General features: G+C 62.0%; 53 protein-coding genes, 1 tRNA gene and 4 pseudogenes (2 of these 58 cut by a window edge). 16 read left to right on the forward strand and 42 right to left on the reverse strand.

The genetic code is table 11. The annotated features are described in order from the left end of the window. The 11 genes and pseudogenes from P3R82_RS16850 to P3R82_RS16900 form a co-directional block, all read right to left on the reverse strand. Positions 1 to 43 carry the 5' portion of a GlsB/YeaQ/YmgE family stress response membrane protein gene (locus P3R82_RS16850; RefSeq protein ID WP_283194659.1) on the reverse strand. The gene continues 212 nt to the left of window position 1, outside the view, so 43 of the gene's 255 nt are visible here — the first part of the coding sequence; it begins with the start codon at positions 41 to 43; its stop codon lies off the left edge, out of view. A 76-nt stretch (positions 44 to 119) separates the two neighbouring features. Next, positions 120 to 1565 carry a dihydrolipoyl dehydrogenase gene (lpdA, locus tag P3R82_RS16855; RefSeq protein WP_283194660.1) on the reverse strand — a complete coding sequence of 482 codons (1446 nt, stop codon included), beginning with the start codon at positions 1563 to 1565 and terminating at the stop codon, positions 120 to 122. 15 nt (positions 1566 to 1580) lie between these two features. After that, positions 1581 to 2162, reverse strand: coding sequence for a GNAT family N-acetyltransferase (locus P3R82_RS16860; protein WP_283194661.1), 582 nt, complete (start codon positions 2160 to 2162; stop codon positions 1581 to 1583). 2 nt (positions 2163 to 2164) lie between these two features. Continuing rightward, a complete protein-coding gene (locus tag P3R82_RS16865) occupies positions 2165 to 2806 on the reverse strand; it encodes an SGNH/GDSL hydrolase family protein (RefSeq protein ID WP_183900147.1) in 642 nt (213 codons plus the stop codon). A gap of 19 nt (positions 2807 to 2825) precedes the next feature. Next, a complete protein-coding gene (locus P3R82_RS16870) occupies positions 2826 to 4175 on the reverse strand; it encodes a pyruvate dehydrogenase complex dihydrolipoamide acetyltransferase (protein ID WP_283194662.1) in 1350 nt (449 codons plus the stop codon). Between the two features lie 18 nt (positions 4176 to 4193). After that, a pseudogene (locus tag P3R82_RS16875) lies at positions 4194 to 5575 on the reverse strand (pyruvate dehydrogenase complex E1 component subunit beta). Between the two features lie 17 nt (positions 5576 to 5592). Continuing rightward, on the reverse strand, positions 5593 to 6639 hold the full coding sequence (pdhA, locus tag P3R82_RS16880) for a pyruvate dehydrogenase (acetyl-transferring) E1 component subunit alpha (RefSeq protein WP_283194663.1): 1047 nt from the start codon (positions 6637 to 6639) through the stop codon (positions 5593 to 5595). Between the two features lie 146 nt (positions 6640 to 6785). Continuing rightward, complete coding sequence (locus tag P3R82_RS16885; RefSeq protein WP_283196365.1) at positions 6786 to 7106, reverse strand: septum formation initiator family protein; 321 nt, start codon at positions 7104 to 7106, stop codon at positions 6786 to 6788. Between the two features lie 186 nt (positions 7107 to 7292). Beyond that, a pseudogene (gene eno / locus P3R82_RS16890) lies at positions 7293 to 8568 on the reverse strand (phosphopyruvate hydratase). A gap of 153 nt (positions 8569 to 8721) precedes the next feature. Next, a complete protein-coding gene (gene kdsA, locus P3R82_RS16895; RefSeq protein ID WP_283194664.1) occupies positions 8722 to 9564 on the reverse strand; it encodes a 3-deoxy-8-phosphooctulonate synthase in 843 nt (280 codons plus the stop codon). Further along, the gene (locus tag P3R82_RS16900; RefSeq protein ID WP_283194665.1) at positions 9561 to 10445 is read right to left on the reverse strand and encodes a VOC family protein; all 885 of its coding nucleotides are present in this window, start codon (positions 10443 to 10445) and stop codon (positions 9561 to 9563) included. The genes kdsA and P3R82_RS16900 overlap by 4 nt, the downstream gene beginning before the upstream one ends. 199 nt (positions 10446 to 10644) lie before the next feature. On the opposite strand from P3R82_RS16900, the gene lexA reads away from it, so the two are divergent. Then, complete coding sequence (gene lexA / locus P3R82_RS16905; RefSeq protein ID WP_283194666.1) at positions 10645 to 11370, forward strand: transcriptional repressor LexA; 726 nt, start codon at positions 10645 to 10647, stop codon at positions 11368 to 11370. Here the strand turns inward: lexA and P3R82_RS16910 are convergent. Continuing rightward, positions 11351 to 13624 (reverse strand): ComEC/Rec2 family competence protein, encoded by a 2274-nt coding sequence (locus tag P3R82_RS16910; RefSeq protein ID WP_283194667.1) that lies wholly within the window; start codon positions 13622 to 13624, stop codon positions 11351 to 11353. The genes lexA and P3R82_RS16910 overlap by 20 nt on opposite strands. 465 nt (positions 13625 to 14089) lie before the next feature. On the opposite strand from P3R82_RS16910, the gene gltA reads away from it, so the two are divergent. After that, positions 14090 to 15379, forward strand: coding sequence for a citrate synthase (gltA, locus tag P3R82_RS16915; RefSeq protein ID WP_183900137.1), 1290 nt, complete (start codon positions 14090 to 14092; stop codon positions 15377 to 15379). A 33-nt stretch (positions 15380 to 15412) separates the two neighbouring features. Here gltA and lpxB read toward each other — a convergent pair whose 3' ends face one another. The 15 genes and pseudogenes from lpxB to P3R82_RS16990 form a co-directional block, all read right to left on the reverse strand. Further along, positions 15413 to 16594 (reverse strand): lipid-A-disaccharide synthase, encoded by a 1182-nt coding sequence (gene lpxB / locus P3R82_RS16920; RefSeq protein ID WP_283194668.1) that lies wholly within the window; start codon positions 16592 to 16594, stop codon positions 15413 to 15415. Continuing rightward, positions 16591 to 17472, reverse strand: a complete 882-nt coding sequence (locus tag P3R82_RS16925) for an LpxI family protein (RefSeq protein ID WP_283194669.1) — start codon at positions 17470 to 17472, stop codon at positions 16591 to 16593. The genes lpxB and P3R82_RS16925 overlap by 4 nt, the downstream gene beginning before the upstream one ends. Before the next feature lie 3 nt (positions 17473 to 17475). Then, positions 17476 to 18294 (reverse strand): acyl-ACP--UDP-N-acetylglucosamine O-acyltransferase, encoded by an 819-nt coding sequence (lpxA, locus tag P3R82_RS16930; RefSeq protein ID WP_283194670.1) that lies wholly within the window; start codon positions 18292 to 18294, stop codon positions 17476 to 17478. Then, entirely contained in the window at positions 18291 to 18758 is a 468-nt protein-coding gene (gene fabZ, locus P3R82_RS16935) for a 3-hydroxyacyl-ACP dehydratase FabZ (protein WP_183899871.1), read from the reverse strand. The genes lpxA and fabZ overlap by 4 nt, the downstream gene beginning before the upstream one ends. Continuing rightward, entirely contained in the window at positions 18751 to 19812 is a 1062-nt protein-coding gene (gene lpxD / locus P3R82_RS16940; RefSeq protein WP_183899870.1) for a UDP-3-O-(3-hydroxymyristoyl)glucosamine N-acyltransferase, read from the reverse strand. Before lpxD ends, fabZ begins: the two co-directional genes overlap by 8 nt. Before the next feature lie 50 nt (positions 19813 to 19862). Further along, positions 19863 to 22202 carry an outer membrane protein assembly factor BamA gene (gene bamA, locus P3R82_RS16945; RefSeq protein WP_283196366.1) on the reverse strand — a complete coding sequence of 780 codons (2340 nt, stop codon included), beginning with the start codon at positions 22200 to 22202 and terminating at the stop codon, positions 19863 to 19865. Between the two features lie 195 nt (positions 22203 to 22397). Then, positions 22398 to 23531, reverse strand: a complete 1134-nt coding sequence (gene rseP, locus P3R82_RS16950; RefSeq protein WP_283194671.1) for an RIP metalloprotease RseP — start codon at positions 23529 to 23531, stop codon at positions 22398 to 22400. 28 nt (positions 23532 to 23559) lie between these two features. Further along, on the reverse strand, positions 23560 to 24393 hold the full coding sequence (locus P3R82_RS16955) for a phosphatidate cytidylyltransferase (RefSeq protein WP_183899868.1): 834 nt from the start codon (positions 24391 to 24393) through the stop codon (positions 23560 to 23562). Beyond that, positions 24393 to 25139, reverse strand: a complete 747-nt coding sequence (locus P3R82_RS16960) for an isoprenyl transferase (RefSeq protein WP_283194672.1) — start codon at positions 25137 to 25139, stop codon at positions 24393 to 24395. Before P3R82_RS16960 ends, P3R82_RS16955 begins: the two co-directional genes overlap by 1 nt. 44 nt (positions 25140 to 25183) lie before the next feature. After that, positions 25184 to 25744: a ribosome recycling factor gene (gene frr, locus P3R82_RS16965; protein WP_283194673.1), complete on the reverse strand. Its 561-nt coding sequence runs from the start codon at positions 25742 to 25744 to the stop codon at positions 25184 to 25186. 55 nt (positions 25745 to 25799) lie between these two features. After that, positions 25800 to 26523: pseudogene (gene pyrH, locus P3R82_RS16970) on the reverse strand (UMP kinase). A 93-nt stretch (positions 26524 to 26616) separates the two neighbouring features. Continuing rightward, entirely contained in the window at positions 26617 to 27543 is a 927-nt protein-coding gene (tsf, locus tag P3R82_RS16975; protein WP_283194674.1) for a translation elongation factor Ts, read from the reverse strand. A 244-nt stretch (positions 27544 to 27787) separates the two neighbouring features. Further along, positions 27788 to 28555 carry a 30S ribosomal protein S2 gene (gene rpsB, locus P3R82_RS16980; protein WP_112433827.1) on the reverse strand — a complete coding sequence of 256 codons (768 nt, stop codon included), beginning with the start codon at positions 28553 to 28555 and terminating at the stop codon, positions 27788 to 27790. A gap of 227 nt (positions 28556 to 28782) precedes the next feature. Continuing rightward, positions 28783 to 29436 (reverse strand): pentapeptide repeat-containing protein, encoded by a 654-nt coding sequence (locus P3R82_RS16985; protein WP_246400151.1) that lies wholly within the window; start codon positions 29434 to 29436, stop codon positions 28783 to 28785. Positions 29437 to 29589: 153 nt separating this feature from the next. Then, a complete protein-coding gene (locus P3R82_RS16990) occupies positions 29590 to 30438 on the reverse strand; it encodes a cell envelope integrity EipB family protein (RefSeq protein ID WP_283194675.1) in 849 nt (282 codons plus the stop codon). A gap of 136 nt (positions 30439 to 30574) precedes the next feature. On the opposite strand from P3R82_RS16990, the gene P3R82_RS16995 reads away from it, so the two are divergent. From P3R82_RS16995 to P3R82_RS17010, 4 genes are all read left to right on the forward strand, one after another. Beyond that, entirely contained in the window at positions 30575 to 31042 is a 468-nt protein-coding gene (locus P3R82_RS16995; protein ID WP_183899863.1) for a RidA family protein, read from the forward strand. After that, entirely contained in the window at positions 31042 to 31761 is a 720-nt protein-coding gene (locus P3R82_RS17000) for a glycerophosphodiester phosphodiesterase (RefSeq protein WP_283194676.1), read from the forward strand. The genes P3R82_RS16995 and P3R82_RS17000 overlap by 1 nt, the downstream gene beginning before the upstream one ends. Before the next feature lie 75 nt (positions 31762 to 31836). Next, positions 31837 to 33027 (forward strand): GNAT family N-acetyltransferase, encoded by a 1191-nt coding sequence (locus tag P3R82_RS17005; RefSeq protein WP_283194677.1) that lies wholly within the window; start codon positions 31837 to 31839, stop codon positions 33025 to 33027. A gap of 52 nt (positions 33028 to 33079) precedes the next feature. Next, positions 33080 to 33505 carry an HIT family protein gene (locus P3R82_RS17010; RefSeq protein ID WP_283194678.1) on the forward strand — a complete coding sequence of 142 codons (426 nt, stop codon included), beginning with the start codon at positions 33080 to 33082 and terminating at the stop codon, positions 33503 to 33505. On the opposite strand, the gene P3R82_RS17015 is transcribed toward P3R82_RS17010, so the two are convergent. The 8 genes and pseudogenes from P3R82_RS17015 to P3R82_RS17050 all read right to left on the reverse strand — a co-directional run bounded on the left by P3R82_RS17015 (position 33489) and on the right by P3R82_RS17050 (position 41036). Then, entirely contained in the window at positions 33489 to 34433 is a 945-nt protein-coding gene (locus tag P3R82_RS17015) for a phosphatase PAP2 family protein (RefSeq protein ID WP_283194679.1), read from the reverse strand. The two genes, P3R82_RS17010 and P3R82_RS17015, sit on opposite strands and share 17 nt — an antisense overlap. A 124-nt stretch (positions 34434 to 34557) precedes the next feature. Further along, on the reverse strand, positions 34558 to 37059 hold the full coding sequence (gene clpA / locus P3R82_RS17020; protein WP_283194680.1) for an ATP-dependent Clp protease ATP-binding subunit ClpA: 2502 nt from the start codon (positions 37057 to 37059) through the stop codon (positions 34558 to 34560). A 10-nt stretch (positions 37060 to 37069) separates the two neighbouring features. Beyond that, positions 37070 to 37423, reverse strand: coding sequence for an ATP-dependent Clp protease adapter ClpS (gene clpS / locus P3R82_RS17025; RefSeq protein ID WP_183899898.1), 354 nt, complete (start codon positions 37421 to 37423; stop codon positions 37070 to 37072). Between the two features lie 272 nt (positions 37424 to 37695). After that, positions 37696 to 38064 carry a phasin family protein gene (locus P3R82_RS17030; RefSeq protein ID WP_283194681.1) on the reverse strand — a complete coding sequence of 123 codons (369 nt, stop codon included), beginning with the start codon at positions 38062 to 38064 and terminating at the stop codon, positions 37696 to 37698. 250 nt (positions 38065 to 38314) lie between these two features. Further along, complete coding sequence (locus P3R82_RS17035) at positions 38315 to 38749, reverse strand: DUF3597 domain-containing protein (RefSeq protein ID WP_283194682.1); 435 nt, start codon at positions 38747 to 38749, stop codon at positions 38315 to 38317. A gap of 148 nt (positions 38750 to 38897) precedes the next feature. Then, a complete protein-coding gene (locus P3R82_RS17040) occupies positions 38898 to 39101 on the reverse strand; it encodes a DUF3126 family protein (RefSeq protein WP_283194683.1) in 204 nt (67 codons plus the stop codon). 139 nt (positions 39102 to 39240) lie between these two features. Next, positions 39241 to 40089 carry a serine O-acetyltransferase gene (cysE, locus tag P3R82_RS17045; RefSeq protein ID WP_283194684.1) on the reverse strand — a complete coding sequence of 283 codons (849 nt, stop codon included), beginning with the start codon at positions 40087 to 40089 and terminating at the stop codon, positions 39241 to 39243. 162 nt (positions 40090 to 40251) lie between these two features. Continuing rightward, positions 40252 to 41036 (reverse strand): annotated as a pseudogene (locus P3R82_RS17050) (alpha/beta hydrolase). A 186-nt stretch (positions 41037 to 41222) separates the two neighbouring features. Here P3R82_RS17050 and P3R82_RS17055 point away from each other — a divergent pair. Both P3R82_RS17055 and P3R82_RS17060 read left to right on the forward strand, forming a co-directional pair. Then, complete coding sequence (locus tag P3R82_RS17055) at positions 41223 to 41468, forward strand: zinc-finger domain-containing protein (RefSeq protein ID WP_183899853.1); 246 nt, start codon at positions 41223 to 41225, stop codon at positions 41466 to 41468. 27 nt (positions 41469 to 41495) lie between these two features. Next, positions 41496 to 42647, forward strand: a complete 1152-nt coding sequence (locus P3R82_RS17060; RefSeq protein ID WP_283194685.1) for an FAD-dependent monooxygenase — start codon at positions 41496 to 41498, stop codon at positions 42645 to 42647. On the opposite strand, the gene P3R82_RS17065 is transcribed toward P3R82_RS17060, so the two are convergent. Further along, complete coding sequence (locus P3R82_RS17065; protein WP_283194686.1) at positions 42648 to 43838, reverse strand: cystathionine beta-lyase; 1191 nt, start codon at positions 43836 to 43838, stop codon at positions 42648 to 42650. 380 nt (positions 43839 to 44218) lie between these two features. Here P3R82_RS17065 and P3R82_RS17070 point away from each other — a divergent pair, with 380 nt between their 5' ends. The 4 genes from P3R82_RS17070 to P3R82_RS17085 all read left to right on the forward strand — a co-directional run bounded on the left by P3R82_RS17070 (position 44219) and on the right by P3R82_RS17085 (position 48488). Then, complete coding sequence (locus P3R82_RS17070; RefSeq protein ID WP_283194687.1) at positions 44219 to 45244, forward strand: amino acid ABC transporter substrate-binding protein; 1026 nt, start codon at positions 44219 to 44221, stop codon at positions 45242 to 45244. Positions 45245 to 45337: 93 nt separating this feature from the next. Next, positions 45338 to 46540, forward strand: coding sequence for an amino acid ABC transporter permease (locus P3R82_RS17075; protein ID WP_283194688.1), 1203 nt, complete (start codon positions 45338 to 45340; stop codon positions 46538 to 46540). Between the two features lies 1 nt (position 46541). Beyond that, entirely contained in the window at positions 46542 to 47696 is a 1155-nt protein-coding gene (locus P3R82_RS17080) for an amino acid ABC transporter permease (RefSeq protein ID WP_183899848.1), read from the forward strand. A gap of 18 nt (positions 47697 to 47714) precedes the next feature. Beyond that, positions 47715 to 48488, forward strand: coding sequence for an amino acid ABC transporter ATP-binding protein (locus P3R82_RS17085; protein WP_018900031.1), 774 nt, complete (start codon positions 47715 to 47717; stop codon positions 48486 to 48488). Between the two features lie 388 nt (positions 48489 to 48876). Here P3R82_RS17085 and P3R82_RS17090 read toward each other — a convergent pair whose 3' ends face one another. Then, positions 48877 to 49311: a hypothetical protein gene (locus tag P3R82_RS17090; protein ID WP_283194689.1), complete on the reverse strand. Its 435-nt coding sequence runs from the start codon at positions 49309 to 49311 to the stop codon at positions 48877 to 48879. A gap of 233 nt (positions 49312 to 49544) precedes the next feature. Between P3R82_RS17090 and P3R82_RS17095 the strand changes: the two genes are divergently transcribed. After that, entirely contained in the window at positions 49545 to 50606 is a 1062-nt protein-coding gene (locus P3R82_RS17095) for a class I SAM-dependent methyltransferase (RefSeq protein ID WP_283194690.1), read from the forward strand. Positions 50607 to 50775: 169 nt separating this feature from the next. Beyond that, positions 50776 to 50850, forward strand: a tRNA-Glu gene (locus tag P3R82_RS17100). 141 nt (positions 50851 to 50991) lie between these two features. Here the strand turns inward: P3R82_RS17100 and P3R82_RS17105 are convergent. After that, positions 50992 to 52236: an MFS transporter gene (locus P3R82_RS17105; protein WP_283194691.1), complete on the reverse strand. Its 1245-nt coding sequence runs from the start codon at positions 52234 to 52236 to the stop codon at positions 50992 to 50994. A gap of 105 nt (positions 52237 to 52341) precedes the next feature. On the opposite strand from P3R82_RS17105, the gene P3R82_RS17110 reads away from it, so the two are divergent. Then, a complete protein-coding gene (locus tag P3R82_RS17110; protein WP_283194692.1) occupies positions 52342 to 52782 on the forward strand; it encodes a helix-turn-helix domain-containing protein in 441 nt (146 codons plus the stop codon). A 15-nt stretch (positions 52783 to 52797) separates the two neighbouring features. Here the strand turns inward: P3R82_RS17110 and P3R82_RS17115 are convergent, their stop codons facing one another. Next, positions 52798 to 53367 (reverse strand): TetR/AcrR family transcriptional regulator, encoded by a 570-nt coding sequence (locus tag P3R82_RS17115; protein WP_283194693.1) that lies wholly within the window; start codon positions 53365 to 53367, stop codon positions 52798 to 52800. A 45-nt stretch (positions 53368 to 53412) separates the two neighbouring features. Here P3R82_RS17115 and P3R82_RS17120 point away from each other — a divergent pair, with 45 nt between their 5' ends. After that, on the forward strand, positions 53413 to 53937 hold the full coding sequence (locus P3R82_RS17120) for a dihydrofolate reductase family protein (RefSeq protein ID WP_183899844.1): 525 nt from the start codon (positions 53413 to 53415) through the stop codon (positions 53935 to 53937). A gap of 90 nt (positions 53938 to 54027) precedes the next feature. Here P3R82_RS17120 and P3R82_RS17125 read toward each other — a convergent pair whose 3' ends face one another. The 3 genes from P3R82_RS17125 to recJ form a co-directional block, all read right to left on the reverse strand. Next, the gene (locus P3R82_RS17125) at positions 54028 to 54558 is read right to left on the reverse strand and encodes a GNAT family protein (protein ID WP_283194694.1); all 531 of its coding nucleotides are present in this window, start codon (positions 54556 to 54558) and stop codon (positions 54028 to 54030) included. 370 nt (positions 54559 to 54928) lie between these two features. Continuing rightward, positions 54929 to 55726: an aldolase gene (locus tag P3R82_RS17130; protein WP_183899842.1), complete on the reverse strand. Its 798-nt coding sequence runs from the start codon at positions 55724 to 55726 to the stop codon at positions 54929 to 54931. A 186-nt stretch (positions 55727 to 55912) separates the two neighbouring features. Beyond that, positions 55913 to 56918, reverse strand: partial view of a single-stranded-DNA-specific exonuclease RecJ gene (gene recJ / locus P3R82_RS17135; protein ID WP_283194695.1) — the 3' portion only. Its footprint extends 797 nt past the window's final position; only the last 1006 of its 1803 coding nucleotides appear in the window; the start codon falls outside the window, past its right edge; it ends in the stop codon at positions 55913 to 55915.

The raw sequence follows: 56918 nt of genomic DNA on the forward strand, positions 1-56918 counted from the left end.
CGATCAGGAGGAAGATGACGAGTGCCTGCGTACCCATAGACATGATGATTTCCTTTCGCTTTTTCCAGTCCGTGATTGAACGTGGTTCAATCCGTCATAGAGAGCCGCGAAGAAAATTATCAAGCGTTGAGGACGCGACCATAAGCATCCAGAACCGCTTCCTTCATGGTTTCGGAAACCGTCGGATGCGGGAAGATGGTGTGCATCAGTTCTTCTTCGGTCGTTTCCAGGTTCATGGCGACGACGAAGCCCTGGATGAGTTCGGTGACTTCGGCGCCGACCATATGCGCGCCGAGCAGCTCGCCGGTCTTCTTGTCGAAGATCACCTTGCAGAGGCCCTGGTCCTCGCCGAGCGCGATCGCCTTGCCGTTGGCGGCGAAGGAGAAGCGACCGACGCGGATGTCGCGGCCGGCTTCCTTGGCCTTGGCTTCCGTCAGGCCGACGGAGGCGACCTGCGGGTTGCAGTAGGTGCAGCCCGGGACCTTGCTCTTGTCGGTGGCGTGAACATTCGGCAGGCCGGCGATCTTGTCGACGCAGACGACGCCTTCGTGCTCGGCCTTGTGGGCGAGCATCGGCGGGCCGGCGACGTCGCCGATGGCATAGATGCCCGATACGTTGGTCTTGCCGTAGCCGTCGATGACGACACAGCCGCGGTCGGTCTTGACGCCGACGGCTTCGAGGCCGAGGTTTTCGATGTTGCCCTGGACGCCAACGGCCGAGATCATGCGGTCGGCGGTGATCTGCTGGACCTTGCCGTCAGCCGTCTCGACGTGCGCGGTGAGGCTATCAGCGGCCTTTTCGACCTTGGTGATCTTGGCGCTGGTGAGGATCTTCATGCCGCGCTTCTCGAGCTGCTTGCGCGCGATCGCGGTGACTTCGACGTCCTCGACCGGCATGATCGTCGGCATGACTTCGACGACCGTGACGTCGACGCCCATCGAGCGGTAGAAGCTCGCGAACTCGATGCCGATGGCGCCCGAGCCCATGACGATCAGCGACTTCGGCAGGGCAGCCGGCTTCATCGCTTCGAAATAGGTCCAGATCAGCTTGCCATCCGGCTCGATGCCCGGCAGCGCGCGCGGGCGGGCGCCGGTTGCGATGATGATGTGCTTGGCGGTGTAGGTGCCCTCGCCCTTGATGTTCTTCGGAACCGGGTTCTGCGGCTCGACGACGGGCTTGGAGGACTTGCCCACGACGATCTCGCCCGGCTTTGTGATCTTGGCTTCGCCCCAGATCACATCGACCTTGTTCTTCTTCATCAGGAAGCCGACGCCGCCGTTCAAGCGGGCGGAGACACCGCGCGAGCGGGCGACGACGGCTTTCACGTCAGCGCTCATCTTGCCCTCAAGCACGAGGCCGTAGTCCTTGGCGTGGTTGGCGTGGTCGAGGATCTCGGCCGAGCGCAGCAGCGCCTTGGTCGGGATGCAGCCCCAGTTCAGGCAGATGCCGCCCAGGTGCTCGCGTTCGACGATCGCGGTCTTGAGACCGAGCTGGCTGGCGCGCACAGCGGCCACATAGCCGCCGGGACCGGAGCCGATGATGATGACGTCGTAATTCTCAGCCATTTTTTCCTGCCTTTGTTATCGGGCGTCGCGGGTGAGAAGCACCCACTCGTGTTTCCTGCTGCTTTCGAAAAGAGACATCGCCTTCTGGCGCGCCGCTTCCGAAAATCCATTCTTCTTGTAAAGCGACAAAGCCGCTTCATTGTCACTTGCGGTGATCAGACTGACCGGCAGCGACCCTGCCCTGTCGATCTGATCCTTCAGTATGTCCCTGCCGATCCCGATGCCGCGCAGATGGCGGTAGACGCCGAGCGTTGCGATGAACCAGCTGCCAACAACCATCTTCTGCAGATCGATCACCGGCTGCAAAGCCACGCGATCGACTTCCATCTTCTTTACGTCCTCGCCCAGCGCGTAGCCGATCGCCGCGCCCGCCGTTTCCCCGTAAGCCTCGGCCAGCACCGCATGGCGCCATGTGCCGTAGCCGTCGTCCCGACGCATCTTCAGCCGGCCAAGCTCCATCGGCGTGTCGCTGCCGGTGCCATCAAGCTCGCCCAGCCAAAGCCAGGAGGCGAAACCATGCGAGGCGATGTCCGAGAGGATCGCCAGTTCGGCCGCGTCATCCCGCGTGGCGGGACGGAGCGTCACGAAAGACGCCACGGTCAAAGCCCCAACATCATCCGCACGGTCGATTCCATGCCGCGCCCGAGAGCGCGGGTGTTCTCGGCGTCGAGATGGATACCGTCGAGCGGCGTCGTCCTGGCGACCGAATTGGCGTCGAAGAAACCGCAGCCGAGCTCGTCGGCGAGATCCCGGTAGAGCGTCGCCAGCATCGCCGATTCCTCGATGCCGCCGACGAAGGAGGCCGCGAAGGGCACGTTGGCCGTCTCGCAGATCCTCGGCGGCGCGACGATCAGGATGTCCGGCACCTCGAAATCGAACGGCCAGGCGTGGTTGCGGATCAGCCGCACCAGCCGGGCGATGCCCTGGCATGCGGCGAAGGCCGATCCGGCCACGACATTCTTCATGTCGTTGGTGCCGAGCAGCAGAATGACGAGATCGAGCGGCGCATGCGTCTGCAGAATGGTCGGCAAGACGCGGGCGCCGTTGCGGTCGCAATCGGCGAGATGGTCGTCGAAGGCGGTCGTGCGGCCGTTCAATCCCTCGGCGATGACCCTGACCTCGTTGCCGAGCGCCACTTGCAGCGCACTCGGCCAACGATCCTTGTAGTCATGACGGCCGACGGAAGCGGCATCATAACCCCAGGTCAGACTATCACCATAGCAAAGAACGGTCTTCGTCATTTCCGCCTCCGCCGCTTTATCAGACGAGCATGCCCATCGGGTTTTCGATGTAGCCCTTGAACGCCTGCAAGAGCTCCGCGCCCAACGCGCCATCGACGCAGCGATGGTCGGTCGAGAGCGTGACCGTCATCACGGTGGCGACAGCGAGCTCGCCGTTCTTCACGACAGGGCGCTGCTCGCCCGCGCCGACCGCGAGTATCGTTGCGTGCGGCGGATTGATCACGGCTGCGAAGTGCTTGACGCCCATCATGCCCATGTTGGAGACCGACGTGGTGCCGCCCTGATATTCCTCGGGCTTCAGCTTGCGGTCCTTGGCACGCTTGCCGAGATCGCGCATCTCGTTGGAGATGGCCGACAGGGTCTTTTCCTCGGCCTTGCGGATGATCGGGGTGATCAGGCCGCCGGGGATCGAGACAGCAACGCCGACATCGGCGTGCTTGTGCTTGACCATGTTGGATTCGGTCCAGGACACGTTGGCATCCGGAACGTCGCGCAGCGCAAGCGCCATGGCCTTGATGACCATGTCGTTGACCGACAGCTTGTAGGCCGGCGCGCTATCCTTGCGGGGAGCGGCGTCGTTGAGCTGGGCGCGCAGCGCCAGCAGCGCATCGAGCTCGCAATCGACGCTGACGTAGAAGTGCGGCACGGTCTGCTTGGATTCGACAAGGCGCTTGGCAATGACCTTGCGCATGCCGTCATGCGGCACGAGTTCGTAGGAACCCGGTTCGAACAGCTTGAGAACGGTCTCGTCGGATGCGCCCTTCGGCGCTGCGGCAGGAGCCGATGCGGCAGCCTGCGGAGCAGCGGCAGATGCAGCCTTGGCGCCACCACCGGCAACGGCGGCTTCGACGTCGCTCTTGACGACGCGGCCATGCGGGCCGGAGCCTGCAACGGCTGCGAGATCGATACCGGCTTCCTTCGCCAGACGACGCGCGAGCGGCGAGGAGAAGGTGCGGTTGCCGCTTGTCGACGCAGCGGCAGGTGCCGCAGCCGGTGCCGGGGCAGAAGCAGGGGCTGCGGCCGGAGCCGGAGCGGCTTCGGTCTTCGCCTCGGCCTTCGGCGTTTCGGCAGCCTTCGGTGCCGGCGCAGCGGAGCCTGCGCCGCTTGCGGCGGCAGCGACGTCTTCGCCATCGGCGGCCAGAACGGCGATCAAGGCATTGACCTTGACGCCTTCGGTGCCGGCGGGAACGACGAGCTTGGCGACGACACCTTCGTCGACCGCTTCGACTTCCATCGTCGCCTTGTCGGTTTCGATCTCGGCGATGACATCGCCGGACTTAACCGTATCGCCTTCCTTGACCAGCCACTTGGCGAGGTTGCCCTCTTCCATGGTCGGAGACAGGGCAGGCATCGTGATGTTGATAGGCATCGAAATACCCTTCCCTTGTTACTTGTAGCAAACAGCCTTCACGGCATCGACGACTTCGGCGACACTCGGAAGCGCAAGCTTTTCGAGGTTGGCGGCGTAAGGCATCGGAACGTCCTTGCCGGCGATCGTGAGAACCGGCGCATCGAGATAATCGAAGGCCTGCTGCATGACGCGGGTGGCGATTTCGGTGCCGACAGAGTTCTGCGGGTAGCCTTCCTCGACGGTGACGAGACGGCCGGTCTTCTTGACCGATTCGATCACGGTCGGCAGGTCCATCGGACGCAGGGTGCGCAGGTCGATCAGTTCGGCGTCGATGCCGATCTTCTCGAGTTCGGCGACGGCCTTGGTGGCGTAGGTCATGCCGATGCCGAAGGAGACGATCGTGACGTCCTTGCCCGGACGGTGGATGCGTGCCTTGCCGATCGGGAGAACGAAGTCATCCATCTTCGGCACATCGAAATGCTGACCGTAGAGGATTTCGTTTTCAAGGAAGACGACCGGGTTCGGATCGCGGATCGCGGCCTTGAGCAGGCCCTTGGCGTCGGATGCCGTGTAGGGCATGACGACCTTGAGGCCGGGATCTGGCTGTACCACGAAGCGTAGTCCTGGCTGTGCTGGGCGCCGACACGGGCAGCGGCACCGTTCGGGCCACGAAACACGATCGGAGCGCCCATCTGGCCGCCGGACATGTAGAGCGTCTTGGCAGCGGAGTTGATGATCTGGTCGATCGCCTGCATGGCGAAGTTGAAGGTCATGAACTCGACGATCGGCTTCAGGCCGGCCATCGCGGCACCGACGCCGACGCCGGCGAAGCCGTGCTCGGTGATCGGGGTGTCGATGACGCGGCGAGCGCCGAATTCCTGCAGCAGACCCTGGGTGACCTTGTAGGCGCCCTGGTATTCGGCCACTTCCTCGCCCATGACGAAGACGTTGTCGTCGGCGCGCATTTCCTCGGCCATGGCGTCGCGCAGCGCTTCGCGAACGGTCATGGAGACCATTTCGGTGCCGGCGGGGATTTCCGGATCGTTCGGAACCTGGGCCTTGGGCTCGGCGGGAACCGGAGCAGCGGCGGCGGCGGGCGCTTCAGCGGCCTTCGGCGCCTCAGTGGCGGCCGGTGCGGCAGCGGCAGATGCAGCCGAGATGTCGGATGCGGATTCGCCGTCCTGCAGGAGAACCGCGATCTTGGCGTTCACCTTGACACCTTCGGTGCCGGCGGCAACCAGAAGCTTGCCGATGACGCCTTCGTCGACGGCTTCGACTTCCATCGTCGCCTTGTCGGTTTCGATTTCGGCGATGACGTCGCCGGAGGTGACCTTGTCACCTTCCTGCTTCAGCCACTTGGACAGCGTGCCTTCTTCCATCGTCGGAGAGAGGGCGGGCATGAGAATATCGATTGGCATGGGTCTACCCTCCCCGATTACAGCAGAATGTCGGTGTAGAGCTCGGATACATCCGGCTCCGGTGCGGCCTGGGCGAAGTCGGCGCTGTCGGCGACGATGTCGCGAACGTCCTTATCGACAGCCTTGAGATCGTCTTCGCTCGCCCAGCCACGCTCGATGAGGCGTGCCTTGACCTGCTCGATCGGATCCTGCTCGGAGCGCATCTTCTGCACTTCTTCCTTGGAGCGATACTTGGCCGGGTCGGACATGGAGTGACCGCGATAGCGATAGGTCAGCATTTCGAGAATGATCGGACCCTTGCCGGAACGGCAATGCTCGAGCGCCTCGTCTGCCGCAGCCTTGACGGCGCGAACGTCCATGCCGTCGACCTGGACGCCGGGGATGCCGAAGCCGGAACCGCGCAGCGAGTAGTTCGACTGCGCCGTGGCGCGCGCCGTGGAGGTGCCCATGGCGTAACGGTTGTTCTCGATGATGTAGATGATCGGGAGCTTCCAGAGAGCAGCCATGTTGAAGCTCTCGTAGACCTGGCCCTGGTTGGCGGCGCCGTCGCCGAAATAGGCGATCGAGACGCTGTCATTGCCGCGATATTTGTTGGCGAAGGCAAGACCGGTGCCGAGCGACACCTGGGCGCCGACGATGCCGTGGCCGCCGTAGAAATGCTTCTCCTTGGAGAACATGTGCATCGAGCCGCCCTTGCCACGGGAGTAGCCGTCGACGCGGCCCGTCAGCTCGGCCATGACGCCGCGCGCGGTCATGCCGGTTGCCAGCATGTGACCGTGGTCGCGGTAAGCGGTGATGACCTGGTCGCCTTCCTTCTGCGCCATCTGCATGCCGACGACGACAGCTTCCTGGCCGATATAAAGGTGACAGAAGCCGCCGATGAAGCCCATGCCGTAAAGCTGGCCCGCCTTCTCTTCGAAACGGCGGATGAGCAGCATTTCGCGATAGGCCTTGAGCTCTTCGTCACGATCGAAATCGGCCACCGGGCCACCATTCGATGCCTTCGCGGCTGGCTTTGCGCTTGTCTTACGGCTGGAAACGGTCGCGTTTTTTCGCGGAGCCATTCAACCCTCCCTATGGGTTTATCGGTTCTTGGGTGGTGCGCACCATAGGGAAGAAATTTCGCCACAGCAATGCCATAAATGCATGGCTCATATTCTGCCGTAAGCTATTGATAGTTATCAATTTATTTCGATTAACCGGAATTCGGTTAATTTGTATAATTGTTGAAAATGACGACTTCGTCGGCACGCGAGAAGTTCAGCTGAAGACGCGCCTTCTCGTCCAGCATGTCCCTGTCCATGGAACCATCACTTAGGAGCGCCACCTGCTTTTCAAGGTGCTCGCGCTTATTTTTAAGCACGGCCAGCTCCCTCTCCTTGGCGATGCGCTGGCGCTCGAACGCCTCGGTCGCGCGCAGACCGTAATCGCCATGGATGGCATGATAGCCAAAGTAGCAGAGAAACGCGACCGTCATCGCCGGGATGACGAAACGGCCGATCTTTTTCTTCTTATGATGCTTGGTCCACATACACGCATTCTCGAAACGCATTACCGTTATCGACAAGCCTAGCGGGCAGAGATTAACCGTCCGTTGACTATGAACGCGGCGCAATAAAAAACCCGCGCCGTTATGAACTGATCCCCGAAAGTTGGTTATCCAATTTCGGGGATCAGTTCACGAGAGCGCGGGTTCCAAATGCCTGAAATCAGCAGCTTAGCCGCGGATGATCGAACGGCCGGCGTACTGCGCCTGAGGGCCGAGGCCTTCTTCGATGCGGATCAGCTGGTTGTACTTGGCCAGACGATCCGAGCGCGACAGCGAGCCGGTCTTGATCTGACCGCAGTTGGTGGCAACGGCGAGATCGGCGATCGTCAGAATCTTCGGTTTCGCCCGAACGGTGCGACATGACGGCGGTGTAGGCTGCCTTGTGCGCGGTGTTGACGGCGTCGAGCGTTTCCGTCAGCGAGCCGATCTGGTTGACCTTGACGAGGATGGAGTTGGCGACGCCCATCTTGATGCCGTCGCGCAGGCGAGCCGAGTTGGTGACGAAGAGATCGTCGCCGACCAGCTGAACCTTCTTGCCGGCCAGATCCGTGAGCGTCTTCCAGCCATCCCAATCGTCTTCAGCCATGCCGTCCTCGATCGAGATGATCGGGTACTGGGCAGCGAGCTGCGCGAGGTACTCGGCCATGGCGCCCGGCTCCAGCGTGCGGCCTTCGCCTTCGAGAACGTACTTGCCGTCCTTGAAGAATTCGGTCGCGGCGCAGTCTAGACCGAGATGGATGTCCTCGCCAGGCTTGTAGCCGGCTTTCTCGATCGACTTCATGATGAAGTCGAGAGCTTCAGGAGCGCTCTTCAGGCCCGGTGCGAAACCGCCTTCGTCGCCGACGTTGGTGTTGTGACCCTGGGCAGCGAGTTCCTTGCGCAGCGTGTGGAAGACTTCCGAGCCCATACGGACGGCTTCGCGGATGGAATCAGCACCAACCGGCAGGATCATGAATTCCTGGAAGTCGATCGGGTTGTCGGCATGCGCGCCGCCGTTGATGATGTTCATCATCGGGACCGGCAGCAGGTGGGCGGAAGCGCCACCAACGTAACGGTAGAGCGGCAGGCCGGCAGCTTCAGCGGCCGCCTTGGCGACAGCGAGCGAAACGCCGAGAATGGCGTTGGCGCCGAGGCGCGACTTGTTCGGCGTGCCGTCCAGCTCGATCATGATGTTGTCGATCTGGATCTGGTTTTCGGCATCGATGCCGCCGATGGCGTCGAAGATTTCCGTGTTGGCGGCTTCGACGGCCTTTTCGACACCCTTGCCGAGGTAACGCTTGCCACCGTCGCGAAGCTCGACGGCTTCATGCGCGCCTGTCGAGGCGCCCGACGGAACGGCGGCGCGGCCCATGCTGCCATCTTCGAGATAGACATCGACTTCGACGGTCGGGTTGCCACGGCTGTCGAGGATCTCGCGGGCGATAATGTCGGTAATAGCGGTCATCGGCTCTTCTCTGCTGGAGGGTGGATAAATCGTTTGAAATTCGTCTAAATCGAAGATGCGCAAATTACAATGGCAGTTCGGGGCCCTTTTGCGCATGCTTCGCCGCATTGTTCGTGGCTGGCCTAATACACGAACGTGTCAGTCGTTTGAACGTCAGCCCTTGGCGATGGCGTCGAAGGCCAGCAGCTTTTCAAGCAGGCGCGGCATGTCCTTGAGATAGACCATGTTCGGGCCATCCGATGGGGCGTTGTCGGGGTCTTCATGCGTCTCGACGAACACGCCGGCCACACCGACGGCGACCGCCGCGCGCGCCAGCGTCTCGACGAATTCGCGCTGGCCGCCGCTCGAGCCGCCCTGCCCGCCTGGCTGCTGCACCGAATGGGTCGCATCGAAAACGACCGGCGCGCCCATCGCTTCCATGATCGGCAGCGAGCGCATGTCGGAGACCAGCGTGTTGTAGCCGAAGGAGGCGCCGCGCTCGCACAGCATGATGTTCGGGTTGCCGCTGGCATTCAGCTTGGCAAGCACGTTCTTCATGTCCCACGGCGCCAGGAACTGACCCTTCTTGACGTTGATGGCGCGGCCGGTCTTGGCAGCGGCAACCAGGAGATCCGTCTGCCGGCTAAGGAAGGCCGGGATCTGCAGGACATCGACCACGGTGGCCACGTCGGCGCACTGCTCTTCGCTGTGGACGTCGGTGAGGACCGGGAAGCCGAACTCCTTCTTGAGATCGGCGAAGATTTCGAGCCCCGCTTCAAGCCCGATGCCGCGCTGCGCCGACAGCGACGTGCGGTTTGCCTTGTCGAAGGACGACTTGTAGACGAGGCCGATGCCAAGCTTGTCGCAGAGTTCCTTCAACGTGCCGGCGACCATGAAGGCATGCTCGCGGCTTTCGATCTGGCACGGGCCGGCGATCAGAGACAGGCGGGCGCTGTTGGAAAACACAACACGGCCGGCGCCTTCGCCCACGGCCACTTCGGAATTGGTTTCAGTCATCGTTTCTCCTCGAAGGCGAAGAGTGCACCCTGGCCGGGCGCGGCCTTCACCAGAATTCGATTGTTCTTGCGTGTGTAGGTGATCCCGTTAGCAGCCAAATGCGCCTCTGTCACGGCGAGATCGGCAACGGCGAAAACAATCGCCGAGCCGCGCAAACCGCGATCGGCTGTCGACTGGGACAGATCGTAATAGGCGTCCAGCCCATCCGGCGACAGGATATTGATACGGACATTGCCCGCGTCGAGACTGACACCGAAGGCCTCCTGGCGTGACGCGGCCGCATCGGACGCCAGCTGCAACAGCGGCGCGAACGCCTTGGGATCGGACGACGAGAGCACGATCGACGCGATCCCCGATACGCCGTTGGCGTGCGTCTCCAAGGCCTTGCGGTCGCTTGGCAGCGGATTGACCCGCTGGCAGGCGAAGAGGAAGAAATCGGGCGCGCGCAGATCGGCCGCGAAGGCCAGGCGGAACGCCGCCGTCACCTCCGACCCGTCCGGCATCCTCATCGACCTGGCGAATTGCAGCATATCACCGCCGCTCATGCCATCGGTCATAAATCGCGCGTGATCACGATCGGCGTCCGGCGTGCCGAACACGATCGCCGACAAGCCGTCGTCGCCGCACCGAAAGCGAAAGGCGCGGTCGCGCGCCGCAAACACGTTCCCGTCGGCGATGGCGGCCTCATAGGCCTCGATACTGGCGATGCCGAGCGGCTCGAGATAGGTCTTGTCGGCGAAGAAAACGCAGGCGTTCGCGGTTCCGAAGGGATGCAGCGCATCGGCAGCGACCGTGAAGCCGAGCTTGCCCAAACGCTCGCGCGCCATCTCGATGTTGACGACAGGCAGGACGACGTGGTCCAGAGGATGGGGTTCACTCATAGGCAAATCCTCCCGAAATCGGCAGAGATGTGCGCTGGCTTTCGCCACAATGCAAGAGGCGAGCGCGGTTAAATCGAATGAAGCGCAAAATCGCGACGATTCAGAGCCAAGTTTTACGAAAATTTAGGCACTTGCGGAACACATATGGAACATATAGTGTCCGTTCTGGATTTGTTTCACGACTCTGGGGTTCAATTCGATGCTCACGCGCAAGCAACAGGAACTGCTTCTGTTCATTCACGAGCGAATGAAAGAGTCGGGCGTTCCGCCCTCCTTCGACGAGATGAAGGATGCACTCGATCTCGCGTCGAAGTCCGGCATCCACCGGCTGATCACGGCGCTGGAGGAACGCGGCTTCATTCGCCGGCTACCAAACAGGGCGCGCGCGCTCGAGGTCATCAAGCTGCCGGAAGCCTATAATCCGAGCCTGCAGCCACGCCGCGGCTTTTCGCCGAGCGTCATCGAGGGCAGCCTCGGCAAGCCGCAGCCGGTGGCCGCCGCCCCTGCCCCGAAGCCGGCGCCGAGCGCCGACAACGGAAACTCGGCTTCCGTTCCCGTCATGGGCCGGATCGCAGCCGGCGTGCCGATCTCGGCGATCCAGAACAACACTCACGACATCACCGTTCCCGCCGACATGCTCGGCTCGGGTGAGCACTACGCACTCGAGGTCAAGGGCGATTCGATGATCGAGGCCGGCATTTTCGACGGCGACACCGTCATCATCCGCAACGGCAACACCGCCAATCCCGGTGACATCGTCGTGGCGCTCGTGGATGACGAAGAGGCAACGCTGAAGCGCTTCCGCCGCAAGGGCGCCTCGATCGCGCTCGAGGCAGCCAACCCGGCTTACGAAACCCGCATATTCGGACCGGACCGCGTCAAGGTCCAGGGCAAGCTCGTCGGCCTCATCCGCCGATATCACTAATCGGTGACGGGTCGCCCGCGAAGCTGTCATTGCGCCAGTCATAGGCGCGATGACGCATCCAGGGGCGATCGAGACTGCCGTAAGCGGTTTTGACGACGGGCGAGCCTTGCTCGTCGATACGGATTTCGACGGCTCCCGAGCGCCGCAAGGTTTCTCCGGTCAGGAGCATGGCGCCGGAGCGGCATGTCACCTCGCGGAGACGGACGGGTGTGACGACGATATCGGCGACGTCGCAGGCGGGACCGAGATAAGCGGCGTTTTCCAGCGTCGCGATGATGTAGCCGCTGTCGAGCGTGGTCACGCACCACGCCGTCTTCAGGCACTGGAAGCCATTATTGTTCGTCGAATCCGCTGCGCCGCGCATCATGCCGCGGGCTTCGCGTTGTTGTCTCGGTGTCAATCTCGGCCTTGGCTCGCCCTTTTTCGGGATGGACAGCGCCTCGCCATCGAGCATGTCCGGCGGCGTTTGATTTTCAATGGCAAGCGCGCGCTGCCATTGCCCCAGAATGAAGTCGGGCGGGCGTTCGCGATTGCTGGCCAGGCTGTCGCTCTTGAGCGATGCCACGAGGCTTCCATCCTCGGACACGACAAGCTCGGGCGCCGGCTCGGCCGGCAGCATGACGAGGACAAGGGTTGCAACCGCGGCACCCACGGCGCCGATCCAGCGCAGGCGCGTCAGCATCAGCCCCCAGATTAGAAAGCCGACGACGGCGATCACGAAATACCATTCGGGAATCCTGCCCGTATCGACGCTACCGCCCCAGCCCGACACCATCCTGGCGATAGCGATCACCAGATCCAGCCCGAAGCCAGCGACGATCCAAAAGGGCGCATCGAGGCCGAATGGCGTCGCCAACATGGCGGCCATTCCAAAGGGCATGACGATGAAGGAGATGACCGGCATGGCCAACAGATTGGCCGGCAGCCCGTAGCCGCTCAGCCTGTTGAAATGCTCGATCGAAAACAATGCGGTCGAGAAGCCGCCGATCATGGAGGTGAGCGCGATGCCGCCAAAGAAGCGAAGCGCGAACATGACCGGTTTCATCGCCGGATGCGTGAAAAAGACGCTCTCGCGAGGTCGTCTTCTGGTCCAGACGGCAAAGCCGGCGACCAGCGCCAGGGTCGCGGCGTAAGACATCTGGAAGCTGGGGCCAAGCACTTCCGATGGCGACAGCAATATGATCAGCAGCGCGGAGAGAGCGATATTGCGCAGACTGATCGACGGACGGTCGAACAGCGCCGCGACCAGCATGATCGCCATCATGATGAAGGCGCGCTCGGCGGAGACGGCGAAGCCGGAGATCATGTAATAGGCGGTCAGCGCCAGAAGCGCGCTGCCGGCGGCGAACTTCTTGGTCGGATAGGCCTGGGCGAAGCCGGGAAAGAGACCGAAGAACAGGCGCAGCCCGACGAAGCAGATGCCGGCCGACAGCGCCATGTTGAGCCCCGAGATCGCGACGATATGCGCGAGACCGGATTGACGCAGCGCCTCGGTCGTCTCGTTGGAGATGGCCCGTCTCTCGTCGGTGACCAGAGAGGCGGCGAAGGCGCCGGTATCACCGGACAGGATGCCACGGATGCGGTCGCCGATGCGGCTGCGCAGGCCGTAGAGCCAGGCCATGGCGCGATCTTTCGCGGAGAGCTCGACGCTATCCACCGGCGACGGGAGGAGTTGCGGCGTGCCGTAGAAAAAACCGTTGGCGCCGATGCCGTCAAAATAGGCGGAAAATGCGAAATCGCTCAGTCCCGGCAGCGCCGGCCCCGCCGGCGGCGTCAGGCGCACGCGGCCGGTCAGCCAGCCGCCGACCGCGACGGGTTCGCCGGCGCGGGCAACAAGCGAGATTTGTTCCGGTGGCCGCTTGAGAGCCGGCGTCTCCGTTCGCGTTACCCTGAGAATATAGCGCCAGCGGCCGTTGTCGTCGCCCTCACGCCGTTCCACGCGGCCGGTCACGGTCGTTGTCACCGGCGCGTCCAGAACCACGGTGGCCGCGCGCCACGTCTCGATCTGCGCGGCAAACATGCCGAGCACGACGAGCAGACCGGCCAGAGCCATGCGGCGGGTTGCCACGCGCCCGACGCCGGAAAGCAGGAATACGAGCACAAAGGCGGCCGCCCAGGCAAGCAATCGCGTCGGCGGAGGGTCGCTCGAAAGCCTGAACCATGCGATGGCGCCGGCCCCGAGCAGAACCGGCGACGCCAGGAAGAACCGGCCATGGTCGAATTCGGCGGCGAACGCCTGTCTGGCGACCACCATCTGGCGGGCGATTCGGCGGTTTGCGCGACCAAGAAAGCCTGACGAGGACTGCGTCAAGGGCGGACGTGTGACTATGGCACGGGCATTTCGCCCGGCCGCGTCCGGCAAATTGGCAATTTGCGCCGCTTCGGGTGCTTTCAAAACCGCGTTACTGGCATTCAACTCCGGCATGCAAAAACACCCGAAAGCCACCCTGACCTGCAGTCAGAATGCCGCTCTCGGAACCGAAACGCAACTATAATCGTTTGAATTCAAATGCGAAATAAAACCATCGAAAATGTCAGGATTATCATCGACTTCCGCTATGCGGAGACGGCATTTCAGCAGTGCTCAAAAGTTGATACTGCGATGCACAAAATGGCGTCACGGTAACTTGGCATTAGGCGCGCGATCATATAGCTATCGCAGACGACGCTTAACCCTATGGCGCTTTTATGGCGCCACCCGCCAGTTTGGAGGATCATAATGACGGATCAAAGCGCAACACTGAAACTCGGTGACAAAACCGTCGAGCTCTCTGTCAAGAGCGGCACGATTGGCCCCGATGTCATCGATATCGGCGCCCTTTACAAGAACACGGCTTCCTTCACTTACGATCCTGGTTTCACCTCGACCGCATCCTGTGAATCGAAAATCACCTATATCGACGGCGACGAGGGCGTTCTGCTGCACCGCGGCTACCCGATCGAGCAGCTGGCCGAACAGGGTGATTTCCTCGAAGTCTGCTATCTGCTGCTCTACGGCGAACTGCCGACGGCGGCGCAGAAGAAGGACTTCGACTATCGCGTGACGCACCACACCATGGTGCACGAGCAGATGAGCCGCTTCTTCACCGGCTTCCGCCGCGACGCACACCCGATGGCCGTCATGTGCGGCTGCGTCGGCGCGCTGTCGGCCTTCTATCACGATTCCACGGACATCACCGATCCGCACCAGCGCATGGTCGCTTCCCTGCGCATGATCGCCAAGATGCCGACGATCGCCGCCATGGCCTACAAGTACCATATCGGCCAGCCCTTCGTTTATCCGAAGAACGACCTCGACTACGCGTCGAACTTCCTGCGCATGTGCTTTGCCGTTCCTTGCGAGGAATATGTGGTCAATCCGGTGCTTGCCCGCGCCATGGATCGCATCTTCATCCTGCATGCCGACCACGAACAGAACGCATCGACCTCGACCGTTCGTCTCGCCGGCTCCTCGGGCGCAAACCCGTTCGCCTGCATCGCGGCCGGCATTGCTTGCCTCTGGGGCCCTGCCCACGGCGGCGCCAACGAAGCAGCGCTCAACATGCTGCAGGAAATCGGCACGGTCGACCGCATTCCCGAGTACATCGCCCGCGCCAAGGACAAGAACGATCCGTTCCGCCTGATGGGCTTTGGCCACCGCGTCTACAAGAACTACGACCCGCGCGCCAAGATCATGCAGAAGACGACGCATGAAGTGCTCGGCGAGCTCGGCATCAAGGACGATCCGCTGCTCGACGTCGCCATGGAACTCGAGCGCATCGCGCTGACCGATTCCTATTTCATCGAGAAGAAGCTCTATCCGAACATCGACTTCTATTCGGGTATCACGCTGAAGGCTCTCGGCTTCCCCACGACCATGTTCACCGTTCTGTTCGCGCTCGCGCGCACCGTCGGCTGGATCGCACAGTGGAACGAAATGATCGAAGATCCGCAGCAGCGTATCGGCCGTCCGCGCCAGCTCTACATCGGCGAAGCGCAGCGCGACTACGTTCCGGTTTCCAAGCGCTAATATCAGCGCATCGAAGCTTAAAAAGAAACCCGGTCAGAACTGACCGGGTTTTTTGTTTCCAAGCACATCCAGCACAATCTCGGCGGCATGGACGCCAGGTGGCTTTTCGGTCTGCATCCGCTCCCAGACGAGATCGTAGCCCTCCATCATCGAGCGGCGCGGCAGGGTGTCGGAAGAGAGTTTCTCGGCCCAGCGCGTGAAACTCGCGCCGCGCACGACCTCGTTGATATATTCGGGCACGACCGCGTAATCCGCGATTAGGTTCGGGATCGCCGCCGTCCAGATCTTGATCTTGCCGGTCATCAGCTTGATGATCCAATCCGTCTTGTAGGCCGAAACGGTGGGGACGCCGGCGAGCGCCAGTTCCAGGATCACCGTGCCGGATGCCGCCATCGCGGCGTCCGCCTCGGCGAAGGCCCGCCACTTGTCGTCCTTGCCGGTGACCACGTCGGGTTTTACCGGCCAGTCCTTCATGATCTCGCGAACCATGGCCTCGCGGCGCGGCGCCGTCGGCAGCACGAAGCGGATGCCCTGGTTGCGGGCGGAGAGCTCGGCCACAGCGTCACCGAAATAGGGCAAGAGCCTTGAGATCTCCGAGCCGCGCGAGCCCGGAAGGAGCATGATCGTCTTCGGTTCATCCGCGGGGCGCGGCTTGCTTGCCGCCCTCGCCTTGCGGGTCGCGAGCACATCGACGTCGGCTGTCAGGCGATGGCCGACATAAGTGGTCGGCGGGCCGCCGAGCTTGCGCATCACCTCGGGCTCGAAAGGCAGCACGGCGAGCACATGGTCGATATAGGGCAGCATGCGCTGCGCGCGATATTCCTTCCACGCCCAGACACTCGGACAGACGTAGTTCACCACGGGCAGATCGGGCAGCGCCGTGCGCACGCGCTTGGCGACGCGGTGGGTGAAATCGGGGCTATCGACGATGACGAGCACGTCCGGCTTGGCCGCGATCACGGCGGCCGCGGTCTGGCGGATGCGCTTGACCAGCGTCGGGAGCTTGGCGAGCACCTGGGTGATGCCCATGATCGACAGCTCGGAGAAATCGAACAGAGACATCAGTCCCTGGGCCTGCAGCGCCTCGCCGCCAACGCCGACGAGTTCCACCGGACCCGCATATTGCTGCTTCAGCGCGGCGATGAGATCGGCCGCCAGAAGATCACCGGAGACTTCGCCCGCGATGATCGCGACCTTCAATGCACGCACGCTCATTCAAGCCCCCAGGATGGCAATCCACGATCCAGACCGCAGACGAAGATACCGGCTTCCTTTGCCGCCGATATGACTGCCGGGCGATCCAGGATCAGCGCGCGCCCGGCCTCGATCGCAACACCCGCCAGGCCGGCCTTGCTGGCATTCTCGATGGTCGAGATGCCGATCGACGGCAGATCGGCGCGCAGATCCTGCTGCGGCTTGCAGAGCTTGACGAGGACACCACGGCGCCGCTTCGAGATACGGCCGGCGGCGCGCAGATCGGCAACACGCTGCAACATGCCATCGGTTCCCTCGACGCCCTCGAGCGCCACGATGCGCCCGCCGACGGAAACGGCGCCCTGCCCCACATCCAGCCGGCCGAGCGCGTCGGCCGCGGCACCCGCCCTGGCGATGTCCTTGACGTCCTCGGCCGACGGCTTGATGGCATCGAGCGGACCGACGGCGGCGAGAAGATCCGGTGCGATCTCCTGCACGCCGATGACGCGGCGGCCGTTCTTCTCGATCAGCCCGATCACCATGCGCAACACGGTATCGTCACCGCCCGAAAGCAGCGTGCGAATGGTCGAGGGAATGCTTGCAAGCGTCTTCAGCGTCGGGCGAACCTCTCGCCACTCCGGCCGTCTGCGCACGGCGCCGGACATGACGACGCGGTCGATGCGATTGCTGTCGAGCATACGGTCGATGGCCGCGAAGTCGCCGACGCCGACAATGGCGTGCTCGAACCCTTCCCACGAGCGGTCGGTTTCGTTCTTCAGCGCAATGATCAGCGGGTCTTCGCCCGCGCTCTTGGCGGCCTCGGCGACATAGGACGGCAGAAAGCCGCTGCCGGCGATGATCGCCAGGCGGCCTCTTGCCGTGTCACTTGCTGGAGACAAGGTTTATCCCTTCTGTCCCCGGGTCGGAGAAGAGAGCGCGCGGTCGCTTTCGGCGGCGATGAAATCGAGGATCTGGACGACCTGTTCGCAATCGGCGAATTCCGCGCGGATGGCGGCGGCATTGTCACGCAGATTGCCTTCGGTTTCGAAGATCGCCTTGTAGGCACGGCGCACGATATGGATCGTGGCGCGATCGACGCCGGCGCGCGTCATGCCGACGACATTGAGGCCGCCCAGGAGACCCGGATTTCCATTCAGCATGCCGTATGGGATGACGTCATAGCTCACCGCCGAGAGACCACCGACGAAAGCGTGGCGGCCGACGCGGGTGAACTGGTGCACGGCGGAACCGCCGCCAAGAATGACGCGGTCCTCGATTGTCACATGGCCCGCGAGCATCACGTTGTTGGACATGATGACGTGGTCGCCGACGCGGCAATCATGCGCGATATGCGAGTTGGCGAGAAACAGATTGTTGCTGCCGACGATGGTCTTGCCGCCGAAATCGGCGGTCCCGGTGTTGATCGTGACACCTTCGCGCATCGTGCAGTTATCACCGACCGTCAGCGTCGTGTCTTCACCACCGTGATGAACGCTCTGCGGATCGCCGCCGATGACGGCCATCGGGAAGATCCGGCACCCCTTGCCGAGCGTGGTGATGCCGGTCACGATCGAATGCGGGAGCATTTCGGTGTTGTCACCGAGCACGACGCGCGGGCCGACGTGGCAGAATGGGCCGATCTTGACGTTCTCGCCGATCACGGCGCCGTCTTCGACGACAGCCATCGGGTGAATGGTGGCGCTGGCTGCGATCTTGCTCATGCCTGATCCTTGCGCACGATCATCGCACCGATATCGGCTTCGGCGACCAGCGCTCCATCGACCTTCGCATCACAGTGGAACTTCCAGATGTTGCCGCGCTGCTTCTGCTTGACGACATGATACTCCACCCGGTCGCCGGGAACCACCGGCTTGCGAAAACGGGCGTTGTCGATGGTCATGAAGTAGACCAGGTTGCCGCTCTCGCCCTGCTTCTTGGCGCAGATCGCGCCCGCCGTCTGCGCCATGCCCTCGACCAGCAAGACGCCGGGCATGATCGGCTGCTCCGGGAAGTGTCCGGTGAAATGCGGCTCGTTGGCCGTCACGTTCTTGATGCCGATGGCGCGATCATCACCGTCGATCTCGATGATCTTGTCGACCAGCAGGAACGGATAGCGATGCGGCAGCAACTTCATGATTTCGATGATGTCTGCCGAAGAAAGCGACTTTTTGACTTCTTCAGTCATTCTTTTCTCCCGTTTTCTTGGCGCCCGAAGATCGAGCCAGCACGCTTGCGACTTCCCGCAGGAAATCGTTGGCCGGCCGCGCTGGTATCCCTGCATAGCGTTCCCGCGCAGGGATGTCGGCGATGACGCCGCTCATGGCGGCTATCTGGGCACCGTCGTGAATGGTTATATGGCCGCGAATGCCGCTGTGACCACCGATCTGCACGCCGTCGCCGATCACGGCGCTCCCGGCGATGCCGACCTGCGAGACGACGGCGCAATGACGGCCGATGCGCACATTGTGACCAATCTGCACGAGGTTGTCGATCTTCGTTCCCTCGCCGATGACCGTATCGTCCATGGTGCCGCGGTCGATCGTCGTATTGGCGCCGATCTCGACGCTGTCCTGCAGGATCACGCGGCCGATCTGAACGATCTTGATCATGCCGCGCGGACCCGGCGCGTAGCCGAATCCGTCCTGGCCGATGCTGGCGCCATTGTGGATGATGACGTTATTGCCGACCAGCGCGCAGAGAACCTTGGCGCCGCCGGCGATGGTGCAGTTACGGCCGATCTTGACATCAGGTCCGATGATGGCGCCGGCCCCGATCCGGGTTCCCTCGCCGATCTCCGCCCTGGCGCCGATCACGGCGAACGGTTCGACTTCAACATTCGCCTCGAGTTTCGCCGTCGGATCGACCGCGGCGCGATCGGAGACCAATGCGTTCTCGGACATCATCTTCTGCGGACGCAGCGCTGTCGGGTAGAGCAGCCCGCCGGCCATGGCGAATGCGGCATGGGCGTTTTTCGAAACGAGAACAGGCACATGCGCCGGTATGATCGACTGCAACGCGGCGCTGCACAAGATGGCGGACGCCTCGCATGTCACGAGTTCGTCCTTGCTTCTCTTGGAAATGACATAACAGAGATCCCCCGCCTTCGCCCGGTTGACGGGCGAAACGGAGCGGATCACGATGTCGGCATGCTTGGGGTCGGCAAGTTCCGCCCCAAGAAATTGCGCGAGCTCAGAGAGCTTCATGCCGACATGGGGCGGAAAGAAATAGGTTTGCTCCATCGGCAAATCTCCAGAACGGAATTCGATTTTACGGTTCCGGACTGCCGATATCAGAATTGGTTGTTGATGCCAAACTTGAAGTTCTGAACCTTGTCGTAGTCTTCCTTGAGGACCGGGATCGCGTAATCGACGCGCAGGGCGCCGAACGGCGAGTTCCAGACGATGCCGACACCGACGGAGGCGCGCAACGACGCATCTTCGCCGTTCACGAACTCGGAACCGCTGACATTGACCTTGTTGCCGAAGAGCGTACCGGCATCCGCGAATACCGCACCACGCAGACCGAAGTCGCGCGGGAAAGCCGGAAGCGGGAACGTTGCTTCGGCCGAAACGGTGAAGTAGGTCGTGCCGCCGAGCGGATCATCCGGACCACCGCCAACGCGTGGGCCGATACCCTTGTTCTCGAAGCCGCGGATGTCGCCGTTCGTCAGCGTGAACTGGTCGAAGACGTTCAGATCCTTGCCGAATCCTACGACGTAGCCAGCCGAACCGGCGACCGAGCCGATGATGTCGGCGTCGTCGGCGAGCAGGCGGTAGTAGCGCGCCTTGCCGTACAGCTTATAGAATTGCGAGTCACCGCCAAGACCGGCGATTTCCTGCGTTACGCTGGCGTAGATACCTTCACGCGGCAGGATCATGTCGTCGAGCGTGTTGTAGGTCAGCGTCTGCGACACAGACGACTTCACCCACGGGCTGTTGTTGACGAGATCCTGATACGGCGTCGACAGATCAGACAGCGAGTTCGACGGATCGTACTTCATCTGCTTGTAGTTATAGCGGAACGTCGTCGCCAGATCCTCGGTGATCGGCGCCGTCGCACGCAGAACGACGTTGTTTTCTTCGTAATCGTAGTTGTCGTTGCTCGACGTCTGGCTGTGGTTGATGTCGAAGCCGACAGCGAGACGGTAGCCGAGGAAGTAAGGCTCGGTGAAGTTCAGGCCGTAGCTGCGCGAACCTTCTTCACCACCACCGGCCGAAACCTTGATGTACTGGCCACGACCGAGGAAGTTCTTTTCCTCGATCGAGGCTTCGAGCAGCAGGCCGTCGCCACCGGCAGCGTAACCCGCGCCGATACCGAACGAGCCGGTTGCCTGGTCCTGAACGTCGACGACAACGACGACGCGGTCCGGCGAGCTGCCGGGCTGGGTCGAGATGTTGACGGTCGAGAAGTAGCCCAGAGCCTCGAGACGACGCTTGGCCTTGGTGATCATCTGCTGATTGAAGGCGTCGCCTTCGCTCATGTCGAACTCGCGACGGATGACGTAGTCGCGCGTGCGGCTGTTGCCGCGGATTTCGATACGCTCGACGTAGGCCTTCTCGCCCTGGTCGACGAGGTACTCGACACCGATCGTGTTGTTGTTCAGGTCGCGGTTGCCGCGCGGCGTGACGCGGGCGAACGGATAGCCGGCCGAAGCCACCTGATCCGAAATCGCTTCCATCGACTGCTGAACTTCCTTGGCGTTGTAAACCTGGCCTTCGCGGGTGCGAACGAGACCCTGAAGCTGGGCGCCATCGATACCCTGAACCGTCGACTGAACGGACACGGCGCCGAAGTCGTAGCGCGGGCCTTCCTCGATGTTGAAGGTCAGCGTGTATTTGTTGGTCGCCTCGTCGAAGGCCGCGTCCGAAGACACGATGCGGAAGTCGGCGTAGCCACGATTGTAGTAGAACTGGCGAAGCGCTTCTTCGTCGGCCTTCAGCTTGTCCGCGTTGTAGACGTCCTTGCGGGTCAGGAACGACAGGAAGTTGCTGCGCTTGGTGGCGATGACCGATGCGAGACGGCCGGAGCTGTAGGCGTTGTTGCCGACGAAGTTGATCGAATCGATCTTCGTGCGGTCGCCTTCATTGACGACGAATGCGAGGTTGACGCGGCCCTGGCCGAGCGGCACGACCTGCGTCGTCACGTCGACTTCGCTGCGGCCGGTCGCCGCGTAGGCGTCCTTGATGGCCTGGATGTCGGCCTGGATCTGGGTCTCGTTATAGGCACCAGAAGACTGCGTCTTGACGACCGCCGCGAGCTTGTCGTCCTTGATCTTGCGGTTGCCGTTGAACACGACCTGGTTGATCAGCTGAGCTTCCTCAACGGTCACAACCAGCGTGCCGCCGGAAACCGAGATCTTGACGTCGGAGAAATAGCCGGTGTCGTAGAGCTGCTTTACGGAGTCGTCGATGTCGGTATTGGAGAAGCTCTTGCCGGGCTGGATCGTGAGGTTGGACCGCACCGCCTCGGCGCCGACGCGGTTGGCACCGCGAACGTCGACACGTTGAATGACTGCGGCCTCGGCAGCAGAAGCCGAGATGAACACTGTTGCACTCGCCCCCGACGCAACAATACCTGCAGACAGCGCAACCGCCGATACTGCGTTCAAAAATCTTGAACCAGCCTTCATTTCACCCATTACCTTTTTTCTCGTCCCCATCACCAGGCGTCCCCCGATTCCGGTCACGTGTGTCGTTTTACCCGCTTTTGATATACAAGCAAGGGAGCTAGTTAATTTCTGTTTACTTCATTTCAAACCGTGACGCTTTCGCCACTACAGCTTTGAAACATCGTAAATAAATTGTAATTTTCCCTCATCCCGCAATCAGCCGATCAGAGCACTAATATCGTTCCATGTGGCGAAAACCATCAGGCTCAGAACCATGGCCAGTCCGACGCGAAACGCAATCTCCTGGGCCGACGATCCCAACGGCTTTCCCCTCACAGCTTCAATCGCATAGAACATCAGATGGCCGCCATCAAGTACCGGAACCGGCATCAGGTTGAGTAATCCTATCGAAACCGACAAGACAGCCGCCAGCTGAAGCAAAGCTGCAACGCCCAGCGTCGCCATCTGACCCGAGGCCTGCGCCACGCGGATCGGGCCGCCGAGCTGGTCGGGCTTCATGTAACCGGAGACCAGATTGCCGATATATTTGAAGGTTCCGGTGACGATATGCCATGTCTGCAGCGTGCCTTCCTGCAGCGCTTCAACCGGCGTGTAGGTCTGCTGGCGGAAGTTTCCGACTTCCTGGTTGGTCACGATGCCGATCAGACCGATCTCGATTTTGTTACCGAACTGGTCGGTCATGTCGGTGCGCGCAGGCACCATCGGAACGTCGATCTTCTCGCCGTCGCGCTCGATCGTCACGACGATTCTCTGCATCGGGCGGATGCTAACGTAGCGGCGCACGTCGTCGAAGGTCTGCACCTTCGCGCCGTCGATCGCGATCAGCAGATCACCCGGCACGACGCCAGCCTCGGCGGCAACGCTGCCCGGCTTGACTTCCGCCACGACGGGATCGGCGACCGAGCGGCCGTAGATCGAAAACAGCACTGTGAAGATCGCGATCGCCAGGATGAAGTTGGCGATCGGGCCGGCGGCCACGGTTGCCGCGCGCTTCCAGAGCTTGGCGCCGGCAAAGGACTGCGCCCGCTCCGCGTCCGACATTTGCGCGAGTTGCCCCTCGTCCGGCTTGCTCGACGCGTCCTCGTCGCCGAAGAACCTGACATAGCCACCGAGCGGGATCAGCGAGAGCTTCCAGCGCGTTCCATGCTTGTCTGTGTAGCCGATGAGTTCAGGGCCAAAACCGACCGAAAACGCCAGGATACGGATGCCACTCCAGCGACCGACGAGGTAGTGCCCCATCTCGTGAATGAACACCAGAAGAGAAAGCACGAGCACGAAAGGAACGATATATCCCGTCAGAAACCCAAAAATTCCGGTCAAGCCTTCCATATGATCCTTCCGTCGGCCTGTATCGACCTTATGCGCCGAACAGGGCCGCGCCCAGCGACGCCATTTGTTCGCCCTTTATCAGCGAAAAAAGCCCGGCTAGCAAGAACGCCGCAAAGCAGGCGAAAATGAGCCCGTCAACCCTGTCCATGACCCCGCCGTGCCCTGGAATGAGACGGCTTGAATCCTTGACGCCGAAGCGGCGCTTGATGAAGGATTCAAAGAGATCGCCGGACTGGCTGAAGACGGAGAGCACCAGCGCGACGAAGCCGGCGAGCGGAACCGCATTGGGAAATTCCACATAGGCCACCAGCATACCGGCGGCGACCGCGCAAACAGCGCCCCCGATCGCGCCCGACCAGGTCTTTCCAGGCGAGATTTTTGGCGCCAGCTTCGGCCCACCGATGGCGCGACCGACAAAATACGCCAAAACGTCGGTCGCCCAGACGACGGCGAACACGAACAGCATCGCGTGCAGACCGGCAGGATCGGCGCCACGAATGTTCGCCAGCGCGATCCCGGTCAGCCCGGCGTAGACGGTCCCCACCGGGAACCAGCGCGATACGCCACGCATGACGACGAAGCCGACCGCGATGGCCAAAAACAACAACAGAAGGATCAGCGAGTAGCCGACGGTGCCCGAGACGACCGCGACGGCGATCGCCGCCTGCCCGATCCAGCCGACCGCGTTGGCGACCGGCTCGTTGGCGGCAAGCCTGGTTATCTTCGACCACTCACGATAGATCAGAAGTCCGATGACCGCCGACAGCACACTGAAGGCGAGACCGCCGTACCAGGTCGCGACCAGCACGATGAGCGCGAGAACGATGCCCGAAACGACACGAAGCTGCAGTTCGCGTTGCATCAGGTTCCCACCGCCGCCGCGGCTTCGGCGACAAGACCGCCAAAGCGGCGATTGCGGGAGGCGAAGGTCTCCAGCGCCGCGTGGAACGTCTCGCGGCTGAAATCCGGCCAGTAGTCCGGAATGAAGATGAATTCTGAATAGGCGGCCTGCCAGAGCAGGAAGTTCGACAGGCGCTCCTCGCCGCTGGTGCGAATGATGAGATCGGGATCGGGGATGCCTGATGTATCCAGCCGGGCGGTGATGAGCGCCGGCGTGATATCCTGCGAGCGCAGGCGACCTTGCTCGACGTCATGCGCGAGGCTCGCCATGGCGCGGGCGATCTCATCGCGCGAGCCGTAGTTGAAGGCGATGATCAGCGTCAGGGCCGTGTTGGCCTTGGTGGTCTCTTCGGCGTCGATCAGCAGATCGAGAATGTCGTTCTGCAGGCTGTGGCGATCGCCGATGATCTTCACGCGCACGTTCTGGCGGTGCAGTTCGGCGAGGTCGCGGCGAATGAACGCCTTGAGCAGGCCCAGAAGGTCGGATACCTCGGTTTCCGGACGGCGCCAGTTCTCCGACGAAAAGGCAAAGAGGGTCAGATACTTGACGCCAATGTCGCCCGCCGCGCGCACGGTCTCGCGCACGGCGTCGACGCCCTTGCGGTGCCCCATGGTGCGCGGCAACCCCCGCTGCTTTGCCCATCGACCGTTGCCATCCATGATGATGGCAACGTGTTCTGGCACAGTCACGAATGTTCTTTCCAACATTTCCCGTCCGGTTTCTACAGTCCAAGGCGCAGGCGCTTTGCGCCTTAGACCTGCATGATTTCCTTTTCCTTCTCGCCAAGCAAGCGGTCGATCTCAGAAATCGTGTCGTCTGTCATCTTCTGCACACGATCCGACTGCGAGCGGCTCAGGTCCTGGCCTATGACACCGTCCTTTTCGGCTTTCTTAAGGCCGTCCATGCCGTCGCGGCGAACATGGCGAATCGCAACCTTGCTCTTTTCGGCATAGTCGTGCGCTACCTTGACGAGCGACTTACGGCGCTCCTCGTTGAGTTCGGGCAGCGGAATACGCAGGTTCTGGCCGTCTACGATCGGGTTCAGGCCGAGATTGGCTTCGCGGATCGCGCGATCGACGGCACCGACCATCGACTTGTCCCAGACCGAAATGCCGAGCATGCGCGGCTCCGGCACGGTCACGTTGGCGACCTGGTTCAGCGGCACGCGCGAACCATAGGCTTCGACCGTCACCGGGTCGAGGATGTTCGCCGATGCGCGGCCGGTGCGCAGCGATGCGATATCGCTCTTGAACGCATTGATCGCGCCATCCATGCGGCGCTTGATTTCGTTGATGTCGATGCCTTCACTCATAGCAGTGCTCCCGTCTCGGTAGAAGCTGCGGCGCTCGTTGGGCGCCGCCACTCTGTCAGTTGTCGGTGACGATGGTCTTCAGACCACCGCCCCTGAGGATTTCAGCAAAACCGCCCTTCTCGTGGATCGAGAAGACGATGATCGGAATGGAGTTTTCGCGTGCCAGGGCGACCGCCGCAACGTCCATGACGGCAAGGCCCTTGTCGAGCACTTCCTTGTGGGTCAGCTGGTCGAAGCGCGTTGCGTCGGGTATCTTCTTCGGGTCGGCGGAGTAGATACCGTCGACCTGCGTGCCCTTGAAGATCGCCTCGGCGCCCATTTCGGCGGCGCGCAGCGCCGCGGCCGAGTCGGTCGTGAAGAATGGGTTGCCGGTGCCGCCGGCGAAGATCACCACGCGGCCGAGCGACAGATGATAGAGGGTGGCGCGCTGCGAGAAGCTCTCGCAGATCTCCGGCATGGCAATCGCCGACAGCACGACCGTATCGATGTTGAGCTTGCGCAGCGAGGTCGCCAGCGCCAGCGCGTTGATGACGGTCGCGAGCATACCCATGTGGTCGCCGGTAACCCGGTCACCGCCCTTGGAGGCGACGGCCACGCCGCGGAAGATGTTGCCGCCGCCGACGACGACGCCGACTTCAACACCCATCTGCCGCGCTTCGGCGATATCGGCCGCAATGCGGTCGGCCACCGCTACATCGATCTCCAAATCCCTGGCTGCCCATGAGGGCTTCGCCGGAAGCCTTGAGTAGAACACGTTTGTAGACAGGCTCTGACGACATCTTGGCTCCTCGTATATTACCGCTGAGTGCCGGATACACGAAGGGCATCGCGTTGTCACGCGATGCCCTTCTGTTTTCACATATATAGGACGATCAGCCCTTGGCGACAGCAGCCACTTCAGCGGCGAAATCGCTCTCTTCCTTCTCGACGCCTTCGCCGAGGAGAAGACGGGCCATGCCGACGACTTCGATCTTGGCGCCGGCTTCCTTGGCAGCGGCTTCGACAGCAGCGCCGACCGTCAGGTCGGGGTTGATGACGAATGCCTGCGAGAGAAGAGCGACTTCCTCGAAGAACTTGCGCATGCGGCCGTCGACCATCTTTTCGATGATGGCTTCCGGCTTGCCGGATCTGCGAGCCTGCTCGATGAAGACGTTGCGTTCGCGCTCGGCGACAGCAGGATCGACTTCCTCGGCGCGGATCGCCAGCGGGTTGGTCGCGGCGATGTGCATGGCGACCTGGCGGCCGATCGAGGTCAGGACGGCCTTGTCGCCTTCCGACTTCAGGGCAACCAGAACGCCGAGCTTGCCGATGCCGTCGCCGGCAGCGTTGTGGATGTAGGTCGCGACAACGCCGTGCTCGACTTCGAGCTTGGCGGCGCGGCGCAGCGTCATGTTTTCGCCGATCGTGGCGATCGCGTCCTTGATGGTGTCGGCGACCGGCTTGCCGGATGCCGGGTAGGTCGCAGCCGAGATGGCTTCAACCGAACCATCGGTCGTCAGAGCAACGCTGGCGATACCGCGAACCAGATCCTGGAAGGCGTCGTTACGGGCAACGAAGTCGGTTTCCGAGTTGAGCTCGACAACGACAGCCTTGTGGCCGGCGCCAGCGATGGCGATCAGGCCTTCAGCAGCAGCGCGACCAGCCTTCTTGTCGGCCTTCGAGATGCCCTTTGCGCGGAGCCAGTCGATCGATGCTTCGATGTCGCCGTTGTTTTCCAGCAGCGCCTTCTTGCAGTCCATCATGCCTGCGCCGGACTTCTCGCGCAGTTCCTTCACCAGTGCAGCCGTAATCTCGGTCATAAGCTTCCTCTTGTCGGTTCAAACGGTGGCCCGCTAGAGCGGTGCGGCACCGGATTGAGGCACGAAATGTACCTGTATGTATGACAGCGTGATGAATGACGCGTCATAACGAAACTCAAACGGCGAGAGACTGAATTCCCTCGCCTGAAATGGTCAAGGCCGCCCAACTTCATCAAAGTCGCGAGCGGCCTTTTCCCAATCTCTGGAAAGCATGGCGGACCTGTCGATCCGCCTGCTTCTTTTATCAGGCTTCGGCTTCGCCTTCGAGCGCCGGCTCAGCCGGAGCTTCGATCGATGCACCGAGGTCACGGCCCGACGAGCTCTGCTGGCGAGCGATACCGTCGATGGCAGCGCGCGAGATCAGGTCGCAGTAGAGGGCGATGGCGCGCGAAGCGTCGTCGTTGCCGGGGATCGGATAGTCGATCAGGTCCGGGTCGCAGTTCGAGTCGATGATGGCGACAACCGGGATGCCGAGGCGCTTGGCTTCGTCGATCGCGATCTTTTCCTTGTTGGTGTCGATGATGAACATCAGGTCCGGCGTGCCGCCCATGTCCTTGATACCACCGAGAGCCTTGTCGAGCTTTTCGCGCTCGCGCTCGAGGTTCAGGCGCTCTTTCTTGTTGTAGCCGGACTGTTCCGAAGACAGGATCTCGTCGAGCTTGCGCAGACGCTGGATCGAGTTCGAAATCGTCTTCCAGTTGGTCATCATGCCGCCGAGCCAACGCGAGTTGACGTAGTACTGAGCGGAACGCTTGGCCGAGTCAGCGATGAGCTCGGAAGCCTGGCGCTTGGTGCCGACGAACAGAACGCGGCCGCCACGGGCTACGGTGTCGGAAACAGCCTGCAGAGCGCGCGACAGAAGCGGAACCGTCTGTGCGAGGTCGATGATGTGGATGTTGTTGCGATCGCCGAAAATGTACGGCTTCATCTTCGGGTTCCAGCGGTGAGTCTGGTGGCCGAAGTGGACGCCTGCTTCAAGCAGCTGGCGCATAGAAAAATCGGGCAATGCCATGCCTTGTTATCCTTTTCCGGTTGAACCTCCGCAAGGCGAACAGCACCCTCTTCGAGGATGCCACCGGGCGGAACCGTCCGGATTTCTCCCGGACAAATCCCATGCCTTACGTGTGGAATGCGGGGGCCATACCCTCCCCGCCCTGGAAAATCAAGTCTCGTCGGTAAAATAACCGATGAGCGCCGTCATATAGGCACGCGCGGGACCATTCACGGCCCTCGCGCGGGTCAATCGGCTTCGCAGGGCCAGCTCGTCGGCGTCGCCATGCCAGACGGCAGCTTGGTGTTCGAATCGCCGCAGGCCAGCGCAACCTGCGCCGCATCGAGACCGGTGGCCTGGGACAGATCCAGTCCGCTGATCCTCGTCAGGAACATGAAGGCGCGATCGAAGGAGATCGGTCCCGTGAAGGTGGCGCCGGTGAGATCGGCCCGCGAGAGGTTGGTCAGCGCGAAGTTGACGCCCGTCACGTCCGCGCCCTTGAAGGTCACGCGGCCAAGTTCGGCCTTTTCGAAATTGACGCCCTTCAGCACGGCGCGATTGAAATTGGCGCGCTGCAACTCCGCTCCCGTGAAGTTGGCGCCCTCGGCGTTGACGCCCTCGAAGCCGGAGCGATAGGCCTCGACTTTGGAGAAATTGGCCTTGGTGAGGTCGGAGCCGGTGAACCAGGTCCGAACCAGGGTCGCCTTTTCCAGGTTGGCGGAGGCGAGATTGGAGTCGCTGAGATTGGTAAGCGTGAAATCGGTGTCGGCGAGATTTCCCTTCTGGAAATCGCCGCCCTCCAACATCAGGTTCTTCTTGTTGCAACCACCCCAGTCGATGCCGGCCGAGGCTGTCGAGCCGCAGTCGGCCGCGGAGATCGAACCTGCGAATGTCGCCACCATCAACGCGGCGGCCAAGGCCGTCACGGCCACGATCGATACCCTAAAGCCTGGCAAAATACGCACTCCGTTCGCCATCCACGCTCACTGTCGAGCGATCTCTAGCACAGAGCGCGCGGCTTTGCATACGCTATCACGCCGATGCGGCGAAATCGTTCAACGCGTGCAATTACTTACAGGCAAGGTTTTCGCATCGAGAAGCTCTAGCTTGGAGAGCTTTCCGGTCAGGACGAAATCGCCATAATCCATGGTCAGATCGCGGGTGATGCCGTTCTCGTAGAGTTTGAACGACATGCGATAGACCGGGAGAGCGTCGGTTTTGGTGTTCTCGTTGAAATAAGAGATCGTGACCGGCCAGAAGGTGGCCTTCGAGAAGGCGCCGGCATTGCTGGAATCGGCCTCGTCGTTGACAGGCGTCACTGGCTTGCCAACGACCGTCGTCGTCGCCAGCGCCTTGTCGCCATCATCGGAACCATCGAACACGCGCGCCTCGAACAGACGATTGCCGGCCTTGGCGTTCTTGATGACATCCATCATGTGTTCGGTGGGGAAACGGCTGGCTTCCAGCTGCAGGTTCTTGCTCGCCGGCTGCTTGAGATCGACCTTGGTAGCCTCGCCCTGATCCTCGGCCGCGCCGGTGACCTCCTTGTCGAGCTGGTTGTCGGTGAAGGACTTTGTGTCGAAGGTGAACTTCCCGTCCTTCAGATTCTCGAAGGTATTGGTCTGCTGGTCGCTGACGCGCACGGCATCGCCGGTGTCGATCTGCGTCACGAAGCGGAATTTCGTCGTATAGCCGGTGCAATAATCACCGTTGAATTCGTAGACCATGCGGCCGGACATACCCGATATGCCAGAGCGTTCCGACGCATCCTTGAGTTCCAGATCGTAGATGGCCCGGTGCGCGATCAGGCCCGTGGCCATCCCTGCGCCGACAGAAGGTGCCGCCGCGTGAGCGGTTGCCGAAACGCCTGCAAGGAAGAGCGCGGCAAGACTCGATCGGACCATTGATAATCTCCTGTTGGACTCACCAACGATGTTATAAGAACACATCCGGCTAAATCGAGGCTCGATCGTGTCACAAAATTGATTCAAGCCCAGATGCATAATTTTAGAACTAATCACAACAAAAGCGGAGAGGAAAATGTCCGATCAGATCGCCGCACGGCTCAAAGAGATGGGGATATCCCTGCCCCAGGCCGCCGCACCCGCCGCAAACTACGTTCCCTACGTCATCTCGGGCAACGTCCTGCACATTTCCGGCCAGTTGCCGCTCGAAGACGGCAAGCTCGCATTTACCGGCCATCTCGGCCGCAATGTCGACGTCCCCCAGGGTCAGCGCGCCGCTGAACTGTGCGCCATCAACATCCTGGCGCAGGCAAGTGCTGCACTCGGCGGCGATCTTGGCCGCATCAAGCGCGTGATCAAGCTGAACGGCTTCGTGGCATCGGTCCCAGAATTCGTCGAGCAGCACCTCGTGATCAACGGTGCGTCGAACCTCATCGCCAATGTTCTCGGCGATGCCGGCAAGCACGCGCGGGCCGCCGTCGGCATGGCGGCGCTGCCGATGAACGCCGCCGTCGAAATCGATGCCATCATGGAAATCGCATAATGACCTCCGCAGCATGGCTCAAGGAACGTCCGGTCGCGCACCGCGGCTATCACGACCAGAACAAGCTCGTCTGGGAAAACACGCTTTCGGCTTTCGCCCGCGCGGTCGAGGCAGGCTTCGCGATCGAGTGCGATCTGCACTACGCATCTGACGGCGTTCCCGTCGTCTTTCACGATGAGAATCTCGAGCGCCTGTGCAATCTGAAGGGCGACGTGCGCGAACGCACATCGCAGGAACTTGGATTGCTTTCCGTCGGCGGAACGGCCGACAAGATCCCGACGCTGAGGCAACTTCTCGAACTTGTGAAGGGAAGAGTGCCGCTCGTGATCGAGCTCAAGGGCCGCGAGACAGACGACGAAGGCTTCGTCGAAGCGGTGCTGGAGGAGCTCGAGGGCTATGAGGGCCAGGTGGCGCTGATGAGCTTCGATCATTGGCTCTTGAAGGAACTGAAGGCGCTGAACGCGCCCTACCCGATCGGGCTGACGGCCGGCGGAAACAAGCCCGAGGAGTTTGAAGCCCATGAAAAGGCTATGAAACTCGGTCTCGACTTCATTTCCTATTTTTACGCGGACCTGCCCAACCCGTTCATCAAGGCGGAGCGTGAAAAGGGGACCGTCGTCATTACCTGGACGGTTCGCGACGAGAAGGCGCGCAAGCACAGCTTCGAGCACGCCGACCAGATGACCTTCGAGGGCTTCGACCCGCGCGCGTCGGTTTGACGCTCGCTTTTTCAACAAGATCGTGCGCAGACTGACAATGCCCCCAAATCATTGAAACGGTCTCGCATTCGCTCCATGACTGATGAACTTTCAATCCGCATAGAGCGGTCTTTCACCGCGATTTCCCCGGAGAGCTGGTCCAAGCTCGCCGGGGCCTCCCGATCAGGCACATCGATCGCCTACAACCCTTTCGTCTCGCATGCCTTCCTGTCGTCGCTCGAGGAATCGGGATCGGCAACTGCGGAGACCGGCTGGCTCGGCCATCACATGCTGCTCGAGACGGAGGACGGGCGCCTCGTCGGCGCCCTGCCCGGCTATCTCAAGAACCACAGCCGGGGCGAATATGTCTTCGACCATGGCTGGGCCGACGCCTTCGAGCGCGCCGGCGGCCGCTATTATCCGAAGCTGCAATGCTCGATCCCGTTTACCCCGGCCACCGGTCCGCGCCTTCTGGTCGCCGAGGATTATCCGCGCCTCGCCGTGCAGGATGCGGTGGCGGAAAGCCTCAAAGAGGTCGTGCGCCGCCTCGGCGTCTCCTCCGCGCACATCACCTTCGTTCCCGACGACGAGATGGCGATCCTGGAGAGCGAGGACTATCTGCACCGCACCGACCAGCAGTTCCACTTCATCAACGAGGGTTATGCCAACCACGATGAATTCCTGGAGACGCTCGCCTCGCGCAAACGCAAGGCGCTGCGCAAGGAACGCCGCGCCGCGCTCGAAAACGGTATCAGCATCGACTGGCTGACCGGCAGCGACCTGACCGAGGATATCTGGGACCAGTTCTTCGCCTTCTACATGGATACCGGCAGCCGCAAATGGGGACGCCCCTATCTGACGCGGGAGTTCTATTCGCTGATCGGCGAGCGCATGCCCGAGGATATCCTGCTGGTCATGGCCAGGCACAATGGCCGCTACATCGCCGGCGCCATCAACTTCATCGGTTCGGAAGCCCTTTACGGCCGGCACTGGGGCTGCATCGAGGATCATCCCTTCCTGCATTTCGAGGTCTGCTATCACCAGGCGATCGACTTCGCGCTCGCAAAGGGGCTGAAACGGGTGGAAGCAGGAGCGCAGGGAGAGCACAAGCTGGCACGCGGTTACCTGCCGGTGACAACGCACTCGGCCCACTACGTCGCCCATGCCGGCCTGCGGAGGGCGATCGGCGATTATCTCGCCCGCGAGCGCGACGACGTCGAGCACATGAACGAGATTTTGAGCGAGCACAGCCCGTTCCGTCGCGGCGAGCGGCTTCAGGAGGATTGACGCCCTCGGCTTTGCCGGGCTACGCCAAGACGAGACCATCAGGAGAGACAAGATGACGAGCGCGGCCTACGACACCAACAACATCTTCGCCAAGATCCTGCGTGGCGAGATCCCCTCGGTCAAGATCTACGAGGACGAACACACGCTGGCCTTCATGGATGTGATGCCGCAGGCGCCTGGCCATGTGCTTGTCGTGCCCAAGGCCGCCTCGCGCAATCTCCTCGACGCCGATCCCGCCGTGCTCGCCAAGACCATTCCCGTCGTCCAGACGATCGCCAATGCGGTGAAGGAAGCCTTCGACGCCGACGGCGTGTTCGTCTGCCAGTTCAACGAACCGGCCGCCGGCCAGACCGTCTTCCACCTGCACTTCCACGTCATCCCGCGCCACGAAGGCATCGCGCTGAAGCCGCATTCCGGCCAGATGGAAGATGGCGCCGTGCTGGCTGCGAATGCGGAGAAGATCAAAGCGGCGCTTTGATCGATGATGAAGCGGTTCGCGCCTCAGCCGAACCGCTTTCCGCCTGACGCAAGGCGACGGCCGCAAGGCCATAGGCAATCGCGAAGACCACCAGTCCGCCAATGACGTCCACCAGATTGTGCCCGCCCTGAATGACGATGGCCGGCATCATCACTGCGTTCAGGACGAGAAAGATCGGGCCGACCCAACGGATGCGGATCATGAACGCCGCTGACATCGCGGCCATGACCGTGTGGAACGAGGGAAAGCCGATGACGCCGAGCACGTTCTTCGGCGAAATATAGGTCGCACCGCTCCGGCCAAGCTCCACCAGTTCGGCGCCGTAATCCGGTCCAACCGCCAAGGGCACCGCATCGAGCACGCTCTGAGGGAGGGTGTATATCGACGATGCGCCGAATGACGGGAAGAAGAACCACCAGAGGATGGACAGCAGAGCCCCGATGACACCGGTCAGAAGAAAATGCTGCAGAAGCCGCAGCCTGCCGGAAAATCCAAGAACGAAAATGACGACCAGTAGCTGCGGCAGCGACGTCGCATAGACCGCCTGAAGCGCCATCCCGATGCGTGGATACTGCGACGCCCATTCGACGAAACGCGGCCAGTCGAAGCCGAAGAACGCATCGAAACGCGCCAGCGCGAGATCGACGGGCTCACGTGCAATCGGAAACAGCAGATAGTTGAAGATCGATCCGACGATGGTGAAGAGGATGAAGAGACCGGCGGCCGTGGCCGTTGCGGCAATGGACTGGTTGCGCCTGACGTGGCGATAGAATTGTCCGAGTGCCATCGCGCCGAGGCCGCAGCCAACCATGCCGGCATAGCCGACGACATCGATCCCGACGTCCTTCGCCCACAGCAGGATGCCGTCAAGCACCGCAAGTGCCGCGATGACAGTGACGATGATGCGCTCGGCGGGCAGAAACACCATGGATCAGGCTCCTTGCTGTCACCCGATATAGCCGATCGCTTTTAACATTCGCCTAAGTCGATGCCGCGCCCCGCAGGCAACGGACATGAAAAAGGCGGCCTGGGAGCCGCCTTTTCTATTCGCCTTACTTCTTCGGCACCCTCGGTACCGCGCCGCTTTTCTTCGGCGCGCTCTTTACCTCCGGCTCGGCAACCGCCGCCTTCGACTTCTTGACCGTGGCCTTCTTGGCCTTGGCCTTCGTCTTCAGCTCGCCGTCATCCTCGTCGTCCGCCTCGGGGTGCACGACTTCGGCTTCCGGCTTCGGCTTGATCGGCGCGGTGTCCGATACGGCTTCCAGAATGATGCCCGGCTTGCCGTCTTCCTTCGGGCCAACGGTGACGTTGACGACGCCGCCCTTCTTCAGCTTGCCAAAGAGGATCTCGTTGGCCAGCGGCTTCTTGATGACGTCCTGGATGACGCGCGCCAGAGGACGGGCGCCCATCTTTTCGTCGTAGCCCTTCTCGGCCAGCCACGAAATCGCATCCTCGTGAAGGTCGAAAGTGACGTTGCGTTCGGACAGCTGGGCTTCGAGCTGCATGATGAACTTCTGCACGACCTTGTGGATGACCACGGTCGGCAGCGGCGCGAACGGGATGACCGCGTCCAGACGGTTGCGGAATTCCGGCGTGAAGATGCGGTTCAGCGCTTCCTCGTCCTCGCCCGTCCGCTTGGACGAACCGAAGCCGAAGGCGGCCTTCGCCATTTCCGACGCGCCCGCATTGGTCGTCATGATCAGGATGACGTTGCGGAAGTCGATCTTCTTGCCGTTATGGTCGGTCAGCGTGCCATGGTCCATCACCTGCAACAGGATGTTGTAGATGTCGGGATGGGCCTTCTCGATTTCGTCGAGCAGAACCACGCAATGCGGATGCTGGTCGACGCCATCGGTGAGCAAACCGCCCTGGTCGAAGCCGACATAGCCGGGAGGTGCACCGAGCAGACGCGAAACCGTGTGCCGCTCCATGTACTCGGACATGTCGAAGCGCAGAAGCTCGACACCCAACGACGAGGCCAGCTGCTTTGCCACTTCCGTCTTGCCGACACCCGTCGGGCCGGAGAACACGTAGGAGCCGATCGGCTTGTTCGGTTCACGCAGGCCGGCGCGCGCCAGCTTGATCGAGGTCGAGAGCGCTTCGATCGCGAGATCCTGGCCATAGACGACCGAACGCAGTTCCTGCTCCAGATTGGCGAGAACGGCTTCGTCGTCCTTCGACACGCTCTTCGGCGGGATGCGGGCCATCGTGGCGATGGTCGCCTCGATTTCCTTCTCGGTGATCAGCTTGCGGCGCTTGGACGGCGGCAGCAGCATCTGCGCCGCACCGGTTTCGTCGATCACGTCGATCGCCTTGTCCGGCAGCTTGCGGTCGGAGATGTAGCGCGCCGACAGCTCGACCGCCGTCTTGATGGCGTCGTTCGAGTAACGCAGGTGGTGATATTCCTCGAAGTAAGGCTTCAGCCCCTTCATGATCGCGATGGCGTCGTCGATGGACGGTTCGGCCACATCGATCTTCTGGAAGCGGCGCACCAGAGCGCGGTCCTTCTCGAAGAACTGGCGATATTCCTTGTAGGTGGTCGAGCCGATGCAGCGGATCGCGCCAGAAGACAGAGCCGGCTTCAGGAGGTTCGATGCATCCATAGCGCCGCCAGAGGTGGCGCCGGCGCCGATGACCGTGTGGATCTCGTCGATGAACAGAACGGCGCCCGGATACTCCTCAAGTTCCTTGACGACCTGCTTCAGGCGTTCCTCGAAATCACCGCGATAACGCGTGCCGGCGAGCAGCGTGCCCATGTCGAGCGAGAAGATCGTCGCGTCGGCCAGTGCTTCGGGAACCTTGCCTTCCATGATCCGCTTGGCGAGGCCCTCGGCGATCGCCGTCTTGCCGACGCCGGGATCACCGACATAGAGCGGATTGTTCTTCGAACGGCGGCACAGGATCTGGATGGTGCGGTTGACCTCGGCGTGACGACCGATCAGCGGATCGATCTTGCCGGTCTTGGCCTTCTCGTTGAGGTTGACGCAGTAAGCCTTCAGGGCGTCCTGCTGCTTCTTGGCGCCGCCTTCTTCCTCGGCGCCGCGCGCCGCATTCGGCTTGCTCTCGGCTTCGCCTTCCTCGGCGCCACGCGGCGTGCGGTTCTCCGAGGAGCCGGCGCGCTTGCCGATGCCGTGCGAGATGTAGTTGACCGCGTCGTAGCGGGTCATTTCCTGCTCCTGCAGGAAGTACGCGGCATGGCTTTCGCGCTCGGCGAAGATCGCGACGAGCACGTTCGCGCCGGTCACTTCCTCGCGACCGGACGACTGCACGTGGATCACGGCACGCTGAATGACACGCTGGAAGCCGGAGGTCGGCTTGCTATCTTCATCGTATCCGGTGATCAGGTTGGAGAGTTCATTGTCGACGTATTCGACGAGCGTCTTCTTCAGCGCGACGAGGTCGACGTTGCAGGCACCCATGACGGCTGCCGCATCGGCGTCGTCGATCAGGGCGAGCAGCAGATGCTCGAGCGTCGCATATTCGTGATGCCGCTCGTTGGCAAAGGTCAGTGCCTGATGGAGCGCCTTCTCAAGACTAGGCGAAAATGTTGGCACGTTCAGATCCTCACTTCTTTTCCATGACGCATTGCAGCGGATGCTGGTGCTGTCGGGCGAAGTCCATCACCTGGCTCACCTTGGTTTCCGCTACCTCGTATGTAAATGTTCCGCATTCGCCGACGCCGTGGTTGTGGACATGCAGCATGATGCGGGTGGCACTTTCACGATCCTTCTGAAAAAACCGCTCCAGGATGTGGATGACGAATTCCATGGGCGTGTAGTCGTCGTTCAGAATAAGCACGCGGTACAGGTTGGGCTTCTTGGTCTTCGGTTTGGTGCGCGTTATGACCGAGGTGCCGCGATTTCCGTTGTCCCCGTTCCTTTCGCTGTCATCTTGCATCCGGATCGGCTTTGCGATCATTTTCATTCGTTCCTCGATCAACCCGGCGGAGCATGGGAGAGGTGCTTTACCCGCCGAATGTCTGACTACTAACTTAGTTCATAATAGAGCGATTTTAAGCCCCTTGCTTCACACTGCAATCACAATTCGCCCGCGCCAAGCGCAAAGACACAAAAATAGCGCGCGGATTTGAGACTGCCCGACGGCAAAACGAAAAGACCGGCTGCAGATGCGTAGCCGGTCCTTGTTTTTCAAGTGGGTTTTTCAGGTGATATGACGCAAGCGCGCCTGGCTTACGCCGCGCTCTGCGTCGCCACCGGTGCCGGCTTCGTCGCCTTGGTGGCGGCCGCGACCGGCGCCTCGTATGGCTTGTAGGCGCTCTTGGCGATGTCGGCGTACATTTCCGTGAGCTTCGTCGCTTCGGAAACAAAGTTCTCGTAGGCGGACTTCGCATAGCCGGTCTGCAACTCGAAGACGGCTTCGAAGCTGCGGGCGCCTGACAAGGTCTCGAAATGCGTGACCGCGTCCTGGAACGATTTCTTGGAATATTTGGTGGCTTCCGTCGCGATCGCCTGCAGGCCCTTGGCGGTCTCGGAGTAGCTTTTCAGCACCGCGTCCATGGCTTCCTTGCTCTTGCGATCCGTATCCTCGAAATTCAGCATGACTTTCCTCCTTGGCGTGCGCGGGCCTCCTTGCCCTGCCTCGATGGCGAAGGTTAGCTGCACCGCACACGAAGTCAAGCGACTTTGTGCGATGCAAAACAATCACTGATTGCACCCATCGGCGCAAATTAACCCCGCTCTCAGAGCAACGTACATCTTTAATTGATTTCTCTAAAATATATCAGGCGGCCGCAACCACAGGCTTCAGACAAAAATCCGGTTGCGGGCCGCCGATAGCATTGCCCTGCCCTCAATCGAGCAGATCGGCCGGGACCTTTCCGCCATTCTCCGACAGCTTCTTCAAAAGCGCCTTGTGCAGGAACACGTTCATCGTCGCCGTGTCGTTCTGGTCGCCGGTGTATCCGAGTTCGGCCGCCAGTTCCTTGCGCTCGGCCAGGCTGGCGTCCATGCCGACCGCCTTCATGAGATCGACGATGGAACGGCGCCACTGAAGCTTCTGGCCACTCTTCTTGACGGCGGCGTCGAGCACCATGACGATATCGACCGATGTCGACGGGGCCGAGGTGGCCGGAGAGGTCGGCGCAGGGGTCGGGGACGGACTCGGGGCAGCGGATGGCGATATCGGCGCCTGCGCTGGCTCGATCTTCGGCGCGGCGGCCGGCGTTGCCTCGGCGGCTTTCGCCTCACCCCAGATTGCGTGCTTGATCTTGTCGAAAATACCCATGTCCGGTTTCCCCTTGATGGTGTTCGAGCACATGCTCAAAGCCAAGATGGGGCGGCAGGCAGGGTGGTCCAGAGCGGACCGGCAATTTCGGCCGGGCCGCGACGCCGCGCCCAGGCACAATCGTCGCGAGACGGACCTCGCGACCGGATCAGAGATCGACGTCGAGGATCGCCATCGAGAAGTTGTAGGAGCGGTCGCCGTCCTCGTCATCGATGTGGACGACGCCCAGAAATTCCTCGCCCATGTAGACTTCAGCGGAATCGTTCTTGCGCGGACGTGCCTTGACGATCATTTCCGGGTTGAACGTGCGTTTGAAATAGGCGTCGAGTTTCTTGATTTCTTCGGGCTTCACTCTGCATCTCCTGAGCGGTCTCAATGGCCGCTTTTTTTGCATGGGAAAGATGGGCCTGTAAAGGCGCGGAGACAGCCCTCGGGCCGCTTTCCCCGCCGTTCTTGTGCCCATGTTGTCGCTTTGGGCGACGCGAAAGCGCCTAGATGTCGGCGCCGATCACCTGGTCCAGGATCACCTGATCCATGAGCCTGGATGGTTCCGAACAGCCGGCCGTGCCGACCACCCTGGCGGGCACGCCCGCGACCGTCGTCTTCGGCGGTACCGGCTTCAGGACGACGGAGCCGGCGGCGATGCGCGAGCATTGACCGATCTCGATATTGCCGAGGATCTTGGCGCCCGCGCCGATCAGCACGCCGCTGGCGATCTTCGGATGGCGGTCAGCCCCCTCCTTGCCGGTCCCGCCGAGCGTGACGCCATGCAGGATCGAGACATTGTCGCCGATGACGGCGGTTTCGCCGACGACGAGGCCCGTCGCGTGATCGAGGAAGATGCCGCGGCCGATGCGCGCCGCCGGATTGATGTCGGTCTGGAAAACGCTCGATGAGCGGCTCTGCAGATAGAGCGCCAGATCACGGCGGCCGCGATTGAGCAGCCAGTGCGCCAGACGATGGGTCTGCAGCGCGTGGAAGCCCTTGAAGTAGAGCAGCGCTTCCATGAAGCGCAGGCATGCCGGATCGCGATCGTAGATGGCCTGAATATCGACGCGCAGGATGGCGCCCCATTCCGGCCAGTCGGCCAGCATCTGGTCGAAGGTCTGGCGCAGGAGGATCGCCTGCATGTCGGGATGGTCGAGACGCTCGCAGATGCGGTAGATCACGCATTCCTCGAGCGAGCGATGGTTGAGCACGGTCGAATAGAGAAACGCCGCCAGCACCGGATCGGCTTCGGCGGCAAGGCGCGCTTCCTCGCGCAGGCTATCCCAGATCGGGTCCATCGCCTTGAGCGAGCTCTGGGTCTCCAGAGCACGGATATCTGACTTCGCGACCATGAAGGTCTCCCTGTATTCCGACTTGCTGTTTCGCCCAGGCGTTACTCTATATAGGGCAAAAAACGGCTGATATAAATGGGGCGACGGAAACAGCTTTTTGCTATTTGCGTCCCTTGGTGAACGATCGGCCTTGCGCGCCCCTCCCGGATGCCAACCCGGATGTCACCGGTCGGCGAGATCCGCGTAGAAGTCCAGGACGGCCGCCTTGAAGACCTTGTCGCCGACGGCAAGCATATGGTCGCGGCCCGGTATGTCGAGCGCGCGGGCATCGGGCATGAGGGCCGCCAGTTCCTGGGGGAGCCGGCGATGTCGTCCTTGGTTCCGACCGCGACCAGCGTCGGCGCCTCGATCTTCGCCATATCGGCTCTTTCGACCAGATCGCGCGAGCCCCTGATGCAGGCGGCGAGCGCCTGGCGGTCGCTTTTCGTCTGCTCGGCGAAGGCGCGGAACATGCGGCCGCGCGCATGGGTGACACCATCGATCGACGGCGCCAGCAGCGCATCGGCGATCGGATCCCAATCGCCGACACCGTCGGTCATGCCGATGCCGAGGCCACCGAGCACCAGCGAACGGACGCGATCGGGCCACTTGAGCGTGGCGAAAACCGAAATGCGCGCGCCCATCGAGTAGCCGATCAGATTGGCTTGCCGGATGCCGAGATGATCGAGCAGCGCGATGGAATCGGCCGCCATGATCCACGGCCGATAGGCTTCGGAATCATGCGGCTTGTCGCCTGCGCCGTGGCCCCTGTTGTCCATGGCGATCACGCGGTATCCGGCCTCGCCCAGCGTTTTCAGCCAGCCCGGATAGACCCAGTTGACGCTGGCGGTCGAGGCGAAACCGTGGATGAGCAGCACCGGCGGTCCCTCGGGATTTCCCTCGTCGAAATAGGAAAGGTTGAGGCCGTCGTGCTCGAAGCTGGAAAAGGCAGGCGTATTCAAGTTCATCGGGGCAGTCCTGTTTTGCCGGGACCATATTTTATCGGGCCGCGAACGGGAACCCCCGCGCCGATCAAAAAGCACGGCCAGAAAGCGCCTTCCAAAAACGATCGGGCGCCTCTCTCCTTTGGCTCGACACATTTGCGGCGACGCACTATAAGGTGGCCACGTTTTCAAAGGCATTCGGAGATCCTCATGGCCGGTCACAATATCCCCCACTTCCAGAACGACGGCGGACACCGCGTCATCGAAGTCGGCGTGAAGGAATTCATGTGCACAGGCGCCTCCATTCCCTACGACCACCCGCATATCTTCATCGACATGGGCGACGAAAACGAGAAGGTCTGCTCCTACTGCTCGACGCTCTATCGCTTCAACGGCGCGTTGAAAGCCACCCAGACGAACCCCGCTGGCTGCGTCTTCCACTTCCAGGTCGCTTAAATCACCAAGACACAGATTGGATCGACCATGTCGGTCGAACATGCCGCCATCATCGGAGCGGGCGTCGCTGGGCTAACGGCGGCGCTGGCACTCGCCAGGCATGGCATTCGCTCCGAGATCTTCGAACAGGCGCCCGATCTGACCGAGGTGGGCGCAGGGCTGCAGATATCGCCCAACGCCTCGCGCATCCTCGACAAGCTCGGGGTTCTCGACCTGTTGGCGCCGATCTGGCTCGAGCCGAGCAGCATTCGTCTCATATCAGGTCCGTCAATGCGCGAACTGGCGACCGTGCCGATGGGCACCGCCGCGCGGGCGCGCTGGGAGGCACCCTACGGCGTGCTGCATCGCGCCAGCCTGCAAGCCGCGCTGCTTGAAGCCGTTCGAGCAAACCCGCTCTGCACGCTTCATCTTGGCGCACGCATCGAAGGCGGCGACGTTGCCGGGATCACCCGCGCGGGCGGCGTGATCATAGGGGCGGATGGCGTCTGGTCGAAGACGCGCGACCTCATCGCCGACAGCCCCTCCTCGCGTTTTTCCGGCAATATCGCCTATCGCTTCACGGTTTCGGCGGCAGATGCGCAAGGCATTCTCGACCGCGAGAGCGTCTCGGCCTTTCTCGGGCCATCGGCGCATCTGGTGGCCTATCCGCTGCGCGAAACCGACAGCTTCAACATGGTGGCGATCACGACCGGCCATGCCGGCGCGCGCGAATGGCTGGCGCAGCCGACGCAGACGCAACGGCAGCAATTGCTTTCGCGCTTCTCGCGCTGGAACCCGGCGCTGCTGCAGCTGTTGGAAAAATCCGGCGCGATGACCTTCTGGCCGCTTTACGAGGCGACGCGCGGCAAGTGGCAGAACGGCCGCGACACGGTGCTGATCGGGGATGCGGCGCATGCGATGATGCCGTTTGCCGCGCAGGGTGCCGCGATGGCGATCGAGGACGCCTATGAGCTGGCGTCGTTGCTGGACAAACGTCCTGCCGCCGAGGCGCTGCCGCTCTTCGAAGCGCATCGCGTGCCGCGCGTGAACCGGCTGCGCCAGCGCGGCGCGTTCAACCAGTTCGTCTATCACGCCCGCGGTCCGTTCCGGATCGGGCGTGATATCGTGCTGTCGCTGAAGTCGCCGCAAAGTCTCGCGGCGGAGCTCGACTGGATCTACGCTTACCGCGCCAAGGACTGATCAGACCGCCTTGGCGGCGGCAAAGCCGCGCTCGATGTCGAGCTTGATATCGGCGACGTCCTCCAGGCCGATCTGAAGGCGGATCACCGGCCCTTCGGTCGGCGCCTTGGTGACGCGGCGATCGTTCAGGTTGACGTGGACCGCCAGGCTTTCGAAACCACCCCAGGACCAGCCGAGGCCAAAGATCCTCAGCGCATCGAGGAAGGCATGCGCCTTCGGCTTGAAGGCGGCCGGGCCGTCGGCCTTCAGCACGAAGGAGAAGATGCCGCTGGCGCCCTTGAAGTCGCGCTTCCAGAGCTCGTGGCCCGGGAAACTCGGCAGCGCCGGATGCAGCACCGCGGCCACTTCCTCGCGGCCTTCCAGCCATTTGGCGATGGTGAGCGCGCTCTCGTAGTGTCGCTCGAGGCGCACGCCCATGGTGCGCAGGCCGCGCAGTATCTGGTAGGCATCGTCAGGCGCGCCGCAGATGCCGAGCGTGATATTGGCCTCGTGCAGCTGCTCCCAGTACCTGGCATTGGCCGAAACCGTGCCCATCAGAATATCGGAATGGCCGGACGGATATTTCGTCGCTGCGTGGATCGAGATATCGACACCATAATCGAGCGGGCGGAAGTAGACCGGCGTCGCCCAGGTATTGTCCATCGTCACTATCGCGCCATGCTTATGGGCGATCGCGGCGATCGCGGGAATATCCTGCATCTCGAAGGTGTTGGAACCCGGCGCCTCGGTGTGCACCAGCCTGGTGTTCGGCTTGATCAGCGTCTCGATGCCGGCGCCGATCGCCGGATCGTAATATTCGACGGCAACGCCCAGGCGCTTCAGCATCGTGTCGCAGAAATGGCGGGTCGGGCCATAGACCGAATCGACGACCAGCGCATGATCGCCCGACGACAGGAAAGCCAGGAAGGGAACGGTGACGGCCGCCAGACCCGAGGGAACGAGGATCGTTCCGGCCGACCCCTCGAGCGCGTCGATCGCCTCGCAGAGAGCGTCGGTGGTCGGTGTGCCGCGTGTGCCGTAGGTATATTTCTGCGCCCGCTGTTCCATCGCCCTGGCAGTCGGGAACAGCACGGTCGAGGCGTGCACGACGGGCGGATTGACGAAGCCATGATAGTCGAAAGGATCATTGCCGAGATGCGAAAGGCGCGTGTTGATGCCGGCGTTTTGAAGCAGGCCGTCTTTGTCTGTCATGTCTAATTAAGCCTTTGGAAAGAACGCTCTTTACCGAACTCTTGTACCTCTCCCGAGGCGCGGTCAACCCCGTTGACGTAGCGTGAAGCAAACCGGGAGAACCGGGCGGTACGGTAATTATCCAGATATATCAGTAAGTTTACGCGATTTTTTTCGCCAAACGCTGCCTTTTGGATAATCATTTGCTCATTTTGTGAGCCACCCCCAGCAAATTGCCGAAATATCACGCAATCTTGTGGCGCGAGACTTGACCGTGGTGCCATTTCCGACTGTGATAGACCCACTCGCGCCGGGAGGATGTCGGGTTGCTTGGGGGGTCTGCATGCTTCTGCCGACGCTCCCACAATAAACAAAAGATAACGGAAAAAAGGTTGGGAAAAATGAAGATTAAGCTTCTGTCGGTCGCCATTGGCGCAGCAGTCTTCGCACTTGGCGCTTCGGCAGCTTCGGCGGCGACGCTCGCGGACGTGAAGGCAAAGGGTTTCGTTCAGTGCGGCGTCAACTCGGGTCTCCTGGGTTTCGCGCAGCCTGACGCTTCCGGCAACTGGGCCGGTTTCGACGTCGATTTCTGCAAGGCCGTCGCGTCCGCCGTCTTCGGCGATCCGACCAAGGTCAAGTATACGCCCCTCTCCGCCAAGGACCGCTTTCCGGCCTTGCAGTCGGGCGAAGTGGACGTTCTGTCGCGCAACACGACCTGGACGATCAACCGCGATACCGCTCTCGGCTTCAACTTCCGCCCGATCACCTATTACGACGGCCAGGGCTTCATGGTTCGCAAGAGCCTGAACGTGAAGTCGGCTCTCGAGCTTTCGGGCGCGGCCATCTGCGTACAGTCCGGCACCACGACCGAGCTGAACCTCGCCGACTACTTCAAGGCCAACAACCTGCAGTACAATCCGGTGGTTTTCGAAAAGCTCGAGGAAGTCAATGCCGCCTATGATTCGGGCCGTTGCGACGTCTACACCACCGACCAGTCCGGCCTCTATTCGCTGCGTCTGACGCTGAAGAACCCCGACGAGCACATGATCCTGCCCGAGATCATCTCCAAGGAGCCGCTCGGCCCGGCCGTTCGCCAGGGCGACGACCAGTGGTTCGACATCGTTTCCTGGACGGCTTACGCGCTGATCAACGCCGAGGAATTCGGCATCACCCAGGCCAATGTCGACGAGATGAAGAACTCGCCGAACCCTGATATCAAGCGCTTCCTCGGTTCCGAAACCGACACCAAGATCGGCACCGATCTGGGCCTGACCAACGACTGGGCCGCCAACGTCATCAAGGGCGTGGGCAACTACGGCGAAGTGTTCGAGCGCAACATCGGCCAGGGCAGCCCGCTCAAGATCGCACGCGGTCTCAACGCTCTGTGGAACAAGGGCGGCGTCCAGTACGCGCCTCCGGTCCGCTAAGCTTTCGTTACAAATGCCGGAAAGGCGGGAAACCGCCTTTCCATATTCCAAGAAAAAAGCCCAAAAACGGGCACACAGGGGATTAGGCTCGGCATGACGCAAGAGGCTGTGCACACGACACCTTTGCCGGAGAGCCGCTGGACGTTCCAGTCGGCACTTTACGACCCGAAATTAAGAGGAATATTCTTCCAGCTTCTGACCGTGGTTCTGCTCGTTGGTTTCGTTGCGTGGGTCGCTCACAATACGGCGCTCAACCTGCAACGCAGCAACACGGCATCGGGTTTCGCATTTCTCAATGGACGCGCCGGCTTCGAAATCGGCCAATCGCTGATCGCCTATTCGAGCGATCCGACCTATGGTCGCGCGCTGGTCGTCGGCATTCTCAACACCATCCTGGTTGCCATCACCGGCATCATCACCGCGACGATCATCGGCTTCGTCGTCGGCATAGGGCGCCTGTCGCACAACTGGCTGATCGCCAAGCTGTGCACCGTCTATGTCGAGGTGTTCCGCAACATTCCGCCGCTGCTGGTCATCTTCTTCTGGTATTCGGGCGTTCTAGCGGTGCTGCCGCAGCCGCGCGAATCCCTGAACCTGCCCTTCAACATGTTCCTGAACAATCGCGGCCTCGCCTTCCCGAAGCCGATGTTCGAAACAGGCATGTGGTTCGTCCTCGCGGCCCTCTTGATCGGCATCGTCGCCACCGTGATCACGGCGCGCTGGGCGCACAAGCGACAGGCCGCCAGCGGCAAGCAGTTCCATACGATCTGGGTGTCGATCGCCCTGATCGCCGGGCTGCCGATCCTCGTCTTCCTGGCGACCGGTCTGCCGATCGCCTTCGACGTCCCCGTGGCCGGCAAGTTCAACCTGACCGGCGGCTCCGTCGTCGGGCCGGAATTCATGTCGCTGTTCCTGGCGCTGTCCTTCTACACGGCGGCCTTCATCGCCGAGATCGTGCGTGCCGGCATCAGGGGCGTTCCGAAGGGACAGTCGGAAGCGGCCGGGGCGCTCGGCCTGCATCCGTCCTCGGTGACGCGCCTCGTCGTCGTGCCGCAGGCCTTCCGCATCATCATCCCGCCGCTCACCAGCCAGTACCTGAACCTGACCAAGAACTCGTCGCTGGCGATCGCCGTCGGCTTCTCGGATCTCGTTGCCGTCGGTGGCACGACGCTCAACCAGACCGGCCAGTCGATCGAGGTCGTCGTCGTGTGGATCGTCGTCTATCTCGGACTCAGCGTGCTTACCTCGCTGTTCATGAACTGGTTCAATGCCAAGATGGCACTGGTGGAGAGATAAGATGTCCGGCTCGAACATTTCCTTCGTCCGCAATGCCATTCTGGAGCCGCAACCGGCTCCGGCGAGCCAGCGCGGCGCAGTCGCCTGGATCCGGCGCAATCTTCTGGCCACACCGAAAGACGTCGTGCTGACGGTGATTGCCGTCGCGGCACTGGCCTGGGTGCTGCCGCAGATGATCAACTGGCTGTTCATCCAGGCGGTCTGGACGGGAACGGATCGCACGTTCTGCGCCACGACGGTCCAGGGCGGCACGCAGCCGGACGGCTGGAGCGGCGCCTGCTGGGCCTTCGTCAACGCCAAGCTCGATCAGTTCGTTTACGGCCGCTATACGCTCAACGAGCGCTGGCGCCCGACACTGGTGTTCATCATGTTCGCCGCGCTGCTGACGCCGATGCTGATCCCGTCGATGCCGCGCAAGGGGCTGAACGCCCTTCTGCTCTTCGTCGCCCTGCCGCTCGTCTCGATCTGGCTGCTTTACGGCGGCTTCGGCCTCGAGATCGTCGAGACACCGCTCTGGGGCGGCCTGCTCGTGACGCTCGTCGTCTCCTTCGTCGGCATTGCCGTGTCGCTGCCGTTCGGCATCGCGCTCGCCCTCGGGCGGCGCTCGAAGATGCCCGTGGTGAAGATGGTCTGCGTCATCTTCATCGAAGTCGTCCGTGGCATCCCGCTGATCACCGTCCTGTTCATGGCGAGCGTCATGCTGCCGCTGTTCCTGCCGCAGGGCTGGAATGTCGACAAGCTGATCCGTGCCATCATCGGCGTGTCGATCTTCGCCTCGGCCTACATGGCGGAGGTCATCCGCGGCGGTCTGCAGGCCATTCCGAAGGGTCAATACGAAGGCGCCGATTCACTCGGGCTCGGCTATTGGCAGAAGACGCGGCTGATCATCTTGCCGCAGGCGATCAAGCTCGTCATCCCCGGCATCGTCAACACCTTCATCGGCATGTTCAAGGATACGTCGCTGGTTTCGATCATCAGCATGTTCGACCTGCTCGGCATCGTTCGCCTGAACTTCTCCGATGGCAACTGGGCATCGGCGGTCACACCGTTGACAGGCCTGATCTTTGCTGGCTTCGTCTTCTGGATTTTCTGCTTCGGCATGTCTCGCTATTCGGTGTTCATGGAACGCCATCTCGACACCGGCCACAAACGATAAGATCAAGGGAAAAAAATCATGGCTGAAGCCCAACCCAAGAAGATGACCGTGTCGGCAACCGATGTTGCCATCGAGATCATCGGCATGAACAAGTGGTACGGTGACTTCCACGTGCTGCGCGACATCAATCTGAAGGTCATGCGCGGCGAGCGCATCGTCATCGCCGGCCCGTCGGGCTCCGGCAAGTCGACGATGATCCGCTGCATCAACCGCCTGGAAGAACACCAGAAGGGCCAGATCATCGTCGACGGCACGGAACTGACCAACGACCTGAAGAAGATCGACGAAGTGCGCCGCGAAGTCGGCATGGTGTTCCAGCACTTCAACCTCTTCCCGCACCTGACCATCCTCGAAAACTGCACGCTGGCGCCGATCTGGGTGCGCAAGATGCCGAAGAAGCAGGCCGAGGAGATCGCCATGCACTTCCTCAAGCGCGTCAAGATCCCGGAGCAGGCCAACAAGTATCCGGGCCAGCTCTCCGGCGGCCAGCAGCAGCGCGTGGCGATCGCCCGCTCGCTGTGCATGAACCCGAAGATCATGCTGTTCGACGAGCCGACCTCGGCGCTCGACCCGGAAATGATCAAGGAAGTGCTCGACACCATGGTCGGCCTTGCCGAAGAGGGCATGACGATGCTGTGCGTGACCCACGAAATGGGCTTTGCCCGCCAGGTCGCCAACCGCGTCATCTTCATGGACCAGGGCCAGATCGTGGAGCAGAACTCGCCGGCCGAGTTCTTCGACAATCCGCAGCACGAGCGTACCAAGCTCTTCCTCAGCCAGATCCTGCACTAGGACTGCGACAACCGCCGAACATCAACAAACCCGCCCGGCAGCGCCGCGGCGGGTTTTTCATTCATGCGCGGGGTGGGCACCTGGGAACGAAGGCGCCTCTCGGCGTCATCCTCGGCCAACGTGCCGATGATCCAAGCACACCGCCGGAAATACAACGGTGCCGGTCAAGCCGATCGAACGAAACAAAGGCGCCAGATCGGGCCGCAAGGTGCCAGCTATCCATCCCGTCGAGCAGATGGAGAGACCGGCAGATGCTCGGCACAAGACCGTGCATGACGACGGAAAGGGTGGCTGGCGCCGGAAGCCCGTCCAGGCGACGCCCTTCCCCGCCTCGCCGTGGCAGCCAGGCGGGACGGCGGATGCCGTCCCGGGATGCTCGGAGCCGAAATCAGGTCTTCAGCTTGGCATTGCAGAGGCTGTAGTAGCCGCCGCCCTTCTGGATCCATTTCAGGCCGTTCAGCGTATTGGCGTCCTTGTTGGTGCGGTAGGAATCGACGCAGGTGTGCATGCGGCCCTTGCCGGGTGTTTCCTTGGCGTATTGGGGAGAAATCGCCGTCGGGAAGGTCACGCCCTTGGGAGCGGTCATCGTCGGCTTCGCGGGCTCTTCGCCGGTCGCCATCGAGACGTCGGGCTCGGCGGTCGCATCCGGGCCGCACTGCGCCTTGCGGAAGTCGTTCCACTTGATGTCCTTGGCGGAACCATCCGCCTGCGCCGACTTGTACTTGGCGCTGCACTCCTTCATCGAGAGCGCCGACGAGGGCGTGGCGAAGGCGAGCGCGCCGAGCAGGGAAACAGAGGCAAGAATTGTCAGATGCTTGATCATGGTCATTCCTCCAAAGCCTAACATGCAGGCTAAGCCACTCTTATCCCGGCGCATTTTCTTGTCAACGCGGCTTTTTTGGTGGCTGCGCGAATATTCCTCGACACCTCGCTGGGGTGGTGCGGGGACGGATGGACCCGCAGGCCGCGCCCTGCCCCGCGCCGTCCTTTCACGTGAGCGTCAGCGGGTGTATAATCGCGCCGCTGGTTCTTCCCTGCATTTTTATGGAGGATGACATGCGCCAACCCGACATGCAAAAAGTGGATGCCCTCGTCGGCCGATTGGTCGGCGATATCGGCGCCGCCGTATCCGGCTCCCTGGTGGTGCTCGGCGACGACGTCGGACTGTTCAAGGCGATGGCCGACGGCGAGCCGGTGACGGCGGCGGAGCTTTCGAAAAGGACAGCGGTCAAGGAACGCTATCTGCGCGAATGGCTTTCGGCCCTCGCCGCCGCCGATTATCTCACCTACGACGAAAAGACCGACCGCTTCCGGCTGACGCCGGAGCAGGCGCTGGTTTTCGCCGAGGAGGACAGCCCCGCCTTCTTCACCGGCGCGTTCCAGCTGGTGCAGGCGATGTGGACCGACGAACCCAAGGTGGCCGATGCCTTCCGCACCGGCAATGGGCTGGGCTGGCACGAGCACAGCAACTGCCTGTTTCGCGGCACCGAGCGCTTCTTCCGCACCGGCTACAACAACAGCCTCGTCACCGAATGGATTCCGGCGCTCGATGGCGTCGAGGACAAGCTGAAGGCCGGGGCGATGGTGGCCGATGTCGGCTGCGGCCACGGCAGTTCGACCATCCTGATGGCGCAGGCCTATCCCGCCTCGCGTTTCGTCGGCTACGACTATCACATGCCGTCGATCGAACGCGCCCGCGCCGCCGCCAGGGAGGCCGGCGTTTCCGACCGCGTCAGCTTCGAGCAGGCGTCGGCCTCGACCTTCCCGGCCGGGCGCTACGATCTCGTCGCGATGTTCGATTGCCTGCACGACATGGGCGATCCCGTGGGTGCGGGAAAGCATGTGAAGGAGACGCTTGCGCCCGGCGGCACCTGGATGATCGTCGAGCCCTTCGCGCATGATCACCTCAAGGACAATCTCAACCCGGTCGGACGCGTCTATTACGGCGCCTCGACGATGATCTGCACGCCCGCCTCCATGTCGCAGGAGGTCGGACTGGCGCTCGGCGCGCAGGCCGGCGAAACCCGATTGCGCAAGGTGGCGCTCGATGCCGGCTTCGGGCATTTCCACCGCGCCACCGAAACGCCGTTCAACATGGTGTTCGAGGTCCGCGCTTGAGAAGAAGCCGAAACCGACGGTCCGGACACGATCGAAGCATGAGCAAACGCTGAAAATATCCGTTAACTATCAAAGCGATAGGGAAAAGATCAGCACATGGCCATTTTTCTGCGTTTTGCCGCTTGCGGGAATCCGAGTGCCTGATTATAAGGGCGCCACCACGAAGGAAGCGCCCTTCGTCTATCGGTTAGGACACCAGATTTTCATTCTGGGAAGAGGGGTTCGACTCCCCTAGGGCGTGCCATCGTGGTTGATTTCATTACATTATTGTGAATACGGCGGAAAACGCGCCCGATGCGCAACCGGACATCCGGTCGCGTACCCTCTCCCACATCCTATCGCCCTGCCGTCTCCCGTCGAGTGTTCAGCCGTCGGCCCAACGTCGTCATTCACGGGGGGATTCGGCGAGACGGCGCGCTCCAGCGGTGCTCGCCAGAAAGCGGCTGGCGATCCACATCGCCAGCGCGATACCGCTGAAAGCGGCTCCCAGGACGCAGATTCCCGGCCAGCCGTACCGCGCATAGGTCGCCGTGGCGGCGATCGCGCCGGCAGCGCTGCCGACCGAGTAAAAGATCATGTAGCCTCCGATCAGCCGACCGCTCCTGTGCGGGTGCAGGCTGACCACGACGCCGAGATTGGTGACGTGGACGGCCTGAACCGCGAGATCGAGCAGAAACACGCCGACGAGCATCAACGAAATGGAGCGCGGCAGGAAAGCGATCATTCCCCAGGAGGCCAGCAGGAGCGCCAGCGACGCCCCTGTTGTCCACCGGCCGTAGCCCTTGTCCGCCAGCCTTCCCGCGCATGTCGCTCCGATCGCGCCCGCCACTCCGACCAGACCGAACAGGCCTATCAAAGTCGGGGAATAAGAAAATGGCGGCGCGCTGAGCGGAAGCACCAGCGCGGTCCAGAAGGTGCTGAAGGATGCGAAGATCAGCAGCGCCAGCATGCCCCGAAAGAGCAGGACCGGTTCACGCAGGAAGGTGGATGGCACGGAGAGGAGAGCGCCGAGATAGGTGTCCGGATGCCGCGCCGCCGTCTGGCCTGGCAGCGTCCGCACAAGCATGCCGATCATCGCGACCATGAGCAGTGCCGATATCATATAGACCGCCCGCCATCCGCCGAAATCGGCAATCGCGCCGGCAACGGATCGCGCCGCGAGGATGCCCGTCACCACGCCGCTGGTGACAGTGCCGACCACGCCGCCGCGTTGAGCCGGCGTCGCCAGCGCCGCGGCCTGGGCAATCAGGATCTGAACGAGAACCGCCAGCAATCCGACCACGCCCATCCCAGCGAGCAGCATCGCTTTCGCGCCAGCCGTCGCGACGACGACAAGCGCGATCGCCGAAAGCAGCCCCTGGACGACGATGAGCTTTCGCCGGTCGACGAGATCGCCGAGCGGCACGATGAAGATGAGGCCCAGCCCGTACCCGACCTGCGTCAGCGTGACGACAAGGCCGATGCCGGAAGGCGAGATGCCGATATCACGCGCCATGAGGTCGAGCAGCGGCTGCGCGTAATAGATATTGGCGACGCTCATTCCCGCTGCCGTCGCGACGATCAGCGTTTGAATTCTCGACAATCCACGGGCCGGAGCCCCGTTCGGGGCATCCGCGGTTTTCTCGCTCATCGGGTCTTCCTCGCGATTTCAGTTCAGTGCGCCGTTGAAATCACTTGGTTCGCTGCAAATCCAGTTCTAAGATAGAACCAGATTACGAGGGGAGACCTGGTATCGATGGTAAAGCGCGTCAGCCTGTGGAATGCCGGTTGCCCGGTGGCGCGGGCACTTGATGCGATCGGCGACTGGTGGTCGTTGCTGATCATCCGCGATGCGTTCGATGGCAAGCGCCGCTTCGGCGAGTTCCAGACCGGGCTGGGCATCAGCAAGGGCGTGTTGTCGACGCGACTACGCGACCTGGTGAAGCGAGGGATCCTCGAAACCGTGCCGGCCTCGGATGGAACCGCCTACCGAGACTATGTCCTGACGGATAAGGGACGCGGTCTGTTTCCCGTGATCGTCGCATTGCGCCAGTGGGGTGAAGACCATCTGTTCGCCGACGGGGAGGTTCGTTCTTCGCTCGTGGACAGGGAGAAGCGCGCGCCGGTCGCGCGGCTCGAGGTCCGATCCGCCGACAATCGTCCCCTTATCTGGAGCGAGACCGAGGTGACGGGCTGACGTCGTCCCGAAACATCAGCCGGGCGACAGCCGGATGGATGCCAGCCACTCTTCCAGCATGCGCCTGATGGCCTGCTCCGCCGTGCCGTTGCGGTTGAAGGCCCACCAGGTGTGTGCGCCCTGCCAGATGGCGGCCATTTGCCAACCGAGCCTTTGTCCTTCATCCCGATCGCCGGAGAGACGGCGGCCGAGCGCATCGGCAAGCGATTGTCCCCAAGCCACGCCCCGGGCGCGCAGGGTGGGATTGCGGATATCTTCCCTCAACAGCAGCAACCCGTCGGCCGCATCGCGATCCGCCTCCCCTGGCGGCATCAGCCGCATCAACAGGCTGATGGCCCCTTTGGGGTTCAGCTCCTCTTGCGCGTCGGCCGTCTCGGTTTCGATTTGCAAGCGGTCCCAGGCCCTGAGCAGGACCGCCTCGACGAGATCGACGCGGCTGCGATAGCGCTGCACCAGGGTCGATGGCGACAGCCCGCAGGCCTCGGCCGCCAGCGCGAATGTCAGGCCGTCGGGGCCGGTCCGGACAATCGTGTCGAACAGATCGTCGAGCACCTGCTCGTCGGAAATCATCTTGTGTCTTGGCATGATCGTATATAAACATATGTTCGTTTATTTATCAAGGAGGAGACCATGGCCAGAATTCTCGGATACATCGCGGCGAGCCTCGACGGGCTTATCGTCTCCGGCGAAGGGTCGCTCGACTGGCTCTATCAATATGACGGCATGGACCTCGGGGAGCACGACTATGCGCTCTTTCTCAAACGCATCCGTACGGTCGTCATGGGGCGCGCGACCTATGACTTCATCGCCAGCGAGCCGTCGCCCTGGGCCTATGGCGATCAGCGGGTCATCGTTGTCACCTCCCGCCCAATCGACGATCCGAAAGGGCCGCTGGAGGTTCGCGGCGACATCGACGCGTTGATAGGCGAGCTGCGCGCGCTCGACGACGGCGATGTCTGGATGCTGGGCGGCGGAAGGCTGCAGATGGCGTTCATGGAACGCGGCGCGCTGGACGAGATCGAAATCTACGTGATCCCGGAACTGCTCGGCTCCGGCCAGCCGCTCTTTCCGCTGACCGGCTTCAGGGCCAGCCCTGAGCTGATCAGCGCCGCGCCGATCGCCCGCGGCTGCGTCCGCCTTCACTACCGTTTGTGACGATGCCGGATTTCAGCGCGGGGGTGCCCGCTCATGGCAGTGAGACGCCGTCCGACAGCAGGCGCTAAGTGGACACTTTGTCAGAAACGACTACGCTGGAAATTCTGTTGAAAGCAGCCCCATCATAAGGTCGTCATGCCATTTGCCATCTACGAAAGCGGTCTCCCGCTCTCGTCCTTCGACGATGAACCCACATTTCGCGTAGGCTCGGATCGCACGTTCGTTGTAGGCAAGCACGCGTATCCCAATGCGATGGAGTTTCAGCTCACGGAAAGCATGTTGCAAGAGCAGGCGAATAGCTTCGGTGCCGATGCCTTTTCCGAGAAATGACGGGTCATATATTCCGATGGCCATGGACGCACGACGATCCTGGTCATTGATGCTGTGCAGCTTGATCTCTCCAATCAGCCGCTTTTCGACCTCTATTATCCAGACATGGGGACTTTGCGTCTGAGCTAGGGCCCATTGCTCGGCGGCGTGTCTTGTCATTGGCAACACATCTGCCGAACTGACACCGAACATCTTGACGATCTCGGCATCCGTTCCCAGCGCAAACCGCGCCTCGGCATCATCAGGTGAAGCCGGTCTCAATCGAACCCTTCCAACGCCCAGAACCATCATCGAAGCAATCCAGCGTGTTACCGTCGTCACGCCACCTTATGCAAAACTTGTCTGATCGCAATGTACGGTTGGCCTGAAGCAGTCGTTCGCCTTTGGCCGCTTGCTTATCTCGTGGGCAAGCGCTTGCTGTCTTCAGGTGTCGTCATTTCTTCTTCGCTTGATCGTGATGCCACTTGATGGCGAAGAACATGGCCACGCCCAACACGAGAATCTTGAGCGGAAAGAATATTATAGGGAACCAATCCCACATTTTGGGTACTTCCGAGCTGTTATCCGACACTATCTGCCGGTCAGGAACAGCTATCTCAAAATTACCTCATCCGACATCAGCCATGTTGACGCAGATGCGATCTTCCACGCGCACCCGCCCTCAGTCGCGATATTGCGGTTCTTCCGCGTCGAGCATGCGCTTGATCGCCTCCAGATGCAGCCGCGCCGATTCCGGATCGCCCTCGCGCATCTGCCGGTAGGCGGCTTCGGCGATATCGGGATCTACGGGCAAGACCTGGCGGCCGGTGGACAGCGCCAGCGTCTGCACCTGGCAGGCGCGCTCGAGATAGTAGAGATCGTCCCAGGCTTCGGCGATGTTGGGCGCCAGCACCATGACGCCGTGATGCTTCATGAAGACGATGTCGGCATCGCCGATCGCATTGGCGATGCGGTCGCCCTCGCGCTCGTCCAGCGCCAGGCCGTTGTAATCGCGGTCATAGGCGGTGCGGCCGTAGAATTTGAGCGCCGTCTGGCCGGCGAAGATCAACGGCTCGCCCTCGGTCATCGACAGCGCCGTCGCATAGGGCATGTGGGTATGGAAGGCGACGCGGGCGCGCGGAACGCGGGCGTGGATGCGGGCATGGATATAGAACGCAGTCGCCTCCGGCTCGCCTTCTCCCGAGACGACGTTGCCGTGAAAATCGCAGATCAGAAGCTTCGAGGCCGTCAACTCGCGGAAGGCGTAGCCATAGGGATTGACGATGAAGAGGTCGTCATAGCCGGGCACCAGCGCCGAGAAATGGTTGCAGATCCCCTCCTCCAGCCCATGGCGCGCCGCCATGCGAAAGCAGGCCGCCAGATCTGCGCGGGCCTGCCAGACCTCCTCGGTGTCGAGTTGCGGCTGGTTAGCGCCGGAGGTGCCGGTTGCCGCGGAGGACTTGTTCAGGGAATGCGCCATATCGATGCTCCATTGCGAATAGATGTCAGGCGGTGGAAATACCGGACAATCGGCAGCCCTCGCCGGACGTGACCGCATGGTAGCGTGCCTTGCGCGGAAGACCAGCGTCGCTGCAAGCCAATTTCGCGCGGATGCCGCGGCATGGCCGGCTCGCCGGCACGAAATCCCAGGCTGCGTCCAGTTTGCTCAGCGAGCGATGGCGCCGTCGATGACCCGCAGCTGGACGCGGCGCGAGCCCTGATAGTGGTTGTCGCCGAGCGAGCCCGCCACATGCAGGTTGGCGCCGCGCGAGTTCAGGAGCAGGTTACCGAGCTGCGTATCGGCGGCGCGAAACGCGATGCCGTCGAGGCGAGCGCCATCCATGGCTTCGAGCGTCACCTTCACATGCTTTTCGCCGACGATCCTCGAGTCGCGGACGCGGTGGGCGGGGATGGCGAAGATCGGCTGCGAATGGCCGGAGCCGTAGGGACCCGCCGTTTCCAGGCGATCAATCAAATCAATCGTCGCACCGCTGGCGCCGATCGCGCCGTCGATCTTCAGCGTCTCGTTGGCCACCAGCGCCGCAACGGTCTTTTCGGCGCGTTCCGAAAAGAAGCCCCGCAGGCGGCCGAGCTTGTCGCGCTCGACGGTGAGGCCCGCCGCCATCGCATGGCCGCCGCCCTTGACCAGCAACCCCTCGTCGACCGCCGCGCGCACCATCTTGCCCATGTCGAAGCCGTTGATGGAACGGCCGGAGCCGGTGCCCTTGCCGTTCAAATCGAAGGCGATGGCGAAAGCCGGACGCTTGAACTTTTCCTTCAGCCGCGCCGCGATCAATCCGACGATGCCGGGATGCCATTTTTCATGCGCGGTGACGATGACGGAGGCGCCGCTGCCGTCGCCATATTCGGCATAGGCCTCGGCCTCGGCTTCCTGCAGCATGCTGGCTTCCATCACCTGGCGGTCGCGGTTGAGCTCGTCGAGACGTTCGGCGATGGCCTCGGCTTCGCCGGCATCATCCAGCGTCAATAGCCGGCTACCGAGCGCCGCGTCGCTGATGCGGCCGCCGGCATTGATCCGGGGGCCGATGAGGAAGCCGAAGTGATATGGGGTCACCGGCCCGGCAAGGCCCGCCTTGCGAAACAGCGCCGAAAGACCGGCATTGCCCTGATGGCGGGCGGCGATCAGGCCCTTGACGACATAGGCGCGGTTC

Origin of the sequence: Rhizobium sp. AN80A (assembly GCF_030053015.1) — a bacterium.
GTDB classification, from domain to species: Bacteria; Pseudomonadota; Alphaproteobacteria; order Rhizobiales; family Rhizobiaceae; genus Rhizobium; species Rhizobium metallidurans.

Coding starts and splice junctions, on each gene's coding strand:
- lpdA (WP_283194660.1), bottom strand. CDS start 1,565: ATGGCTGAGAATTACGACGTCATCATCATCGGCTCCGGTCCCGGCGGC.
- P3R82_RS16865 (WP_183900147.1), bottom strand. CDS start 2,806: ATGACGAAGACCGTTCTTTGCTATGGTGATAGTCTGACCTGGGGTTAT.
- P3R82_RS16870 (WP_283194662.1), bottom strand. CDS start 4,175: ATGCCTATCAACATCACGATGCCTGCCCTGTCTCCGACCATGGAAGAG.
- pdhA (WP_283194663.1), bottom strand. CDS start 6,639: ATGGCTCCGCGAAAAAACGCGACCGTTTCCAGCCGTAAGACAAGCGCA.
- P3R82_RS16885 (WP_283196365.1), bottom strand. CDS start 7,106: ATGTGGACCAAGCATCATAAGAAGAAAAAGATCGGCCGTTTCGTCATC.
- kdsA (WP_283194664.1), bottom strand. CDS start 9,564: ATGACTGAAACCAATTCCGAAGTGGCCGTGGGCGAAGGCGCCGGCCGT.
- P3R82_RS16900 (WP_283194665.1), bottom strand. CDS start 10,445: ATGAGTGAACCCCATCCTCTGGACCACGTCGTCCTGCCTGTCGTCAAC.
- lexA (WP_283194666.1), top strand. CDS start 10,645: ATGCTCACGCGCAAGCAACAGGAACTGCTTCTGTTCATTCACGAGCGA.
- P3R82_RS16910 (WP_283194667.1), bottom strand. CDS start 13,624: ATGGTGGTCGCCAGACAGGCGTTCGCCGCCGAATTCGACCATGGCCGG.
- gltA (WP_183900137.1), top strand. CDS start 14,090: ATGACGGATCAAAGCGCAACACTGAAACTCGGTGACAAAACCGTCGAG.
- lpxB (WP_283194668.1), bottom strand. CDS start 16,594: ATGAGCGTGCGTGCATTGAAGGTCGCGATCATCGCGGGCGAAGTCTCC.
- lpxA (WP_283194670.1), bottom strand. CDS start 18,294: ATGAGCAAGATCGCAGCCAGCGCCACCATTCACCCGATGGCTGTCGTC.
- fabZ (WP_183899871.1), bottom strand. CDS start 18,758: ATGACTGAAGAAGTCAAAAAGTCGCTTTCTTCGGCAGACATCATCGAA.
- lpxD (WP_183899870.1), bottom strand. CDS start 19,812: ATGGAGCAAACCTATTTCTTTCCGCCCCATGTCGGCATGAAGCTCTCT.
- bamA (WP_283196366.1), bottom strand. CDS start 22,202: ATGAAGGCTGGTTCAAGATTTTTGAACGCAGTATCGGCGGTTGCGCTG.
- rseP (WP_283194671.1), bottom strand. CDS start 23,531: ATGGAAGGCTTGACCGGAATTTTTGGGTTTCTGACGGGATATATCGTT.
- P3R82_RS16955 (WP_183899868.1), bottom strand. CDS start 24,393: ATGCAACGCGAACTGCAGCTTCGTGTCGTTTCGGGCATCGTTCTCGCG.
- P3R82_RS16960 (WP_283194672.1), bottom strand. CDS start 25,139: ATGTTGGAAAGAACATTCGTGACTGTGCCAGAACACGTTGCCATCATC.
- frr (WP_283194673.1), bottom strand. CDS start 25,744: ATGAGTGAAGGCATCGACATCAACGAAATCAAGCGCCGCATGGATGGC.
- tsf (WP_283194674.1), bottom strand. CDS start 27,543: ATGACCGAGATTACGGCTGCACTGGTGAAGGAACTGCGCGAGAAGTCC.
- rpsB (WP_112433827.1), bottom strand. CDS start 28,555: ATGGCATTGCCCGATTTTTCTATGCGCCAGCTGCTTGAAGCAGGCGTC.
- P3R82_RS16985 (WP_246400151.1), bottom strand. CDS start 29,436: ATGGTGGCGACATTCGCAGGTTCGATCTCCGCGGCCGACTGCGGCTCG.
- P3R82_RS16990 (WP_283194675.1), bottom strand. CDS start 30,438: ATGGTCCGATCGAGTCTTGCCGCGCTCTTCCTTGCAGGCGTTTCGGCA.
- P3R82_RS16995 (WP_183899863.1), top strand. CDS start 30,575: ATGTCCGATCAGATCGCCGCACGGCTCAAAGAGATGGGGATATCCCTG.
- P3R82_RS17000 (WP_283194676.1), top strand. CDS start 31,042: ATGACCTCCGCAGCATGGCTCAAGGAACGTCCGGTCGCGCACCGCGGC.
- P3R82_RS17005 (WP_283194677.1), top strand. CDS start 31,837: ATGACTGATGAACTTTCAATCCGCATAGAGCGGTCTTTCACCGCGATT.
- P3R82_RS17010 (WP_283194678.1), top strand. CDS start 33,080: ATGACGAGCGCGGCCTACGACACCAACAACATCTTCGCCAAGATCCTG.
- P3R82_RS17015 (WP_283194679.1), bottom strand. CDS start 34,433: ATGGTGTTTCTGCCCGCCGAGCGCATCATCGTCACTGTCATCGCGGCA.
- clpS (WP_183899898.1), bottom strand. CDS start 37,423: ATGATCGCAAAGCCGATCCGGATGCAAGATGACAGCGAAAGGAACGGG.
- P3R82_RS17030 (WP_283194681.1), bottom strand. CDS start 38,064: ATGCTGAATTTCGAGGATACGGATCGCAAGAGCAAGGAAGCCATGGAC.
- P3R82_RS17035 (WP_283194682.1), bottom strand. CDS start 38,749: ATGGGTATTTTCGACAAGATCAAGCACGCAATCTGGGGTGAGGCGAAA.
- cysE (WP_283194684.1), bottom strand. CDS start 40,089: ATGGTCGCGAAGTCAGATATCCGTGCTCTGGAGACCCAGAGCTCGCTC.
- P3R82_RS17055 (WP_183899853.1), top strand. CDS start 41,223: ATGGCCGGTCACAATATCCCCCACTTCCAGAACGACGGCGGACACCGC.
- P3R82_RS17060 (WP_283194685.1), top strand. CDS start 41,496: ATGTCGGTCGAACATGCCGCCATCATCGGAGCGGGCGTCGCTGGGCTA.
- P3R82_RS17065 (WP_283194686.1), bottom strand. CDS start 43,838: ATGACAGACAAAGACGGCCTGCTTCAAAACGCCGGCATCAACACGCGC.
- P3R82_RS17070 (WP_283194687.1), top strand. CDS start 44,219: ATGAAGATTAAGCTTCTGTCGGTCGCCATTGGCGCAGCAGTCTTCGCA.
- P3R82_RS17075 (WP_283194688.1), top strand. CDS start 45,338: ATGACGCAAGAGGCTGTGCACACGACACCTTTGCCGGAGAGCCGCTGG.
- P3R82_RS17080 (WP_183899848.1), top strand. CDS start 46,542: ATGTCCGGCTCGAACATTTCCTTCGTCCGCAATGCCATTCTGGAGCCG.
- P3R82_RS17085 (WP_018900031.1), top strand. CDS start 47,715: ATGGCTGAAGCCCAACCCAAGAAGATGACCGTGTCGGCAACCGATGTT.
- P3R82_RS17090 (WP_283194689.1), bottom strand. CDS start 49,311: ATGATCAAGCATCTGACAATTCTTGCCTCTGTTTCCCTGCTCGGCGCG.
- P3R82_RS17095 (WP_283194690.1), top strand. CDS start 49,545: ATGCGCCAACCCGACATGCAAAAAGTGGATGCCCTCGTCGGCCGATTG.
- P3R82_RS17105 (WP_283194691.1), bottom strand. CDS start 52,236: ATGAGCGAGAAAACCGCGGATGCCCCGAACGGGGCTCCGGCCCGTGGA.
- P3R82_RS17110 (WP_283194692.1), top strand. CDS start 52,342: ATGGTAAAGCGCGTCAGCCTGTGGAATGCCGGTTGCCCGGTGGCGCGG.
- P3R82_RS17115 (WP_283194693.1), bottom strand. CDS start 53,367: ATGCCAAGACACAAGATGATTTCCGACGAGCAGGTGCTCGACGATCTG.
- P3R82_RS17120 (WP_183899844.1), top strand. CDS start 53,413: ATGGCCAGAATTCTCGGATACATCGCGGCGAGCCTCGACGGGCTTATC.
- P3R82_RS17125 (WP_283194694.1), bottom strand. CDS start 54,558: ATGATGGTTCTGGGCGTTGGAAGGGTTCGATTGAGACCGGCTTCACCT.
- P3R82_RS17130 (WP_183899842.1), bottom strand. CDS start 55,726: ATGGCGCATTCCCTGAACAAGTCCTCCGCGGCAACCGGCACCTCCGGC.